58 protein-coding genes and 1 tRNA gene (1 of these 59 cut by a window edge) are annotated in these 56,332 nt (G+C 52.1%); 28 read left to right on the top strand and 31 right to left on the bottom strand.

Annotated features, from left to right (window positions below; all coding sequences use genetic code 11):
- Positions 1-219: the 3' portion of a phosphoketolase family protein gene (locus C7B82_RS00975; RefSeq protein ID WP_106254456.1), read on the top strand. 2,268 nt of this gene lie to the left of the window's left edge; the window shows 219 of its 2,487 coding nt (coding positions 2,269-2,487); its start codon lies off the left edge, out of view; its stop codon occupies positions 217-219.
- Between the two features lie 610 nt (positions 220-829).
- On the opposite strand, the gene C7B82_RS00970 is transcribed toward C7B82_RS00975, so the two are convergent.
- The 8 genes from C7B82_RS00970 to C7B82_RS00935 form a co-directional block, all read right to left on the bottom strand.
- On the bottom strand, positions 830-1,492 hold the full coding sequence (locus C7B82_RS00970) for a GerMN domain-containing protein (RefSeq protein ID WP_106254443.1): 663 nt from the start codon (positions 1,490-1,492) through the stop codon (positions 830-832).
- Between the two features lie 158 nt (positions 1,493-1,650).
- The gene (locus tag C7B82_RS00965; protein WP_106254442.1) at positions 1,651-2,442 is read right to left on the bottom strand and encodes an LmeA family phospholipid-binding protein; all 792 of its coding nucleotides are present in this window, start codon (positions 2,440-2,442) and stop codon (positions 1,651-1,653) included.
- 3 nt (positions 2,443-2,445) lie between these two features.
- Complete coding sequence (locus tag C7B82_RS00960; RefSeq protein WP_106254441.1) at positions 2,446-4,278, bottom strand: proline--tRNA ligase; 1,833 nt, start codon at positions 4,276-4,278, stop codon at positions 2,446-2,448.
- Positions 4,279-4,499: 221 nt separating this feature from the next.
- Positions 4,500-5,027, bottom strand: coding sequence for a tetratricopeptide repeat protein (locus C7B82_RS00955; RefSeq protein WP_106254440.1), 528 nt, complete (start codon positions 5,025-5,027; stop codon positions 4,500-4,502).
- Between the two features lie 373 nt (positions 5,028-5,400).
- Positions 5,401-6,189 (bottom strand): transporter substrate-binding domain-containing protein, encoded by a 789-nt coding sequence (locus C7B82_RS00950; RefSeq protein ID WP_106254439.1) that lies wholly within the window; start codon positions 6,187-6,189, stop codon positions 5,401-5,403.
- A gap of 21 nt (positions 6,190-6,210) precedes the next feature.
- On the bottom strand, positions 6,211-6,576 hold the full coding sequence (gene rplT / locus C7B82_RS00945) for a 50S ribosomal protein L20 (protein WP_106254438.1): 366 nt from the start codon (positions 6,574-6,576) through the stop codon (positions 6,211-6,213).
- 103 nt (positions 6,577-6,679) lie between these two features.
- Positions 6,680-6,877: a 50S ribosomal protein L35 gene (gene rpmI / locus C7B82_RS00940; RefSeq protein WP_106254437.1), complete on the bottom strand. Its 198-nt coding sequence runs from the start codon at positions 6,875-6,877 to the stop codon at positions 6,680-6,682.
- 153 nt (positions 6,878-7,030) lie between these two features.
- Positions 7,031-7,918 carry a ChaN family lipoprotein gene (locus tag C7B82_RS00935; protein ID WP_106254455.1) on the bottom strand — a complete coding sequence of 296 codons (888 nt, stop codon included), beginning with the start codon at positions 7,916-7,918 and terminating at the stop codon, positions 7,031-7,033.
- 687 nt (positions 7,919-8,605) lie between these two features.
- On the opposite strand from C7B82_RS00935, the gene C7B82_RS00930 reads away from it, so the two are divergent.
- Positions 8,606-9,391, top strand: coding sequence for a hypothetical protein (locus C7B82_RS00930; RefSeq protein ID WP_245939669.1), 786 nt, complete (start codon positions 8,606-8,608; stop codon positions 9,389-9,391).
- Positions 9,392-9,522: 131 nt separating this feature from the next.
- On the top strand, positions 9,523-10,977 hold the full coding sequence (xylB, locus tag C7B82_RS00925; RefSeq protein ID WP_106254436.1) for a xylulokinase: 1,455 nt from the start codon (positions 9,523-9,525) through the stop codon (positions 10,975-10,977).
- A gap of 563 nt (positions 10,978-11,540) precedes the next feature.
- Here xylB and C7B82_RS00920 read toward each other — a convergent pair.
- On the bottom strand, positions 11,541-12,761 hold the full coding sequence (locus C7B82_RS00920; protein WP_106254435.1) for a hypothetical protein: 1,221 nt from the start codon (positions 12,759-12,761) through the stop codon (positions 11,541-11,543).
- Positions 12,758-14,023 carry a tetratricopeptide repeat protein gene (locus C7B82_RS00915; RefSeq protein ID WP_106254434.1) on the bottom strand — a complete coding sequence of 422 codons (1,266 nt, stop codon included), beginning with the start codon at positions 14,021-14,023 and terminating at the stop codon, positions 12,758-12,760. The genes C7B82_RS00920 and C7B82_RS00915 overlap by 4 nt, the downstream gene beginning before the upstream one ends.
- Positions 14,024-14,043: 20 nt before the next feature.
- Here C7B82_RS00915 and C7B82_RS00910 point away from each other — a divergent pair, with 20 nt between their 5' ends.
- Positions 14,044-14,313, top strand: coding sequence for a hypothetical protein (locus C7B82_RS00910; RefSeq protein ID WP_219903858.1), 270 nt, complete (start codon positions 14,044-14,046; stop codon positions 14,311-14,313).
- A gap of 47 nt (positions 14,314-14,360) precedes the next feature.
- Positions 14,361-15,053, top strand: a complete 693-nt coding sequence (locus C7B82_RS00905; RefSeq protein WP_339375090.1) for a Uma2 family endonuclease — start codon at positions 14,361-14,363, stop codon at positions 15,051-15,053.
- Positions 15,054-15,062: 9 nt separating this feature from the next.
- Here C7B82_RS00905 and C7B82_RS00900 read toward each other — a convergent pair whose 3' ends face one another.
- The 4 genes from C7B82_RS00900 to C7B82_RS00885 all read right to left on the bottom strand — a co-directional run bounded on the left by C7B82_RS00900 (position 15,063) and on the right by C7B82_RS00885 (position 20,002).
- On the bottom strand, positions 15,063-17,228 hold the full coding sequence (locus C7B82_RS00900; RefSeq protein WP_106254433.1) for a caspase family protein: 2,166 nt from the start codon (positions 17,226-17,228) through the stop codon (positions 15,063-15,065).
- Positions 17,229-17,276: 48 nt separating this feature from the next.
- Positions 17,277-18,275, bottom strand: a complete 999-nt coding sequence (locus C7B82_RS00895; protein ID WP_181357294.1) for a CHAT domain-containing protein — start codon at positions 18,273-18,275, stop codon at positions 17,277-17,279.
- Positions 18,164-19,426, bottom strand: a complete 1,263-nt coding sequence (locus C7B82_RS00890) for a tetratricopeptide repeat protein (protein WP_106254431.1) — start codon at positions 19,424-19,426, stop codon at positions 18,164-18,166. The genes C7B82_RS00895 and C7B82_RS00890 overlap by 112 nt, the downstream gene beginning before the upstream one ends.
- 489 nt (positions 19,427-19,915) lie before the next feature.
- A tRNA-Ser gene (locus C7B82_RS00885) sits at positions 19,916-20,002 on the bottom strand.
- Between the two features lie 179 nt (positions 20,003-20,181).
- On the opposite strand from C7B82_RS00885, the gene C7B82_RS00880 reads away from it, so the two are divergent.
- The 8 genes from C7B82_RS00880 (at position 20,182) to C7B82_RS00845 (ending at position 25,950) form a co-directional block, all read left to right on the top strand.
- Positions 20,182-20,550 (top strand): 2Fe-2S iron-sulfur cluster-binding protein, encoded by a 369-nt coding sequence (locus C7B82_RS00880; protein WP_106254430.1) that lies wholly within the window; start codon positions 20,182-20,184, stop codon positions 20,548-20,550.
- Between the two features lie 16 nt (positions 20,551-20,566).
- On the top strand, positions 20,567-21,136 hold the full coding sequence (locus tag C7B82_RS00875; RefSeq protein ID WP_181357293.1) for a thermonuclease family protein: 570 nt from the start codon (positions 20,567-20,569) through the stop codon (positions 21,134-21,136).
- A gap of 172 nt (positions 21,137-21,308) precedes the next feature.
- Positions 21,309-22,145, top strand: coding sequence for an inositol monophosphatase family protein (locus C7B82_RS00870; protein WP_181357292.1), 837 nt, complete (start codon positions 21,309-21,311; stop codon positions 22,143-22,145).
- 161 nt (positions 22,146-22,306) lie between these two features.
- A complete protein-coding gene (locus C7B82_RS00865; RefSeq protein WP_106254429.1) occupies positions 22,307-23,257 on the top strand; it encodes a J domain-containing protein in 951 nt (316 codons plus the stop codon).
- The gene (locus C7B82_RS00860) at positions 23,257-24,513 is read left to right on the top strand and encodes an ATP phosphoribosyltransferase regulatory subunit (RefSeq protein ID WP_106254428.1); all 1,257 of its coding nucleotides are present in this window, start codon (positions 23,257-23,259) and stop codon (positions 24,511-24,513) included. Before C7B82_RS00865 ends, C7B82_RS00860 begins: the two co-directional genes overlap by 1 nt.
- A gap of 88 nt (positions 24,514-24,601) precedes the next feature.
- Positions 24,602-24,829: a ferredoxin family protein gene (locus C7B82_RS00855; protein ID WP_106254427.1), complete on the top strand. Its 228-nt coding sequence runs from the start codon at positions 24,602-24,604 to the stop codon at positions 24,827-24,829.
- Positions 24,830-24,892: 63 nt separating this feature from the next.
- The gene (locus C7B82_RS00850) at positions 24,893-25,111 is read left to right on the top strand and encodes a hypothetical protein (RefSeq protein WP_106254426.1); all 219 of its coding nucleotides are present in this window, start codon (positions 24,893-24,895) and stop codon (positions 25,109-25,111) included.
- A 107-nt stretch (positions 25,112-25,218) separates the two neighbouring features.
- Positions 25,219-25,950, top strand: coding sequence for an ABC transporter ATP-binding protein (locus C7B82_RS00845; protein ID WP_106254425.1), 732 nt, complete (start codon positions 25,219-25,221; stop codon positions 25,948-25,950).
- 106 nt (positions 25,951-26,056) lie between these two features.
- Here C7B82_RS00845 and hisG read toward each other — a convergent pair whose 3' ends face one another.
- A complete protein-coding gene (gene hisG, locus C7B82_RS00840; protein WP_106254424.1) occupies positions 26,057-26,701 on the bottom strand; it encodes an ATP phosphoribosyltransferase in 645 nt (214 codons plus the stop codon).
- A 74-nt stretch (positions 26,702-26,775) separates the two neighbouring features.
- Here hisG and rppA point away from each other — a divergent pair, with 74 nt between their 5' ends.
- Positions 26,776-27,468 (top strand): two-component system response regulator RppA, encoded by a 693-nt coding sequence (gene rppA, locus C7B82_RS00835; protein WP_106254423.1) that lies wholly within the window; start codon positions 26,776-26,778, stop codon positions 27,466-27,468.
- A gap of 249 nt (positions 27,469-27,717) precedes the next feature.
- On the opposite strand, the gene C7B82_RS00830 is transcribed toward rppA, so the two are convergent.
- Together C7B82_RS00830 and C7B82_RS00825 are read right to left on the bottom strand one after the other, a co-directional pair.
- Positions 27,718-28,725 carry an aldo/keto reductase gene (locus C7B82_RS00830; protein ID WP_106254422.1) on the bottom strand — a complete coding sequence of 336 codons (1,008 nt, stop codon included), beginning with the start codon at positions 28,723-28,725 and terminating at the stop codon, positions 27,718-27,720.
- Between the two features lies 1 nt (position 28,726).
- On the bottom strand, positions 28,727-29,539 hold the full coding sequence (locus C7B82_RS00825; protein WP_106254421.1) for a phytanoyl-CoA dioxygenase family protein: 813 nt from the start codon (positions 29,537-29,539) through the stop codon (positions 28,727-28,729).
- Positions 29,540-30,116: 577 nt separating this feature from the next.
- Here C7B82_RS00825 and C7B82_RS00820 point away from each other — a divergent pair.
- Together C7B82_RS00820 and C7B82_RS00815 are read left to right on the top strand one after the other, a co-directional pair.
- Positions 30,117-30,728: a PadR family transcriptional regulator gene (locus C7B82_RS00820; RefSeq protein ID WP_106254420.1), complete on the top strand. Its 612-nt coding sequence runs from the start codon at positions 30,117-30,119 to the stop codon at positions 30,726-30,728.
- A gap of 202 nt (positions 30,729-30,930) precedes the next feature.
- Positions 30,931-33,183 (top strand): cation:proton antiporter domain-containing protein, encoded by a 2,253-nt coding sequence (locus C7B82_RS00815; protein ID WP_106254419.1) that lies wholly within the window; start codon positions 30,931-30,933, stop codon positions 33,181-33,183.
- Here C7B82_RS00815 and C7B82_RS31815 read toward each other — a convergent pair.
- On the bottom strand, positions 33,147-33,311 hold the full coding sequence (locus C7B82_RS31815) for a hypothetical protein (protein ID WP_181357291.1): 165 nt from the start codon (positions 33,309-33,311) through the stop codon (positions 33,147-33,149). The genes C7B82_RS00815 and C7B82_RS31815 overlap by 37 nt on opposite strands.
- 69 nt (positions 33,312-33,380) lie before the next feature.
- Here C7B82_RS31815 and C7B82_RS00810 point away from each other — a divergent pair, with 69 nt between their 5' ends.
- A complete protein-coding gene (locus tag C7B82_RS00810) occupies positions 33,381-35,318 on the top strand; it encodes an APC family permease (RefSeq protein ID WP_106254418.1) in 1,938 nt (645 codons plus the stop codon).
- Positions 35,319-35,460: 142 nt separating this feature from the next.
- Positions 35,461-36,096 (top strand): DNA-3-methyladenine glycosylase family protein, encoded by a 636-nt coding sequence (locus tag C7B82_RS00805; protein WP_106254417.1) that lies wholly within the window; start codon positions 35,461-35,463, stop codon positions 36,094-36,096.
- A 133-nt stretch (positions 36,097-36,229) separates the two neighbouring features.
- On the opposite strand, the gene C7B82_RS00800 is transcribed toward C7B82_RS00805, so the two are convergent.
- The 4 genes from C7B82_RS00800 to C7B82_RS00785 form a co-directional block, all read right to left on the bottom strand.
- Entirely contained in the window at positions 36,230-36,799 is a 570-nt protein-coding gene (locus tag C7B82_RS00800) for a hypothetical protein (RefSeq protein WP_106254416.1), read from the bottom strand.
- Between the two features lie 327 nt (positions 36,800-37,126).
- Positions 37,127-38,530 (bottom strand): AtzE family amidohydrolase, encoded by a 1,404-nt coding sequence (locus C7B82_RS00795; RefSeq protein ID WP_106254415.1) that lies wholly within the window; start codon positions 38,528-38,530, stop codon positions 37,127-37,129.
- A 58-nt stretch (positions 38,531-38,588) separates the two neighbouring features.
- On the bottom strand, positions 38,589-38,777 hold the full coding sequence (locus C7B82_RS00790) for a DUF4089 domain-containing protein (RefSeq protein ID WP_245939668.1): 189 nt from the start codon (positions 38,775-38,777) through the stop codon (positions 38,589-38,591).
- Positions 38,774-39,193 (bottom strand): allophanate hydrolase-related protein, encoded by a 420-nt coding sequence (locus tag C7B82_RS00785; RefSeq protein ID WP_106254449.1) that lies wholly within the window; start codon positions 39,191-39,193, stop codon positions 38,774-38,776. Before C7B82_RS00785 ends, C7B82_RS00790 begins: the two co-directional genes overlap by 4 nt.
- Before the next feature lie 473 nt (positions 39,194-39,666).
- On the opposite strand from C7B82_RS00785, the gene C7B82_RS00780 reads away from it, so the two are divergent.
- Positions 39,667-40,905: a dicarboxylate/amino acid:cation symporter gene (locus C7B82_RS00780; RefSeq protein ID WP_106254413.1), complete on the top strand. Its 1,239-nt coding sequence runs from the start codon at positions 39,667-39,669 to the stop codon at positions 40,903-40,905.
- 10 nt (positions 40,906-40,915) lie between these two features.
- Here the strand turns inward: C7B82_RS00780 and C7B82_RS00775 are convergent, their stop codons facing one another.
- The gene (locus C7B82_RS00775; RefSeq protein ID WP_106254412.1) at positions 40,916-41,233 is read right to left on the bottom strand and encodes an ArsR/SmtB family transcription factor; all 318 of its coding nucleotides are present in this window, start codon (positions 41,231-41,233) and stop codon (positions 40,916-40,918) included.
- A gap of 79 nt (positions 41,234-41,312) precedes the next feature.
- Between C7B82_RS00775 and trxA the strand changes: the two genes are divergently transcribed.
- Positions 41,313-41,639: a thioredoxin gene (trxA, locus tag C7B82_RS00770; protein WP_106254411.1), complete on the top strand. Its 327-nt coding sequence runs from the start codon at positions 41,313-41,315 to the stop codon at positions 41,637-41,639.
- A gap of 645 nt (positions 41,640-42,284) precedes the next feature.
- Positions 42,285-42,842, top strand: a complete 558-nt coding sequence (locus tag C7B82_RS00760) for a PTPA-CTERM sorting domain-containing protein (RefSeq protein ID WP_106254410.1) — start codon at positions 42,285-42,287, stop codon at positions 42,840-42,842.
- Positions 42,843-43,034: 192 nt separating this feature from the next.
- Here C7B82_RS00760 and C7B82_RS00755 read toward each other — a convergent pair whose 3' ends face one another.
- The 4 genes from C7B82_RS00755 to C7B82_RS00740 form a co-directional block, all read right to left on the bottom strand.
- Positions 43,035-46,538, bottom strand: coding sequence for a DNA polymerase III subunit alpha (locus C7B82_RS00755; RefSeq protein ID WP_106254409.1), 3,504 nt, complete (start codon positions 46,536-46,538; stop codon positions 43,035-43,037).
- A 161-nt stretch (positions 46,539-46,699) separates the two neighbouring features.
- Entirely contained in the window at positions 46,700-47,014 is a 315-nt protein-coding gene (locus tag C7B82_RS00750) for a hypothetical protein (RefSeq protein WP_106254408.1), read from the bottom strand.
- Between the two features lie 3 nt (positions 47,015-47,017).
- Positions 47,018-47,506, bottom strand: coding sequence for an anthrone oxygenase family protein (locus tag C7B82_RS00745; protein WP_106254407.1), 489 nt, complete (start codon positions 47,504-47,506; stop codon positions 47,018-47,020).
- A 75-nt stretch (positions 47,507-47,581) separates the two neighbouring features.
- Positions 47,582-48,712, bottom strand: a complete 1,131-nt coding sequence (locus tag C7B82_RS00740) for a peptidylprolyl isomerase (RefSeq protein ID WP_106254406.1) — start codon at positions 48,710-48,712, stop codon at positions 47,582-47,584.
- Positions 48,713-49,061: 349 nt separating this feature from the next.
- Between C7B82_RS00740 and efp the strand changes: the two genes are divergently transcribed.
- From efp to thiL, 6 genes are all read left to right on the top strand, one after another.
- Positions 49,062-49,622: an elongation factor P gene (gene efp / locus C7B82_RS00735; RefSeq protein WP_106254405.1), complete on the top strand. Its 561-nt coding sequence runs from the start codon at positions 49,062-49,064 to the stop codon at positions 49,620-49,622.
- Positions 49,623-49,728: 106 nt separating this feature from the next.
- A complete protein-coding gene (accB, locus tag C7B82_RS00730; RefSeq protein WP_106254404.1) occupies positions 49,729-50,274 on the top strand; it encodes an acetyl-CoA carboxylase biotin carboxyl carrier protein in 546 nt (181 codons plus the stop codon).
- 219 nt (positions 50,275-50,493) lie between these two features.
- Positions 50,494-50,847 (top strand): ArsR/SmtB family transcription factor, encoded by a 354-nt coding sequence (locus C7B82_RS00725; protein ID WP_106254403.1) that lies wholly within the window; start codon positions 50,494-50,496, stop codon positions 50,845-50,847.
- Positions 50,848-50,930: 83 nt separating this feature from the next.
- Complete coding sequence (locus C7B82_RS34905; RefSeq protein ID WP_245939667.1) at positions 50,931-51,434, top strand: RpnC/YadD family protein; 504 nt, start codon at positions 50,931-50,933, stop codon at positions 51,432-51,434.
- A gap of 90 nt (positions 51,435-51,524) precedes the next feature.
- Positions 51,525-51,776, top strand: a complete 252-nt coding sequence (locus tag C7B82_RS34900; protein WP_245939666.1) for a DUF4351 domain-containing protein — start codon at positions 51,525-51,527, stop codon at positions 51,774-51,776.
- An 11-nt stretch (positions 51,777-51,787) separates the two neighbouring features.
- Positions 51,788-52,870 (top strand): thiamine-phosphate kinase, encoded by a 1,083-nt coding sequence (gene thiL / locus C7B82_RS00715; RefSeq protein ID WP_245939665.1) that lies wholly within the window; start codon positions 51,788-51,790, stop codon positions 52,868-52,870.
- A 132-nt stretch (positions 52,871-53,002) separates the two neighbouring features.
- Here thiL and C7B82_RS00710 read toward each other — a convergent pair whose 3' ends face one another.
- The 4 genes from C7B82_RS00710 to C7B82_RS31220 form a co-directional block, all read right to left on the bottom strand.
- The gene (locus tag C7B82_RS00710) at positions 53,003-54,226 is read right to left on the bottom strand and encodes an RNA polymerase sigma factor (protein WP_106254401.1); all 1,224 of its coding nucleotides are present in this window, start codon (positions 54,224-54,226) and stop codon (positions 53,003-53,005) included.
- A gap of 91 nt (positions 54,227-54,317) precedes the next feature.
- The gene (locus tag C7B82_RS00705; RefSeq protein ID WP_106254400.1) at positions 54,318-54,671 is read right to left on the bottom strand and encodes a YciI family protein; all 354 of its coding nucleotides are present in this window, start codon (positions 54,669-54,671) and stop codon (positions 54,318-54,320) included.
- 179 nt (positions 54,672-54,850) lie between these two features.
- Entirely contained in the window at positions 54,851-55,090 is a 240-nt protein-coding gene (locus tag C7B82_RS00700; RefSeq protein ID WP_181357290.1) for a hypothetical protein, read from the bottom strand.
- 6 nt (positions 55,091-55,096) lie between these two features.
- Positions 55,097-55,285: a hypothetical protein gene (locus C7B82_RS31220; protein ID WP_146141012.1), complete on the bottom strand. Its 189-nt coding sequence runs from the start codon at positions 55,283-55,285 to the stop codon at positions 55,097-55,099.
- A gap of 204 nt (positions 55,286-55,489) precedes the next feature.
- On the opposite strand from C7B82_RS31220, the gene C7B82_RS00695 reads away from it, so the two are divergent.
- Positions 55,490-56,200: a gamma-glutamyl-gamma-aminobutyrate hydrolase family protein gene (locus C7B82_RS00695; RefSeq protein ID WP_106254399.1), complete on the top strand. Its 711-nt coding sequence runs from the start codon at positions 55,490-55,492 to the stop codon at positions 56,198-56,200.
- Positions 56,201-56,332 lie beyond the last annotated feature (132 nt).

The following is a 56,332-nucleotide window of genomic DNA, read 5'->3' as shown; positions in this document are numbered from 1 at the left end:
ATTGGTGCTTACGTCAAACAGAACATTCGCGACAAGCTGATTGAGCATCAGCATTACATCACTACCTACGGCAAAGATATGCCAGAAGTGGAGAATTGGACGTGGCAAGCGTATCGAGGTGCAGCCAAAATCGACGCTGCTTCAGCCAGAAGCATCGACTCCAGTAGTGACAATCCCTCCCAGGAAGGGGCGGAAGGAACAGCACACTCACGCGCGTAGCCCATTGCCATAGGCTTGAAGGCGCTATCGTGCTGGACATCTGTAGGGACGTTGCCTGTAACGTCCCTACAGCAGCATTTTTTCCCTCTGAACCGATGCAAACCTCCGAGGTTTAAGCCAAGCATTAAAATGCTTGACCAATCCCGTGCGTAAACCTCCGAGGTTTTGACACGATGCGTCAGTCCCATTCATGAGCCTACTCTTAAGTTAAGTAACGCTCATTTAAGTTTGATGAGGTTTCTCCTGGTTCTGCAAGTCCGACTGATATGCTCTAAAGCATTCAAATTAACCGGATTTTAACCATGCAACCTCCCAAAAAGCATTTAGGTCAATCCTTTGCAATGGCTGCTGTCGCGGTCTTAGCAGGTTTAGGAGTGGTTGGTCTGGCAGCAATGTTCTAACCAGTAGCGATCGCTGCTGTGAGAACGGTTAACGTGCTACAGATGAGAACCATTTACTCTTTTTAATAAATCACCCGCTTTTATTAGGTGATCTTTTTCATAAAGCAAGGCCGGTATACGCTAGGTATGCCGGCCTTAATTTTGGGGTTGCTTACGCTCTCAATCATTAGCATGACGCTTGTCGAGTTAACCCAGCTGCACGCTTCTTCTCAAAGTGGAAAATCGCGCTTAAAGCCCTCACGAGTGAGCGGTTGGTCAACCATTAACCCTTCACCGCCCAAGGTTTCCAGCGGTTTACCTTCAACCGATAGCCAAACCTTCGCGGTTGGGTTCAGGCTGGTCGCAGTGTAAAGCACTTGTCCCAATCTGGCAGTCATGGAGGTGCTGCCGCCGCCCTGTGTGAAGACTTGCGATAGGTCAATATAGATGCCATCGTCCTTAACGGTGAGGCTGCGCAGCTTTGTGTCACTAGGGATCGTAGTCGTCACGGCAGTGTTGCTGGGACCTGCAAGCAATGCCTCGATCGCGGCTGACACCGTTGGGGTTTGTTGATCCTTGGTGCTGATTGTTGCGGGACTAGGGCTAAGAGCGATCGCGCTACCCGACGCCTTAAGCCAGTAGACCTGAAGCGTTTTGGACTGTGATGCTGGAGCGGCGCTGGTCGGTGGTTTTTGCGTAGCCGTTGGAGCAGAGGCGATCGGCGGCACTTTTTGCTGTTCTGACGAGCCTTGAGAATGCTCTACTGCGCTGGGAGTTTTATGTGAAGCTTGCCAACTCCACCAGCCTACAGCGCTGCCTGTAGCAAGCACTAGAGCTGACAACCCTGCCATGATCCCTAGCGGGATCTGACGGCGCGATCGTTGGTCTTCCATAATCTCTTCTCCTTGCAAGTAGCAAGCTATGTGGAGGCTTCCTAAGTAACTACAGTCTACTCAGCGCTACTCCAGAAACACGGGAATATTGCTTTAAAGTAACGGGTTGGGAGTCAGGATAAAGCAAATAAAAGTTACCTGTGAATGGCATCTGCACGCTAACGCGGCTGTTTTGGACTGATCTCGACGAACGCGGCGACATTAATTTGCTTGGGCGTTAACTGCAATTGCAAAATCCTTGCCGTTGTTCCAGTTTTCTCTAGCTGCCGCAAGTCGGACTGTTCGCTGATACCCTGAGCGATCGATCGCACCACCTGCTCTGGCACGGCTTCATCATCCAATCTCACCAACGGGTTGACAAGCCTCAGCTGCCGCCCTGCGATGACTTCGATGCCTGACTCCGCCAAAATTTTGAGCGTAGCGGGATCACCCGTCTCCTGCAGCTCAGCCTGCATCTGAAGACGCTGATTGGCGAGCAAGACAATCCGAGGATTGAGTACGGTATACTGCTGCGCACGTCGGTTTGTGTCTCGTTTCCCCACTGCGCTGAAGCCCAGGGAGGTAAGGCGTTTGAGCACAGTGGGCGATCGCAAGGCTCGATTCATATCCGCTTGGGTAATGACTAACCGCACTCCGGCTCGGAGCGGTTTTTCCAGGCGTGTTTTCCCACGTTGCAGGCGGCGGGCATCCAGTTGAATGGGATCAGTTTCTAGCTCCAGCGTATCCAGTCGAATGTCTTCAGCAAGAAACAGTCCGCGGCCGGCAATGCGTACTCGATCGGCTTTACCCTGCACAATCTGGTAGCTGGGTGCATTATCGATGCGGACTTCCAGTTGTTCGACGGATTTGAATTGCTTGCGAATTGTATCTTGGGCCACGCGATCGACTACAAAACCTGCTGGAGCAATCAGCGTGATCAAGCTAGAAAGAAAGATTGTGAGAAATTCCAAGACTTAATCCTTCTCCGCAAGCCACTGTTTCAACATTGGCACAACGTCTTCAACCAGCACTTCCTGAGCCTCTTTGGTAGCACGCTTGACGACTTCAACCTTACCTTGCTGGAGCGATCGTCCGGTCACAATGCGGTAGGGGATGCCAATCAGATCAGCGTCTTTAAACTTCACGCCTGCCCGCTCGTTGCGATCGTCCAGCAAGGTTTCAATCCCTGCCTGACTAAGCTCGTCGTAAAGTGCCTCGGCTGCCTTTACCTGATCCGCTTTCGCAATATCAGGAATGACGACAATTGCCTGATAGGGGGCGATCGCGGTTGTCCACACAATGCCATCTTTGTCGTAGGATTGCTCGACCGCAGCTTGCGCCAAACGGGAGACCCCAACGCCGTAGCAGCCCATCACCAGAGGCTTTTCTTCACCCTGTTCATTGGTATAGGTGGCTCCCAGCGCTTCAGAATACTTCGTACCCAACTGGAAGATGTGCCCAATCTCAATGCCTCTGGCGGTTTGCAGCGTTTGGGTGGCATCGTGGAGCGCCCGATCGCCCGCGATCGCCTTCCGCACATCTACCACAAGCTTGGGCAACTCAAACTCTTTGCCCCAGTTGGCACCTACGACGTGATAGCCAGATTCATTGGAGCCTGTAATAAAGTGCGCCAGGTCAACAACCGTCTGATCCACTAAGCGCAAGAATTTTGGAGTGACAGGGTTAACGGCTACTTGACCAGCAGGCATCGGCTTGGGCGCTTTGATATAAGCATCGTCCAAATTAGGAGCGATGTAACCCAACGGTAGCGGCTTCGTTGCCCACTTTGCCTGCGCCTCTGCATCCGGCACGGTCAGCGATAGAACGGTCTTACCACCGTATTGGTCTGCTAGCTTGGTCAATTCGTTTTGCAGCTTCACATCGTTGACTTCCTGGTCGCCTCGAAGGCTAATAAGCACGAGCACCACTCTGCCGCTGTCAAACACTGCCTGATAAAGGACGTTTTTAACGATCGCAGTGGGAGAGCACTTGAGCAACTGACTAAGTCTGGCGATCGTCTCTGTACCAGGAGTTTCTAGCTTCTCGTAAGTCTTGAAAGGAGAAGCCTCTGCAGCAGGGGGAAGCGAAACCGCTTTTTCCACGTTGGCAGAGTACTTACCATCCTCGGTGTAGAGTACTTCATCTTCGCCAGCGTCGGCCAGCACCATAAATTCCTGGGAGCCAGAACCGCCGATCGCGCCCGAATCAGCATCCACTGCCCGAAACGCCAACCCGCAGCGGTTCAGGATATTGCAATAGGCCGTGTGCATTTTGGCGTAGTTCTGCTTGAGTCCCGCTTCGTCGGCGTCAAACGAATAGGCATCTTTCATGATGAATTCTCGCCCGCGCATCAGACCAAAACGGGGACGGATTTCGTCACGAAACTTCGTCTGAATCTGGTAAAGGGTAACAGGCAACTGACGGTAGGAGCGCACCATGTCACGAGCGATCGCGGTAATCACTTCTTCGTGCGTAGGCCCTAAGCCCATCTCGCGCTGCTGGCGATCGACGAGCGAAAACATGATGCCTTCAGCTTTCGTGTAGGTATCCCAGCGTCCTGATTCGCGCCATAGTTCGGCAGGCTGGAGCTGAGGCAACAGGCATTCTTGCGCCCCTGCCGCCGCCATTTCTTCGCGTACAATCTGCGATACTTTCTGCAAAACCCGCCACATCAAGGGCAAGTAAGCGTACACACCACCCGCAATCCGCCGAATGTAGCCCGCCCGCAACAGCAGCTTATGGCTGGGAATTTCCGCCTCTGCCGGATCTTCTCGAAGCGTCACAAACAGCATTTGAGACAGTCGCATTGCCCAGTTCCTTTTCCGATTCAGTAACCATCTCTCAGTCTAGAACATCCAAAGTACGGGAACTGTAGACGACGGAAATTCTCAGCTAACAGCCCATAAAAGAATCTGGTGTTTACAGATTGCACGAGGGCTTAAAACCTCTAGAGAAACCTGGTTTCTGGACGTCAATCAGCATGATTAGCAGCCTCTTGCTCGTAAAGAAACCCGGTTTCTGATGCTGTCTAGGTAGATGGCACAAAACGCTTGCGTAGCGATTCGGCCCGACGGCTGGCAGTAGCGTTTTTCGGTTCAACGTCCAGAACCTGTTCATACGCCTCTAATGCTTGAGCGGCTAACTGCTTGCGCTCGTAAGCGTGACCCAGATTGTTGAGCGCTGTGACATAGTTCGGCTCAATTTTGAGTGCGTCTTTGTACTGACGGATCGCCAGGTCATACTGTTCTTGGGAAAAGTAGGCAAAACCCAAAGCGTTGTAAATGGGTGGACTTTCTGTTTCTTCTAGATTGTCTGCTTTCAACGCCTTCTGAAACAGCATGATGGCTTGAGAATAAATTTTCTTATCCAAATAGATGCTGCCGAGTTCGTAATATTCTTGAGCGATTCCTGCTTCTTTAGAAAGCTTCGACTGCAGTTTAGCAAGCGCGAGTTCTACCTTACGCGTCTTTAAAATTTGGCGCAAAACTGCCCAACTAGCCAGTGACAGCAGCACCAGTAATAAGGAAACGTAAACGATCGGGAATGATGTGTCCATATTCAGATGTTAAGTAGGTAGCTCCAATTCATTGTAAGAAGGTAGAAAGGAACGTTCCCCAAGCAGGCGGTTCCACTTTCTCAGCTCCCAAAATTATCTTTAGCGCAATTTCATCCAGCTACGCGTTCGTTCGTAGTAACTGTCGAAATTGCCGTCACGTCAACTTTACCGTAAAAAGGTGGGAGAAAAGAAAGGCTACAAAACAGTGGCTATGGCTGACCTTACAGATCAGCAGCGCGATACCCCTTAACCCTTATCCTTATAGCCTCTTCTTCATTAAGGAACACGAATTTAATCACTCCGGCATTTCCCGCAGGGGCGGCCGTGCGCCCCTACCTGCAAACAATGTGTCGATTTTATTTGATCCACGATCCTAAGGCAACCCCCAGTACTTGGCCCGCTCTTGCAGCCAACCTTCGGCGATCCAGCGGGAAATGATTTGGTTGATTTGTGAGCGGAGGTCCTCGTACTGGAGACCTTTTGGCATGACAATACAAAGCGGTTCTGCGGAGAGAGTGGGGGTCAGCAAGCGGTAAGACGGAAACTCCTGCACCCATCCAGTTAGGACACTAGCATCCGCAGCAAAGGCAATCACTTCATTTTTCTCCAGCAAAGCATGGGCCGCCTGGTAAGAGGGCACGCTGATGAGGTTGGCTTCGGGCAATCGATAGCGCAGAGTCGCAATGGTGCTAGAACCATCTAGCACCGCGATCGTCCGTTTACCCACATCAGCCATGCGCTGCACAGAAGAGTCACGAGTCACCAGGGCAGTGCCATCCAGGTAATAGGGGACGCTGAAGCTCACCAGGCGCGATCGCACGGACGTGCCAGTAACATGGGCGATCGCAATATCTGCTTTACCTTCTAACACAGCAGCAAGGCGATCGGAATTGTTGACAGCCTGCAGTTCAAGAGCATCCTTGCGCCCCAGCAAATCCTGCGCCAGCCGTTGCGCAATGTCAATTTCTAGCCCTTTAAGTTGACTGTTGTTTTCCCGAAAACCGAGCGGACGAAGATCGGCCTTGACGGCAACAATGAGGCGCCCACGCTGTTGAATCGTCTGCAGATCCGCTGCAGCACAAAATGAGAGCACTGGAAAAAGTGCCCCCACAAAGCTAAACCCTAAAACACCACTAATTAGCGCAGACAGCTTCATTGCCATACCAAGCGGCAAAACTTAGCATCAAGCTGCTTTTTTCACTGTTTGGCTCATCACTTCTAAGACCTTGCTGAAGCCAGCCGGGTCAAGAATCGCCATTTGTGACAGCATTTTGCGATTGATCTGAATGTCAGCCTTTTTCAAGCTGCCCATAAACTGGCTGTAGCTCAGACCATGCTGACGCGCAGCCGCGTTAATGCGCGTAATCCAAAGGCGACGGAAATCACGCTTCCGTTTGCGACGATCGCGATAGGCATTCCGCAATGCCTTCATGACCTGCTGGTTGGCTGTGCGGAAAAGGCGAGAGTGAGACCCCCGGAACCCTTTCGCCAGCTTCAGAATCTTTTTGCGGCGCTTGCGAGCGACATTGCCGCGCTTTACCCGTGTCATCGTTACAAATTCCTTGAAGTTCTAAACACTGCTTGGTGAGTTTTGAATTTTGAGTTTTGGGTTGAATGAATCACTCAACACTCAAAGTTTTGAACTCATAACTTTATAGATATGGAAGCATCAGGCGAACATTCGCCTCATCGCGTTCATTCACAACTGCCACCCCTGCAAGCCGTCGCTTACGAGAAGCGCTCTTGTGCTCAAGAAGGTGACTTCTGAACGATTTGCGGCGCATGACCTTCCCAGTGCCGCTGGCTCTCAGGCGTTTTGCGGCGGCTTTACGAGTTTTTAGCTTTGGCATCGGTCGGTTTAATTAACACAGTCTCCCATCGTACTACCATGAGGCCGGGAAGTGCAAGTCTATTGTAGATGCGATTTCGGCAGTGTGTGAAAGCTGGCTCAAGGGCTTTGGTTAGCATCGTCTGGGGCTGCGCGTGGGCTATAGCTACTGTAATTATGGTGCTGCAGGAATTGCCTGCGACGACCAAATGTAATCAGCGATCTGACGATCGCGCCGAATCTCTGGTGCCTCTACATTGAACAGGAGCGAGATTTGGGTGAACGGTGCTCGCGATCGCGTTGCTTGCACTCGTCGAGCCACTCGTGCGGGAATCCCGTCTCCGTAAAGAAGATGCCCCTGCCCTACCAGAACAACCACGAGTCTTTTCGGCTGTTGTTGCAGCGTTTGAGCAATGCGTTCGGCCATCGTCTCATCCCAAAGCACCTGTGCCTGAAAGAACTGTTCCAAACTAGCGCTTCCATCATGAGCACCATAGATTTTTTGGAGGCGATCGCGGTAAACCTGTGGGCCGAGCACAACTGCTGATGGGGGCGGAATAAAACGCCGTTCGGTCAGCGTCAGACTCTTTAGCCCCGTGCGAGCGGTTTTACGAGTAATTTCTGTAGGCGTGTTGAGCGCTATTACGGGCAGCTGATGGCTTTGGGCGAAGCGGAGAATGGGGGCGTAAAAGTCCCAGGGGTAGCCCCAGCGGTTCTGGTATTGACTCTGGGTCTGCAGTTCCGCTTCCGTTAATGCACCTGCCAAATAGCGATTCAAGACCGACTGGTAAGGGCGCTGAAACATTTCCATGCCGATTGCCAGTTCTGGTCGCAGTTGCTGCAAGGCCTGGATAATTTCAAGCTGAGCCTGATGATCGGCAGGGCGATCGTGGGTCTCACCCAAATAAACGACATCTGCTTGCGCCAGCTTGCGGAGCACGAATGCAGAGGCTTCTCGCTGCTGCAGCCGCAGATTGAACGCGACAGCTGCAACGTCTCTACTAGCGTCAAGAGGCACAGCCACAGCCACTGTTGACAAAATGCCGATTGACAAAGCGCCCATTGACAAAACGAATATCACAAAGAAGCCTAGCCATGCTAAAAATTGAGCTCTTTGATTAGTTGGCATGGTCAGGCTTTCATCGAAATTTAAGCTTGAAATTTAGTGATTAAAGAATTCCATGTTCCTTCCAAACAATACTTTTGTAGCAACTTGTGTAAGAGGATCGCTGCTTTTAAGTACAGATGCAACTATTCGTAGCAAGTGCTCAAGTATTTCTACGCAAGTAAAATTAATTAGTCATTAAGTAGAAGTAAACAATCGTAACTAAGCTGTTGTTTTCTGATAGCTATCTACATCATACTAATCCCAATTTCAAGCAGGACTCGACTAAGCCCCAGAGTAGAGTCCGATCGGTGTGTCCTCTCTGTCCTGATTGGCTGATTTAAAGTGATGAGTTTAGATAAAAAAATGGCTTCTCCGGTTGCATCGACTTCGGCGCAAGCTCACCCTATTGATCTTAAAAGCTCCATTACAGAATCAAAAATTGGAAAGATTTCTTCAACGAAAATTTCGTCTTTGGCAGCTCTTTGGGCCAAGAACTACATTATCTCTGTGACAACCCGTGATGCGGCAGAAAGACTACGGAAAAGTGCTGACTTAGCAGAGATTACATCCCAAGAAGGGCGCCTTCGTACAGCCAAGCACCTCAAGCAAAGTCTCAAGTTGGCCAGTGCCCAGGCGTGGTCCTTGACTGAAAATCTCCTGGCTGAAGAAGTTCGTCGTCACGGGATTGATTTGAACGTGATTAATCCCTGGCAAATTGCTGCTGACTCACATGCGTTGTTTGAGAAAGCGCTGGCTGCTTATGGCGATCGCGTCACGCCTCGTCGCCTCTCGGTGCTGGTCGGTAATGAGTTTGGGCGAGTTCGGCAAAAGTATACGGCAGACGATCCACGGGCGATCGGCTTCGTAAGTATGCAGTTTCACTACACGGGACAGACGCTACTCGAGAGCCTTTCATCAGCCGAACGCTTGCTGTTGGAGCCCTACTTCAAAGTCATGGATGACCACCTGTACATGCCGCTTCGAGCTGCCTATGAAGCCGCAGGCAATCATTCACAAACGTCTCCAGCTTTACGGGGAGTGCAGCACTTGTTACCCATTAGCACCCGGATTGCTCAGGAAGTTTGTAAGCAAATTTGTCGTCAATCTCCCAGCTACGAGACCTACAGCGGTTCGCTTAGCGCTCCACAAGTGAGAACCTCTAGCATTCGTGATGTAGAGATGTTTCAGGTGTATCTCTGTCTGTGTGTGTTGGAAGATAGCATCGAATCTGTGCAGCGTGAGTTATTTCCCCTCTGCGCCATGCTGTATCCTCGTTTGAAAGTCAGCTGGCGGCTAGTACAGGAGATGCTTCAAGCGATCGGCTGGGAAATGCACGATCGGCTTTCGCCCAATGATGTGGCAATCTTTTTACCCTATTTAGGTGCCCTCACAGAAATGTTCTCGAATGAAGTGTTTCAAAGTGCTTAGCGGCTGTAAAGATGTAAAGGAAATGATGCGATGGCTGTAGTGGTCAGCAGTCAGCGGTCAGCGAAAAGCTGATCGTTGATGGGTGAGCCAGAAGTATGCAGTTATTTTTACTAAGCACTTAGTGCCTGTCTATGTTGCTTGGTATTGATCTAGGGACGGGGTCGGTGAAAGCGCTGCTGCTGGCGATCGATGGCACCGTGATTGCGGAAGCATCCCATGCCTACACCGTGCGATCGCCACAACCAGGATGGGCAGAGATTCACCCAGCTGAGTGGTGGGAAGCAGTGGCGATCGTTGTCAGAACCGTCATGCAGGGTCAGGGCGATCATGTGCAGGCGATCGGGCTATCGGGTCAAATGCATGGCGTGGTGCTAGCCGACGCGAAGGGTGAACCGTTGCGTCCTGCCATCCTCTGGGCGGATACGCGATCGAGCCAGGTCTTAGAGCGGTATCGGACGCTGGCTCCTAACTTGCTACAACTGCTTGCGAACCCAATCACAACAGGGATGGCAGGTGCAACGTTGCTCTGGTTACAGTTGCATGAACCAGCCGTTTACACCACCGCTCGTTGGGCCCTGCAACCCAAAGACTGGTTACGTTTTCGGCTCACTGGAACGGTCGCCACTGAGCCCTCGGATGCATCAGGAACCTTGCTGTACGATCTGCTCGCGGATGAGTGGGCGATCGAGGTTTTAGACGCACTACATCTTCGTGCTGATTGGCTACCAACTCTTGTGCCATCCACCAGCATTGCAGGCGCTTTAACCGTCGCGGCGGCTAAAAATCTGGGTTTGCCACCTGGTCTGCCTGTCATCACAGGTGCTGCTGATACCGCAGCCGCAATGTTGGGCAGTGGCTTGCTGTCACCTGGAACGATGCAGCTAACGGTTGGCTCTGGAGCTCAAATTGTTACGCCACGATCGCAGCCGATCGCCGATCCGCACCGTCGCACACATCTCTATCACGCTGCGCTGCCAAACCAGTGGTACACCCTTGCCGCCATGCAAAATGCTGGACTGGCTTTGGATTGGGTTCGCAACCTTTTTGGCTTTAGCTGGCAGCAGGTGTATGCCGACGCTTTCAGCGTTGCTCCAGGCTGCGAGGGACTCACCTTTTTGCCTTATCTTACAGGCGAACGAACGCCCCACCTTGACCCGATTGCGCGGGGTGCCTGGGTAGGTTTGGGCTTGCATCACGGACGATCACACCTCATGCGGTCAGCCCTGGAAGGGGTTGCGTTTTCGCTGAAGCAGGGGCTGGCTGCGATCGCGGCCACAGGCGTTAATGCGACAACCTTACAGTTAGCAGGGGGTGGCACGTTAGAACCCGCCTGGAGACAATTGCTGGCTGATGTACTGCAGTTGCCACTCTACAGCGTCACGGTAGCAGCAGCATCGGCGCGGGGTGCTGCTCTTCTCGCTGGGATTGGTAGCGGCGTTTACGCTGATGCCAATGATGTGCCTCCAGTCGCGATCGCGGCTCACCCCACCTCACCTCGATCGCTGGATGTCAGGCTCTCAGACGCTTGGGAACGCTACCAGTCTCTCTACCCTCACCTGCACTGCTGGCGCGAACATTTGCGCTAGCGCTAGACTCAAAAAACGGTTGCTTCTAGGGACTTTCTGGAATCTTTCTGGATGGAGCCTGCCAGTACTTGCTCTCAGGGAGCTCACTTTTGATGCAGTTGTGCCTTTGAAAGCCGCCGTCACAGGGTTAGGGGAAAGCTCACTCAAGTGATCAACAGCCTGTCTAAAGATACATGTAAAGTGACTAATTAAATGTCGTCGAGACAAATTGTTGTCATCAAGCTATTCTCTCGTTATATCAGGGCGTTCGAGAGATTGTGAGGGCTAAAAGAGGCTGTAAGACAGTCGGCAAAAATGACAGATTAGATGTCGTCTTTTGAAAAAGTGACGGATTAAGTGTCGCTTTCTGAAAGGCTTGGAGATCGGGGTAAGACAGATTAAATGTCGTCTTTCCGCTGCTTACCAGGCGCGGGTAAGATCAAGCTGAAAGAGGGTGAAAGCTTTCATGGCAAGCCTTTGAAACGTTCTATAAACAAAGAGAGTGGTTGGAGTGACCTTAATCGGTTCGATCTCACGATCGCAGCTTTCACGGACTGTCAGTGATTTTCAATTGCTGTGAGCTTTTATCGGTTGAGTGAATGACCTGCTGCTGGCTTCAGTTGCTCGATCTGACGCTGTAATGCCTTCGCTTTCGCCGGGTTTCCCAGGAAGAGGAAACCCATTCTGGCTTGAGTGAGGCATTGCAGCGTCTGCTGTGGTTCGCCAAGCGTTACGGAGACTTTGCCTAAGCCATAGTAAGCCAGCGTCCACTCTTCGAGATCCTCTGGCGTTTGTACCTGAGCGATCGCCTTTGTATAAGCTTCCCCTGCCAACCGCAGCAAGCCTGTTTGCCAGTAAAGGTCTCCCAGAGTGCGAGACAAAAGGGGAGACTGCTTGCCTTGCTTAAGCTGAGCCTGTAGCGTTTCGATCGCGTCAGCGCTGAGGCTATAGGTTTGATCGGTGTCCTGGGACAAGCCATAAGCCGCGATCGCTTCTGAGGGCAAACTGTAGTCTCCGTAGTAGGAAGCCAGCATGAGGACAGTTGCCTCATCGTTGGGGTTAGGTTGCAGCAGTTTGGACGTGATTGCCTGGACAGCAGTGGCTTCGGCTGGACGCAACAGTCTAAAGTCGAGCGCTTTGACCGGGGTGCCGTCGGGTGTTTTGTCTGCCTGAGACGAACGTCCACTGTCGCTTGTGACTACCAGCGAGTAGGCAACACCAGGTTCGAGCGGTTTGCCCGCATAGGTGATTTGAGTGTCTTTTGTTTGCGTTGCCCATTGTGTGCCGTTGGGACCGATAACCTCAACCGTATACTGGCTGGCACCGGGAACCGGGTTCCATTGCAATCGGGGCTTGGCGCTGAGTAACAGAGTATGCCGTGGTGTGATCAGATAGGGAATCGAGTGATCCAGTCCACCAGCTGTATCGGCATCCTGGTTTCCTCTGGACGCGTCGGTTTTCCAGACGGGGCAAACTTTACCCAAGCCAGTGACTCCTTTCACCGATCGCTGCAATCCGTTGGGACAAAGAATGCTGACCTGCACACCGCTGTCTGGGGAAATCAAATCGCCTCGATTGATTTCGGTGCCCTGACGAGCGAACAGAGTCTGGGGAGGATTGACCCGTTGAACGCGCACTTTGCCTTGTCCAGTAATGAGTTGAATCCTGGCAGAACGAGGGAGATTGGCTGGGGCAGATTGGGCGAGGGTGAGCGGCACGATCAGGAGGACGATCGCCATCACCATGACCATCAGACTCAGGATGGTGAGCGATCGACGGCTCTGTTGAAACCGATTGAGTTTCACCGGGGAGCCTCCAGCCTGGTCAGGCGTTGTTGGGCAGTGGTCATCCACTCGTCTTCTTCGGGGACAGTGGCAGTGCCGTACTGGGCGCAGAATTTCCAATCAGGCAGGGCTTTTTTCTGAGCGGGTAATGGCTTTTTGGAATTGCCCTCCGCTTCGATCACTTGTGCCCTTAGACAATGAGCAGCAGCGATTTTTTCGTTGGGTAGTTTGCTGGCTTGCCCCAGTTGCAGCGCATCCCCTAACCAGGTTTCGGCATCGATGAAATTTTTCTGCTTCAACCGTGCCCAGCCCATGTTTTTCATCAAGGCAAATTTTGTTTCGGGGGTTAGTGACGTTTGCTCATCAGAGAGGGTTTTTTGCAGGAGTGAAATGGCGGTTGAGTAGTCCTGTTTGAGGATACTGAGCCGTGCCAGGTTATTGACGGCATCGGGCTTAGCAGCGATCGCATACTGATACTGCTTGCGGGCCTCATCGGGCCTTTGCAGGTCTTCGTAGAGTCGGCCTAGCCAGAAGTGAGCCGTGGTGTTGTCAGCATTCAGTTCGAGTGCCCGTTTCAAGTGGGCTTCGGCACTGCCCCAATCGCCTTTGTGGTAGTTTTCCAGTCCCCGATCGGTGTACCAGATGGAGATCTGAGGCAAGGACTGTCGCAGACCAAATAGCCCTAAGAGCAACAGAAAGGCAAACCCAGCGCCTAACTCCTGCCAGTAAGGCTCTGGCACTTTGACGGCTTTGAGCGTTTGCTTGCCTGCGGTCTGTCCAGCCTTGGTGAGTGCGCCACCCGCTGTTAAGAGCGTCAAGATGCTTTGCACACTGACGGCGATCGCGCCTGCGGTATCGGGGCCGCCTTTGAGGAAACGAGTAGAAATGTCACCCACCAGTCCCAGAGAAATGGTGAGAAAGGTGATGGCAGCCACGCTCCAGAGCCAGTCCATTGTTGCCCATCCTGTTTTAGGTGCTGCCAAAAACCACCACCAGGCGGTTTCCTTGGGGCTGAAACTGGAGCGCCAATCGGTTGACTGGGTGAAGGGGGCGATCGCGCTTGCCTGTGCTCTCAACTGTTGATCCAGTTCGCTGATGGTTTGCAGCATGGCTCCGTCTGCTTCTGGGGTGTCTGCCAGCGCTACCTGTACGCCATCGCGGGCGATCGCACCGCCCATCCTGGAAGCCATATCATGAGAGAGAAACGCATCCAGCAGGAGGGGAACGCAATGGCGATCGACGGCTGCTGCGAGACTCCAGGCTGAGCGTCTTACACCAGTCATACTCTCTGAGCGGAAATCCCATGAGCCAGACCCAAGCAGACCCGCTGCAACTCAAAGCCCAACTGCTTGCCGAAATTGCCGCCTTACCCAGCGATCGACTGGGCGCAGTGCTGGACTTTGTGCGATCGTTGCACACAGATTCCTCCATCCCATCGGCTCAAGCCTTCCTGTCCCATCTGAAAACAATTGGCACCTGGTCAGGTAACGATCTCCAAGATTGTTTGGAGGCTGTCCAAAACTCACGTGGCGAGGCTCACTTTGACTCCGAACCGAATCCGTTTGAGTCATGATGCTCCTCGACACCAAGCAATGTAGCTATGCCATCCTTGGCACTCTCATGGTTCGCTGTGAAGCTTTCTCTACACGCTCAACCGCGATCACGCTTGCCAATCATCGCACCACCCATCCTGGAGGCAATATCATGAGAGAGTCAAGCATCCAGCAGGAGGGGAACGCAATGGCGATCGCCACCAAACCCATGACCTTTGAAGACTACCTCAACTACGACGATGGCACCGACACCCGCTACGAGCTAGATGATGGAATTCTGATTGCTATGCCTCCTGAAAGTGACCTGAACAACCAGATCGCATCCTTTCTGTTTGCCACGTTCCTGCAGCTAGGCATTCCCTACTACCATTTGAGAATCGGTGCCCAAATTGCGGTGGGTGGGAAACGAGCAACGGCTCGCGAACCCGACTTCATGGTGCTATCAGAAGAAGCTGCCATTGCTTTAGACGGAGCGAAGCAATCCTTAATTACCCACGAGATGCCACCACCCTTGCTGGTGGTGGAAGTGGTAAGTCCGCAACAAGAGAACCGCGACTATCGCTACAAACGCACCGAATACGCTGGACGGCACATTCCAGAGTATTGGATCGTAGACCCGATCGCGCAAAAAGTCACCGTACTGGAATGGGTTGATGGCTTATACGAAGACCGTGCCTATCAGGTCAGCGAAGTCGTCGTGTCCTCTGCTTTTTCAGACTTAGAGCTAACCGCAGAGCAGATTTTGGGTGCAGGTCGTTAGGTCACAATTTCAAGCCACAATCTCAAAGGCGATCGACAGTGCTGCCATTTGGCGGGTATCCACTAACCGCACATCGGAAGCGGGTCGCTTACTGCCGCGAGTGCCTGCATCCAGGTCATCCAGCAATTGCCCTACAGCGTCGATCGTGGCCTGTCCTCGCTGTGTCGCCTGCTGCTGTTGGCGAATAGCACTCAGCGCACTCAACGCCCTCTCCAGCGACACCGCACTGGCAATGATCAGCACCTCTGCCACGCCCAACGGCGGCTGTAGCTCAATCCCATCTTGAGCAGGAATGACCATTTCTTGATTGGCGGCTAATTGTTGCTCGGTGGGATAGAGCAGCACCGTGCCATCAGGATTGACAAACACCACCCCGATATAGAGCAGCTGTGCTTCCTGGTTTTGCACCACCAACTGAAACGTCTGTCCCACCTTCAGCCGCGAGAGGGGTTGCACAGGCGTTGCTGGTAGACTTTGGATGGTTTGCATTGGTTTGCCACCGCCCCGCACCGTGAAGGATTGCGCCAGGATTTCCTTGGAGTTTGCCACACGCATTGCTGCACTCACCTTCAAGCGCGAAGACTGGGTATTTAGCATCAGCTTCAGGATGCGTGCCGCAAGAAGCAAACTGAACTGGGCTTGCAGTCGCTTGATGGCGGCTGTTACAGTCTCTCCAACCTCCCCAGGCGAGTCTGGTAACGGATCGAAACCAGGCGAAAACAATCCGACCTGACCATCCTTGCGTCCCAGGATATAGTGCACTTCTTGCTGCAACAGCGGAAGGGCTTCGATACGGGGCATCGCTTGTAGCAGTTGTTTAGCCGTCTCGATATCGGGTGCCAGGGAGCGATCGAGTCCAATCCGCAACGTGATGTCTTTGGGAATGGCGCGAATCTGCTCCTGCAAGTCCGCGCCGGGGTGAAGCTTCGCGTTGCCCGTGCGTTGCAGCGTCCCTTGTGCCTCCAGTTGGTTGCGCGACTCAATGTGCAGAATCCCAGTCTCGGCTCCCGTGTCATCGACCAGCTTTAACTGGGCACCCCGACCCAATGCTTCTACGCTGCCTGGATCAACGGTCAGCAGAACTTTGACCTGATTCCCCCTTACCTGTTTAATGACAGCATCCGCTGACCCGTTAGTTTGAAAGGGCGAGAAATAGATGCTTTTCTGGTCGTTCCTGGTTCCGGGTGCCACTTCCGAAAAAGGCGTTTGGGTGCGGGCATTGGGCACTGTTTTCAAAAACTTCTCTGTTTTCGACTGTGCCGCAGTCATCACAATATTCAACGTCTGGGCTTCGGTCTGCTGCCAGAGATAGCGGGTCAGTGCCTGAGTAAACACGCCTGCATGGATGTCTTTGGCAAAAACCGCATCCACCGCCTGTTGATTGCGCGCTGCCGCCAGTAAGGCAACCCCGTTAGCAATTTGGCCACGACGGAGCTTGATCCAGTCGTCCTTAGGCAGATTGAGTGCTTTCAACCAGCGTTGCTGCTCGTCCCGTTCGCGCGGATTCATTTCTAGCTTAGAAGTCCGTCCATTCCCACGTAGTTCAAATTCACCGGGACGCGATCGCACAATCAAATTCCCTCGCACCCCTGCCCCGGCATAGCAGCTATCCAGTACCACCGTTACGTTGGTCACATCTTTTTGCTTCAGGGCAGCCATTAACAAAAAGAGCGTCCCAGCAGTAATGTCATTGACAACGCCACCAGTATTAGGATAGCCAAAGGGGAGTTCGTGGTCATAGGGCACGATCGTGCCTGTCAATCCGTCGTCATGCACCTTGTCCGGATCATTCACATTGGAGCCATGCCCGGAGAAGTGAAAGACCACCACATCTCCGGGCTTTGCGCCCTGAATCAAAAAGTGGTTAAAGGTGTCCACAATATTTGCACGGGTTACCTTTTCATCCGTCAGCACTTGAATGTCCTTAAACCCGAAGCGCAGCGACAACAACTCGCGTTGCAGCTCCACATCGTTCACCGCCCCTTGCAGCGGGAGCCACTCGCCCTTACTGGTGCCTGTGTATTTGTTGATGCCCACCAGCAAAGCGCGTTTACGACCAGTGCCCTGAGCCAGTACCCCGGCATAGCGGAGGGCTTTGTGCTCTAGATCAAGCTGGTTCATCCCCAGCGTCGCGATCGCCCCGCCACTCATCTGCAACCACTGTCGTCGTTTCATACCAGTCTCCGGGTTGATGCCATGCTGACGCGGGTGAGTGATTGCCTGCTACAAGCCATTGCCAATGAGAATAAAGGGTGCCCAGTAGTAGGGATGGCTGTAGTTGTGGACGATCGCGGGTTTCGATCCAGCGGTAGAAGGCAATTTGAAGCTGTCACCGCGCGTTGAGGCTGTTGCACCGCTGCCTCCCATCAGGCTCAGTTGCGCCTGCCGCAGGGCTTCGGCTTTGGTCATGGTGCCTTTTGCCAGGTTTTGATAGAACTGCTGCATCAATTGAGCCGTGCTGTTGTCGTTGACCTGCCAGAGGGATGCCAGCACGGCTTTTGCCCGATCGCGATCGCCCATAAAAAACGAGCTGATGCCCGACACTTCTAGCCCTAAGCCATCGGCACCGCCCAAACCCGTTTCGCAGGCGGAGAGCACCACGAGATGGACGGTTTTGAGGTCGCGGAGGGTTTGCACATCCTTAATCAGATAAGGGATGCCTGTGCCCAACAGAAAGTAGGAGTCGCGGGGATTGGCGGGTTTGAATTCGCCGTGGGTAGCAATGTGGATAATGCTGTGACCGCGAATGTTGTCTTCCAGAGCTGCTTTCGTGAACGCCTGGTCGAGGTACTCATCGCCGGGATAGATGCCAGTACCCTTCGCTTGTTTCACGATCGCAGCCAATTCTGCTTTGACGTTGGGCAGGGCACCAAAATTTCCCTTAGCCTGAGTTAGACCCAGGGCGAGGATAGGCGTGTTCTGTGGGGATTGCAGCCGATCGTCGGTGTCGGTCAAGCCAGCAGAGAGGATGTTGGAAACCGCGAACCGTTGGATCAGGTATTGCTTGCCATCGAATAAGGCACCCATGGGAATGTAATTGGTGGCGCGATCGGGCACAAAGATCAGGTGCTTGATCTGGTTGGCGCTGAGTTCGCTTTCCAGAGGTTTGATCAGACAGTCGTAGAGGTCTTTGCCGACTGCTTTGAGTTGGGTTTCGTCGCCCCGTTTGCTGACGAGGGCTTGGAATTGAGAGACTTTGTTATAGAGGGCTTTCGCACCCAAAGCGCAAACAGCGGCTTTGCTGAGCACGCCGCCTTTGGATCCCAGAGAAGGCGGGCTTTATCGTCGAGAACGAGGGGATAAATCAGGATGGAATGGGGGTGAGCGGTGACGACGCGCTCGGCGCTGGCTTGAAAGTCCTGAGTGGATTGATCGACTTGCGTCAGTCTGCCGTCGCGCAGTTGTTGTTTGATTTGTTCGACAAAAGCCTGGAATTCTTTGGATAAGCCCTGGTATTGAGTTTTGAGTTCGCTGTATTGCGGGCAGCGTTGTTGTTCGCAGTCGTAGAACTTGCCGCCAAAGGCAATCAGGCTAGTGTGCTTGCCTTTGATCTGAGTCTCAGCGGCGTTAAAGCTAACGTCGGGGATCGTTGTGGAGGAACGGGTGCCTTTGGTGAAGTCGTTCAGTTCCTGGAGCTTTAACCGTTCCAGCACTTGCTGCGCCTCACCAATGCGACCCTGGGCGATCAGCAAATCGGCGAGTTGGCGATAGGTGCCTGCAACGGATTGGGTGTAGGACTCCTGGAGGCTGCGATCGAGCGTGCGAATGTCCTGCCGGATGCCCTCACGGACGTTGACGGATTGTTTATAAAAGACAATGGCTAACTCTGGCTGCTGCTGTTTGGCTAACGTGCTGCCAATATTGTTGAGAGCGCTGCCTTCACCCTTACGGTCTTTGATTTCCCGGGCGATCGCTAACCACTGCTGATAGTACGCGATTGCTTTGGCATCGTTGCTGAGAGAGTAGTAAGCACTGCCCAGACTCCCCAGCGATTGTCCTTCCCCAAGTCGGTCTTTGATTGCACGGGCGATCGCCAAACTTTGTTCTTGGTACTCGATTGCTTTGGGATAGTTGCCGAGAGAATAGTAAGCATTGCCCAGATTTCCCAGTGCATTTCCTTCCCCGCGGCGGTCTTTGAGTTCTTGATAGAGTTTGAGGGCTTGTTGCCAGGTCTGCAACGCCGTTTCAAATTGACTGGTGTTGAATTGCTCAGTTCCCAGTTTCAACAGTCGATCTGCTTCTGCTTTCCGCTCCTGGTTTGTGGGTGCCTGGGCAACAGCAATGCTGGAGCCGACAAGCGGAAGGGCGAACGGCACACCAAGGGTAAGTAACCAACTCAGCGCCAGACCAACAGACTTCAGCGGTACAGGCATGGTTCAGACGCCCTCAGGGGCAAAGGAGGACTACTCTCATTACTAAGAGATTTCCTCTGTAGTGAGAAAGAACTGCAACAAAACTTGGTTATTCCTGGCTGTTCCCCGTTCTAAATGCAGGAGCAGAAGGCAGAAGGCAGATGTTAAGAGGATTATGAATAAGGCTTTCAGGTTTGGGTATATACTTCATTTAGCTGCAAACCGCTGTAACCCGCGCACAAAGCAACGAGTACTGGGAGGCGATCGAAGCGTACTTGCTTAAACACGAGTGATAGTTGAGCAAACGCCTGTAACGCTTAAGCAAAACTCAGTATTGCTTTCCCAGAAGCGAGTAACGCTGGATCATTGGCAAGGCTTTAAGAAGATTTCTAGTAAACAAACTACCCGCTGTCTATGCCCTACGGGCAGGCTACGCCAACGACTCCGCTCAGCCAGCTTGCACCCTGAGCGGAGTCGAAGGGTAAAATCTTTGCCGAAAATCGCCTTAAACGGAGAGAGAGGGATTCGAACCCTCGTTAAAGTTACCCCTAAACAGCATTTCCAGTGCTGCGCCTTCAACCACTCGGCCATCTCTCCACAAGACCGTGCTGCGTTAACAGTCACAGGATAATTATCCTAGCAGAAACAGGTAGACTTTAGACCAAAGACTCTCAGCAACCAATCATTCGCATCACGAGTGAATGGTCTTAGCTAAGCTCAGGGTTAGAATCTCATGTCTACACTGTCCGTTTGCTCATAAAGCCTACTCTGAATTCATGCCGCATTTTTACACTGTTCGCATTCACGATCGCCGCACCAACCAACGTTACACGGTCGAAGTTCCCGACGATCGCTACATCTTACATACAGCTGAAGCCCAGGGGGTTGCGTTACCCTTCGCCTGTCGCAACGGAGCCTGTACGACCTGTGCTGTTCGCGTTCTTTCAGGAGAGCTCTTTCAGCCCGAAGCAATGGGCTTGTCACCCAAATTGCAGGAACAAGGGTACGCACTGCTGTGCGTTAGCTATGCCCGGTCTGATCTGGAAGTGGAAACCCAGGATGAAGATGAAGTCTACGAGCTGCAGTTTGGTCGCTACTTCGGCAAGGGCAAAATAAAAGCAGGCTTGCCACTCGACGAAGATTAGGACATCGCTGCTCAAAATGAAACATTCAAACTGGATTGCAGGGAAGCCGCTGAAACTGTTCTTACTCAGCGTGGCTCTCTTTATGTTGCTCACAGCCTGCCAGTCTATGGTGCCGTCTCAAGGGCTCACAGTTGCAGTCAAGGGCATTATGAGTGGGCGTGAGTTTGAAGTGGAAGGTACTACGGCAGCGCCAGACGTGACCGAGCGTATCAGGCTAGAAGGGATCGATGTACCCGATGTTAGGCAGCAACCCTGGGGTGAAGCCGCAAAAGCACAGTTAGAGCAGCAGCTTCGCAACCAGACGGTGCTGCTAGAAACGGATGCAGAACCACGAGATGCGATCGGGCGGCGGCTGGCTTACGTCTGGCAGAATGGCGTCCTGCTGAATGAAATGATGGTTGCCAAAGGCTACGCGATCGTCACCCCCCATCTGCCCAATAGCAAGTATGATCAACGGCTACTCCACGCCCAAGAGTACGCAAGAGTCTTAGGGCTAGGGGTTTGGAACCCTGCTCAACCACTGCGGGTAAGTCCGGCAGAGTTTCGTAGTCAGCGGCGGCAGGAGAGAGTGGGGCGTGGGGAGTAGTCGCTGACGCCCAATCATTACCCTCTAGCTGGAGCTTGAGGATTTTCCCTTAAAAAAAGTCGTTGGTTGGGGCAGACTTTACCAGAGTCTTTACATCTAGCCGTTAATCTTGTTGTTGGACCTGTCCCTACGGGGCGTTCGCTAGAAGGCTCCATTCCTCATCTTTAATCTTATGATTTCTGACGTGAATCAACTCCAAATTTTTCTTGACGTGGCTACAGAAGCGGCAATGGCCGCGGGTGCTCTTTTGCAGGCTTACTGGGGAAACCTGCACGCGATCGAAGAAAAGGGACGCCCCGGCGATCTGGTGACAGAGGCAGATAAGGCCGCAGAGGCAGCGATCCTAGAGGTTTTGCGCCGTCATGTGCCAGAGCACAGCATTCTGGCTGAAGAATCCGGCAAGTTAGGCAATCAGGAAAGCGCTTATCTATGGGCGATCGACCCGCTGGATGGAACAACCAACTATGCACACCAATATCCCGTCTCAGCCGTTTCAGTCGGTTTGCTAATCAATGGAGTGCCTCAAGTGGGCGCAATCTTTGATCCCTCTCGGCAGGAATTGTTCCGTGCGGCTAAGGGCTTAGGTGCAACGTGCAATCGCCGTCCGATTCGGGTTTCTAAGACAGCCGCTCTGGAAAAGAGTCTACTGGTCACCGGTTTCGCGTACGATCGTCGCCAAACAACAGACAACAACTATGCCGAGTTCTGTTACCTCACCCATCTGACTCAGGGTGTACGGCGTGGTGGTTCTGCTGCCTTAGATCTGGCCTATGTTGCTTCTGGTCGCCTGGATGGCTATTGGGAGCGAGGACTATCGCCCTGGGATATTGCTGCTGGTATTGTGCTGGTTGAGGAAGCGGGAGGGCTGGTGACGGCTTACGATCGGAGCCCAATGGACATTAACACTGGGCGGATTTTGGCAACGAACGGTCAACTGCACCCTAGCTTAAGTCAGGCGTTGCAAGAGGTACCGCCGTTAGGGACGTGGGGAGTGGAGAGTAGGGAGTAGGGAGTAGGGCTATCCCTGCCTATGGCCGATCGCTTTTTTGAGGCGTTCAAAGGGCAAAAAGCATTTATTTTCTGAAAGTTTGGTAGACTACGCTAGCGTGCAGCTTGCTCAGTCGGTATTACACTAGAAGGAATTTCCACGGTAGACAAACGGATTGCACCATGTCTTTCCAAATCGAGCGCGGACTGTTTCTTTTAGATTTCACCGATCATCACGCCATCTTGGGAGTACCAGTGGATGCCGAAATTAAGGACATCCGTAAGCGGTACCTTAAAATTGCTCGTCTACTCCACCCCGATAGCGGTGCCTCAGAAACGGAAGAGGCTCGACAACGTGCCAGTGACCTGTTGTCAAAGCTGGTGAATCCGGCTTGGGAACGGTTATCGCAGGAGCGCGATCGCAGTGAGTATATGATTGTGCTGAAACTGAAAGGTCAGCAAGGACTGCGGCAACAGGGCGATCTCGTGCTCAGCAATCTGGCAAAACAGCTTGCGGCGGCGGCTAATCCTGACCATTTCTACACCACAGCGCTCAAAGATTTGGCGACAAAACAGTACGAGCAGTTAGACCAGATGCTCGAATTAACGGCTCAACTGAGCGAACTTAATCTGGTTTACCTGATGCGGAAAGAGGCCAAGGGTGAATTCAAGCCCCTTGAGAAAAAGACGCCGACTCCAACCACACCATCGCGTGAAGTACCGATTAATGCGCCCAATCCACCGCCACCGCGTGAATCGCCAGCGGACCAATATTACCGTCGCGCCGAGGCCTACATTGCGAAAAATAATTTTGCCCAGGCAACCTTGGAGCTACGCGAAGGGCTACAGGCTGATCCCAGCAACAGTCGTTGCCACAGTTTGATGGGTATGATCTACCTGAAGCAAAATCAGGGGACAATGGCAAAAATTCACTTTAACAAAGCGTTGCAGCTTAACCCACAAGACACTATGGCGCACGAAGGTAGACAACGCCTGGAGCAAGTGCAAAAGGTTGCTAACAAGATTTCCGGGGGGGGAGGGAAGCCCGCACCGTCCAAAGGCACTTCCGAAAAGAAACCAGACGATAAAGCGGGTGGTGGTTTATTCGGTTTGTTTGGCGGGAAGAAAAAATAATGGTGTATCAACCACCAGCGGGAGCCAGAGATTTGCTGCCCCTGGATGTGGCTCAAAAGCGCTGGATCGAAGATCGCCTTCAGCAAATGTTTCATCGTTGGGGCTATCACCGAATCATTACCTCAACGCTGGAGCGGCTAGAGACGCTGATGGCAGGCGGGGCGATTCAGCGATCGACCGTTATCCAGCTTCATGATTCAGACGATGAGCAGTTGGGGTTGCGTCCTGAGCTGACGGCTTCGATCGCGCGCACGGCTGTGACTCGTATGGCCGGTGCGACCCATCCATTGCGCCTGTATTACAACGCCAATGTGTTTCAACGAGCGCAGGAAGGCAGTTACAGTCGCCAGCAAGAGTTTTATCAAGCAGGCGTGGAGCTGGTTGGTGCAGGTGGTCTGCTAGCCGATGCTGAAGTGTTGCTGCTCTTGCTCGATTGCCTGCGCAGTCTGGGCTTACATCAGTGGTCAGTCGTTCTTGGTGAAGCAGGACTCACGCGATCGCTCCTTTCGGTCTTCCCCCTGCCCTTGCGAGACAAAGTACGACAAGCGCTGGCGAGACTCGATCGGATGACGCTAGAAGCGCTCCCCATGTCTGCAGAGTTACGCGAACGCGCACTCTTGCTGCTGGACCTGCGTGGTCGTCCCGCCGATGTCTTGCAGCGCCTTGCAACCCTGAAGCTAGATGCCTCTCAACAGGACGCTGTGAATAACTTGAAATCGCTCATCGACCTGCTGCAAGAGAGCGATCCTCCGACCTCCCAGCCCACGCCCCACGCCCCATGCCCCACGCCCCACCCTCTCATCCTCGACCTCAGCCTGATCCGTACACTCGACTACTACACAGGCGTGGTCTTTGAAGTGGTCAACACTAGCGAGGCGGGACAGTATGTGCTCGGTCAAGGTGGACGCTACGACCAGCTTTTAGGGTTGTACCATCCTGAAAGGCAAACGTATCCTGGCATTGGTTTTGCCCTTCAGATCGAGCCTCTCCATCAAGTCTTGCTGCCAACGGGCCAACTACCCCACCAAACTCCCGGTAGCCATTGGCTGGTTGTGCCCGAAAGCCCACAAGCATACACGGCTGCTCTTGCTTATGCCCAAACGCTACGCCATGACACCACAGCTAGAGTTGAACTAGACCTGGGCACACGCACACCCGCCGAAACGCATGCCTATGCGTATGGTCGCCGTATTGCCCAAATCGCCTGGGTAAAGCCAGATGGCAAAGCGGTGATTGAAGCCGTGAGCCAGCAATAATAAAGTAGTTAGTTGTTGGTGTTTAGTTGTTAGAAGCAGCCTTACCAACAACTAAACACTAAAAACCAAAAACCCTTAGAGAAACACTGTGTCGCATACGATCGTTACAAATACCTGCGAAGGCGTTGCCGACTGCGTTGATGCCTGCCCTGTCGCCTGTATTCATCCTGGCCCTAGCAAAAATACAAAAGGTACCGATTGGTACTGGATTGACTTCGCCACCTGTATTGACTGTGGTATTTGTTTGCAAGTATGTCCCGTTGAAGGTGCGATCGTGCCTGAAGAACGCCCGGAACTACAAGAAACACCAAAGTGAGTGGTGAGTTGAAAGAGAGGCGTGAGGTGTGACAAGAACGTTTTGAGTTTTAGCCGTTTGCAAATGGGTCAAGTGCGTAAAGCCTTGCGGCATACAAGAAACGCGGAGCGAGTGCTTTGCACTTACATCTTGCTCGCAGACGTGAGCGAGACTAAGGAGCGTGGATTAAATAACATCGGTCATCCTCACGGTAAGGGCTTAGCCTTCGGCAGGGTTGCCTTCGGCTACGGCAAGCGCTTTTACCCGAATGCTAAGCCCCTACAAAATTGTCGGTTTGATTAAATTCTCATTCCTAAGTTGACATAGCTGATTCAAACGAAACTTGCTGTAAGTTTTGAGTCGAACCTTTAGCCTTTAGCCCTCTGTCTCTTTTCCCCTCACTCACTCCTATGACTGACTCTTCTCCCTTGCTCGAAGTACAAAATGTCCACGCCGGTTACATCAAAGACCTGGACATTCTTCAAGGGGTAAATTTCAAGCTCTATCCGGGTGAACTGGTTGCGGTTATCGGCCCCAACGGTGCTGGTAAATCAACCTTGGCGAAGACCATCTTTGGTCTTTTGACACCTCATACAGGCAGCATCGTCTTCAAAGGCAAGAGCATTGTAGGGCTGAAGTCTGACCAGATTGTGCAGCAAGGCATGGGTTACATCCCTCAGATCTCCAACGTCTTTCGATCGTTGACTGTGGAAGAAAATCTGGAGATGGGAGCCTTTGTACGTGATGTACCACTGCAACCACTGAAGGAAGAAATTTTTGCCACGTTTCCAGCACTGGCGAGTCGGCGAAAACAACGCGCCGGGACACTTTCGGGTGGTGAGCGACAAATGCTGGCGCTGGGCAAGGCGCTGATGCTCAAACCGACCTTACTGTTGCTGGATGAACCGTCCGCAGCCCTTTCTCCGATCCTGGTGAACACTGTGCTGGAACAGGTAAAGCGGATTAATCAGAGCGGTATGGCGATCGTACTGGTGGAGCAAAACGCCCGCAAAGCGCTAGAAATGGCCGATCGGGGTTATGTATTGGAAGCAGGACGCGATCGGTTTGAGGGACGCGGCATCGACTTACTTAATGATCCTAAAGTGGGCGAACTGTATCTGGGCGCAACAACAGCCCCTTAAGTGAATGGGGCGATCAAGAAACCTGTTGACGCCAGCGCGATCGTCCCGACGTCAAGCACCGATGCCCATCAGCCTTTTTACAGTGCCGTCCCTCCCGATTGCAGCTTTAGGCAGCGATCGCCACCTGCGATCGCACCTTCTCAATCCACTCATGCAGCCGATCTGTATTTAAGCGATAGCTGAGTGGATGTGCGATCAGGCGGGCTGTGCTCTCAAAAAGGATATCGGTTTCAATCAAGCCATTTTCACGCAACGTTGTGCCAGTAGCGACCAGATCGACGATCGCCTCTGACATGCCTGTAATCGGGCCCAGTTCTACTGAGCCATAGAGCGGCACTATTTCTACGGGCAAATCCAGGCTATCGAAATACTCACGGGCACAGTGGACAAACTTCGACGCCACTCGCCCATAGAGCGGTAATTCCAGCGCTGATCGATAGGGGCTAGACTGCTTGACCGCTACTGACATACGACATTTGCCAAAGCCTAAATCTGCCAGATGCGCGACGGGCGGCGTTTTCTCGCGCAACACATCGTAGCCAATAATGCCTAACTGCGCCTGACCATATTCCACGTAGACCGGTACATCGTAATTTCTCACCAGCAATGCCTTTGCTGTTCCCGTTGGGTCTGTAATTTGCAACAGCCGATTGGTGGGATCGAGAAACGCGCTGAAGTCTAGCCCCACCGCTTTTAGCAGTCGGATACTGTCGGCTAGAAGAGCGCCTTTGGGGAGTGCAACGGTAATCATAAAAAGCTTTCAGCAGTCGTCGAACAGCACGATAATAATAGCTGAAAGCTGATGCCTCAAGGCTAATCGCTCTTATGCGGATTCTGTTAGTGGATGACGAAGTCGAAATGGCCGATCCGTTAGGCCTCCTGTTGACGCGCGAAGGCTATGCGGTGGATGTGGCCTACGACGGTGATCGCGGCAGTCAATTAGCACAGCAGGAGCATTACGACCTGTTGATTCTCGACTGGATGCTGCCTCGACACTCTGGGTTGGAGATTTGCCAGCAGTTGCGATCGCGTGGCGACACCACACCAGTGTTATTTCTCACGGCTAAGGATACGATCGACGATCGCGTGCAGGGGTTAGATGCAGGAGCCGATGACTACATCATTAAACCGTTTGAGCTGCGAGAGTTGTTAGCGAGAGTGCGTGCACTGCTGCGTCGTCCAACTGCCCTGGAGCCAATGGTGCCAACTCAACGCCTGCGTGTTGATGATCTGGAACTCGATTTGCGTAATCAGCTTGCCTATCGACAGGGGCGGGCGATCGAATTGTCGGAAAAAGAGACACAGTTGCTCGAATACCTGATGCGTCACCCAAACCAAATTCTCACTCACGAGCAAATTCATCAGTATTTATGGGGTGACAGCGTTGAAAAACCCACTAGCAATGCCCTCGCTGCTCAAGTGCGGCTATTGCGACGCAAAATTGAAGCAGATGGTGGGCCGCCTTTGATCAACACTGTGTATGGCAGAGGCTACCGCTTTGGGTTTCCGACCGAATAACTAATGTCTAGCGATGCCACGTTAAGGAGAGTTAAGGACACAGCATTGACTCAAGTTGGGTCGGTTTTCACATTGTGCTAAGGGCAGAGTTTTCGTGCGATCGCTGCTATCATCTAGCCTGTTTAGCACACAAGTCTAGTAGCCTTGATGCTTCAGGGACAAGCTAACCGTGAAGCAACTTTGAACCTCAAGGCTATAAGTACTTTCAACAGCAGATGTACGATCTTTACCCTGTATTGAATTCGAAACTCACCGATTCGACATCGGCAAGAGGCGCTTCAATCGATTCATCACTCTCCGTTTGAGCGGTTGTTTTTGAATAGTTTGCCTGAGTTGTGTCACTGCTTGGTGGGTGTTGGCATCTAAGGGTGGTAAGTCAAAGGCACGTAGAGCATTCTGATACTCTGAGATGGTTTTGCTACCCAGTACGACAGTGTGAGTGGTCGCAAAATCCAGCACATAGCGCAGGGCAAAGGCTGACATGGAAAAGCCCTCTGGAATCAATGTTTCGTAGACGGCATAGCGCTCTGTAGCAACACTATCCCACCAGGATTGTCGAATATCATCACGAGAAACCTGCTGTTTCTGATGGAAGTACTTACCAGAGAGCAAACCCGCTTCAAAGACGCCTCGCACCATGCCACCCAGGTTGTAGGTCTGAACTACTTCCATCAGCTTTGGATTATGGGTTAACAGGGACTGGGAGAAAAGCACCACCTCAACGGCGTGTCGCCGAGCTAATTGCTCTAGTAGTTGATCATCATCGGTAGAAATACCATAGAAACGAATCTTACCTTCCTGCTTTAAGGTCTCCAAAACGTCCTTGCCTGCATCCATCCATGTACTTTCTGGCGGACTGTGATAGAGGTAAAAGTCGAGATAGTCTGTTTGTAACCGCTGCAAACTTCCTTCCAGGCTGGTACGAATCGTCTCTGGGCGACAATTAATCACTCGCTCACCCTGAGTGCCTTGGCGCAACCCAAATTTGCTACTCACAAACCAGCGATCACGTCTGTCTTGCAGTGCTGCACCAACCCGGCACTCTCCTTCCCCCATCGCACCATAAATTTCGGCCGCATCAATGAGGTTAATTCCCAAGTCTTCACACGCATGGATTAAGCGGATTGCTTGTTCCCGACCAAGGACGGGAAAGCCATCGGCTTTCCCGTCCAGGTTGATGGGGCCGCTTAATTGCCAGGTGCCGACTGCGATCGCAGAAACCTTCAGGTTTGTTCCACCCAGAATGCGGTATTCCATTTCATCGCGTTCCTGGTGTCAAAACTTTTTGGGCTTGTTTAACCCATCCCGGCATCTTTGTCGTCGGGGTTAAATCGATCAGGCGATACTTCACTCGATTCAAGAGATTTTCTCGCCCCCGATAGGTCTCCACAAATTCTGGGCAGGATTTGCCATCACGAGCCACCACAAAATAGGGGGGGGTAACGTAAGGATCGTAATGCTCAAGCGACATGTACTCAATCACATAGGCCCACCGAGTGTCTTGGGTGGTATTTGGAGTTGTACTATGCAGCGTAAACGAAGAGAAAATTACCACGTCTCCTGGTTCCGCCGTAATTAACACAGGGCTTTCTGGTTTTCCGCCGTACACCATTTCGTAGCCGACCTTTCGATAAGGCTGCTCCTTTTTGTGAGAGCCTGGTTGTACCCATAACCCGCCATTATTTTCGTGAGAGTCGGTCAAGGCGACCCAAAATTGATAGTGAGGGTCTATCAGTTTGCTGTAGTGATTATCTTGATGCCAGGGAAATGTATCGGCTCCAGGGCCCTTAGCCACGGCTTGATCCCACCGTACCCAGATGTCAGGCCCTGCCAGGTTCTTCAGAAGATCGATCACTTTTTGCTGACTAGCAAACGCTTGCAGTTTAGGTTCATTAAAGAAAATACTGCTTTTGAATGTCATCGAACCACGAGTCAAGTTGTCACTATCGTATCGCCGCTGAGCCGCTTCAATATCTTGTAGAAGCGTTTTCATTTCTTCTTTGGAAAAGACGCCTTTGCAAATCACAAAGCCATCCCTTTCAAACGTTTCTCGTAATTCTTTTTCTTCCATGAAAGTCGATCTCCTATGCAGATATTTAGAAGTTAAAAACTATATAAAGACAAAATTGATCAAAGATTTAATTGAAAAGATCTGGCTTGCAAGGAAGCTTCGACTACTAAAAGCCGTTAATCGATTCAATGAATATCAGTGATTTTTGTCTATGCCTTCAGGTGAATATGTTAGATTTTACCTAAGGCTCAAATACTTTTCTGTGAAAAGTGAGTGTGCTCTCCGTTAGATCAGGGAGTATTTGATGATGTTTTCATAAAGGGATCTGGAGTGTTGACAGGGATCGCTTGATAAAGGGGTTGCTGGCGAATTGCAAGAGTGCAGCCAGTTAGTCAAGCGGTGCGCGCGATCGCATCTGTTGCGGCTTTTTTCGCAGCGGTTGGTGTTCTAGCTGTCTAGGCGAGTCTGTTATTGAGTGCACTAACGCTTTGTGATGGCGGGGCAATGTGGCGCTATTGACCGGGCGAAGCATACTCTACAGGCAGCAGCGTTCTGGCTTGTAGCAATCATCATACCGATATATCGCGATATATTCTGATGTATCGTATAGTTGAGGAAGTTGTTCAGGTTTTGACTTATGTTTAGGCGCTTTTACTCACACTTTCATGCTCCGGTATGGGCTTCCGCTAATTTGGGAGAGCCGTCTGTTCAGCACTGGTTTCAGCACGGCAGGCACGATCGCGGCAAGCACTTTGTAGAAGGGCTGTTTGGCTTTGGTGACGAGGAACCCCGTACTCGCCGGGGAGACATCAAATTTTTGCTACTGCAGCTCTTAGCCGAGCAACCCAGCCACGGCTACGACCTGATCAAACAGATGGAAGTCCGCTATGGTGGTTTTCGCCGCCTCAGTCCGGGTTCGGTCTACCCTACACTGCAACTGCTCGAAGACGGGGGCTACGTGACCAGCGAAACCAGGGAAGGGAAGCGGGTTTATACTGTCACTGATGAAGGCAGGCAATTTCTGGCGGAACGTGCCCAGCAGTCACCCGTTGGCGCTCCCTGGGATGCGTTCAAAAATGCGGCTGACAGCAAGCCGGAAGCATTCCATCAGTTACGCCAGTCTGCAACTGAGTTGGCAGGTGCCGTCATGCAAGTGGCTCGCAGTGGCAATACCGATCGCATGCAGCGGGTACGGGAGTTGCTCGAGCGCGCGAAACGGGATATTTACACGCTGCTGTCAGAGGAGTAGGGACGCAAGCTGGGTGCCCTTGCCGTAGTAAATGCTTAGAGCGCGTCTACACCTTCCTGATAAAGGCTTGTCTTCCGGGTTGTCAGGAAGGGTACCTAAAGGTAGTTGTCAAACATACACGATTCAGGAATAACAGTTAAAGCGCTCATGAAATAGGCCCTTGTCTCGCTGCTGTTAATCCGATCGTGTGAGTACAGATTGTATGAATGTCTCGACCTTAAGCTTGGAGGCTCTCTTAGCCAGCCAACCCGCTACGAACAGTGTGATCAAGCCATTAGGTCATCACGAGTTGTTGCTGCTACTCTTGCAACTAGCCGTACTGCTACTTGTTTCACGCGGTTTAGGTGAGTTGATGCGCCGCATCGACTTGCCACCTGTAGTGGGTGAACTTTTAGCTGGTGTTTTGCTGGGCCCCTCACTATTGGGTTGGACACTGCCCGCCCTACAAACCGCCATTTTTCCCAAAAGTCAGGTTCAGTCGGATTTACTCGCTGTGGTTTCCTGGTTAGGGGTGTTGTTTTTGCTCATTGTCACGGGGCTAGAGACCGACCTCAACCTTATTTTGCGGAAAGGCAAAACGGCGCTGTTAATTTCGCTAGGTGGCATCATTGTGCCGTTTACCACTGGCTTTGCGTTGGGTGAGCTGCTACCAGAGAGCTTTCTCGCTCAGCCCAATGAGCGCTTGATCTTTAGCTTATTTATTGCCACTGCGATGAGTATTTCGGCCGTGCCAGTCATCGCCAAAGTGCTGATGGATCTGAATCTGATTCGGCGGGATATTGGTCAAATTACGCTGGCAGCAGGAATGACCGATGACACGATCGGCTGGATTCTGCTCTCTGTGGTAGCGGGTTTAGCCAGTAGCGGTCATTTTGATATCAGTACGGTATTCAAGTCGGTCATTGGTGCGGTGCTGTTTCTCACGATTGCGTTTACAATCGGGCGCACCGTTGTAGACCAGATTTTGCGCTGGGTCGATAACCACATTGGTGGAGCCACTGCCAGCTTGTCGATCGTCCTCATCCTTGCGCTTTCTGCCGCTGCGCTGACTCACGCGTTAGGGATTGAAGCGGCGTTAGGGGCATTCGTTTTTGGCATTCTCGCAGGGCAGTCTCGACGCTTTAGTCGTGAAGCGGGTCACACGCTTGAAATGGTCACGGCTGGTTTCTTAGCTCCGATTTTCTTTGCCGCTGCGGGCTTGAAGGTCAATTTACTACAGCTATTGGAACCACAGACGTTTGTGATTGGCCTGGTGGTGCTCGCAGTTGCCTGCGTTGGCAAGTTTATCGGAGCCTATCTCGGTGCCAAAGTCGGCGGTTTATCCCATTGGGAAAGTTTGGCGATGGGCTCTGGCATGAACGCAAGAGGGGCAATGGAAATTATCGTTGCCACGATCGGGCTCTCGTTGGGTGTGCTCAATCAGCAGATGTATTCCATCATCGTCATGGTGGCGATCGTTACTTCTTTGATGGCACCCCCCTTACTGCGCTGGACGTTGTCTAAGGTGGAGATTGGTGAAGCAGAAGCCGATCGCCTACAGCAAGAAGAACAAGACAGCCGGAGCTTTATTAAGAACATTAACCGCATTCTGATTCCCACCAGCGGTGGCCCCAACGTCCAAATGGCGGCACAGTTGATTAGCAATCTGGCGCACCAAAATGCGGTTGAAATCACGGCACTGTTTGCCTCAAGTAACAAGAAGCCACCACGACAGGCCGCTGCGACCACCACCACCGTCAAAGATCTCGCTGCTGATACTGCCTTGAAGGCCGTCGTAGAAGCGATGCAGCTACCTGAAACCAGTACCTTACAAACCAAGGTAGAAACTGGACGCAATAAAGCAGACGTTATTTTGCAAGAAGCCCGTAAAGGGTATGACTTGATTGTGCTGGGAGCCAGTGAAAGCAAGCGTTCGAGCGAAAGTTTGTTCAATTTATTGGCCGATCGCATCGTGCAAGAAGCCCCCTGCGCCACCCTGGTCGTGCAATCTCATCTGCCTTTACAACAGGGTGAAACTTGTACTCTGGCACCGCAAGCCATTCGCCATATTCTGGTGCCCACGATCGGCTCAGAATACAGCAACAAAGCCGTGGAAGTGGCCAGCACCTTGGCCGCTCAAATGGACGCATTATTGACTCTGGTGCATGTGATTAATTTGCCGCAGGTGGAATATATCTACAACCACCAAACCTTAGACCCCGTAAAAGATATCGCACTGCAGATTGTTGAGCATCAGGCAACCATTGCTCGGAGTTTAGGGGCAAAGGTTCAGATTCGCCTTCTCAAGGGGAGTACTCCAGAGCGAGAAATCCTCAAATTTGCTCGCGCTGAACAGGTAGACTTAATTGTTCTGGGCAGTAATATTCGAATGGTGACTGGGCGTGTGTTTTTGGGTCATGGCGTCAATGCCATTCTGAGTCAAGCAAACTGTCCGGTTGCCGTTTTGAGTTCGTGACCCGTCTGCTGTAGAAACCCGTTAAGGGCAGCAGAGCAGTCTTGAGCCGATCGCTGATGTCGTTTTTGCTGAGTTGGTGTGTCGGGAGCAATCACGGCTTTAAAGGCTACATGCTGAAACTGAGTCATCACAAGCATGCTGCCACAGTCAAAGCCAAGCTGGTCGAAACCTGTCGGGTGAAGTAGGAGTAAGGGTGAATGGCTAAACGCATTGATCCAATCAGCCAACGCTGTCTACGCTGGTTGCTGGAAGACGATAAAGCAGCGAAGGAAGGAGCGCCTCGTAAAGAAGGCGTGCACCGCCAGCATGCTTGGTGGCAAGTAATGTGTCTCACAGGCGTTGATTACTTCTCCACATTGGGCTACCAACCTGGCATTGCGGCTTTGGCAGCCGGTGCGCTTTCGCCTCTAGCGACCTTGATTTTGATTCTGCTAACTTTGTTTGGAGCCTTGCCTATTTATCGTCGTGTGGCGGCTATTAGTCCTCATGGAGAGGGGTCGATCGCGATGCTTGAACATCTGCTGCCGTGGTGGCAGGGCAAGCTGTTTGTCCTTTGTCTGCTGGGCTTTGTTGCCACCGACTTTATTATTACGATTACCCTTTCGGCGGCTGATGCGACAGCCCACATTGTCGAAAATCCCCTGGTGCCAGAGTTTTTTCATGGTCAGGCCATTGGTCTGACGCTGGTGTTAATCGCCTTACTAAGCGCCGTATTTTTGCGAGGCTTTCGAGAGGCGATCGGGCTGGCTGTCTTCTTGGTTGGCATCTATTTGCTGTTGAACGTAGTGACGATCGGCGTTAGTTTCAGCCACATTCTGAATCAACCAACGGTTGTGAGTGACTGGCGCACAGGGCTTTTTAACAGTCATGGCAACCCGCTCATTATGTTGGGTATCAGTGCGTTGCTCTTTCCCAAACTGGCACTGGGGCTATCGGGTTTTGAGACCGGTGTTGCCGTGATGCCGCTGGTACGCGGTAAGCGCAGTGATACAGAAGAAAATCCTCAAGGGCGCATTCAGCAAACCCACAAGCTGCTCACTACTGCAGCGGTGATCATGAGCTTCTTTTTGCTCACGAGCAGTTTGGTCACGACGCTACTCATTCCTAGCCCAGAGTTTCAGCCGGGAGGCAAAGCGAACGGTCGTGCCCTTGCCTACCTAGCGCATTCTTATATGGGCGATGCTTTTGGGACGCTGTATGACCTCAGCACTATTTCCATCCTCTGGTTCGCTGGGGCCTCTGCGATGGCAGGGCTCTTAAACATTGTGCCACGCTATCTGCCACGCTATGGCATGGCACCCAACTGGGCGCGCGCTACTCGACCTTTAGTGCTGGTCTACACCGCGATCGCCTTCACCGTGACCATCCTCTTCAAAGCCAATGTCGAAGCGCAAGGTGGGGCTTATGCTACTGGCGTCCTGGTGTTAATGAGTTCGGCTGCCTTTGCGGTGATGTTAGCCGCCCGCCATCGGGGCTCAAAGTCAGGAGTTGTGGCGTTCGGCACGATCACGCTAGTCTTCCTATACACCACGATTACCAACATCATTGAACGACCTGAAGGCATCCGCATTGCCGCCTTTTTTATTGGCACCATCATCGTCACGTCGTTGGTCTCACGGGTTTGGCGATCGACTGAACTGCGGGTAGACCAGGTTGAAATGGATGAAACGGCGCGTCACTTCATCGCGGAGACGCACCTAGCTGAACTGAGGTTGATTGCTAACCGCTTAAACACAGGTGACGAGCAAGAGTACCTTTTGAAGGAAAAGGAAGTCCGTGAAGACAACCATATTCCGTCTTGGGATGCTGTGCTGTTTTTAGAAGTGCAGATTTCAGATCCTTCAGAATTCGCTGATACCATTCGGATCAAAGGTGTACAGGTCGGTCAATATCGCATCTTGCGGGCTGAAAGTGCGGCTGTTCCCAATGCGATCGCTGCCATCCTTTTACATATTCGCGATCAAACGGGCAAACTGCCCCACGCCTACTTTGGTTGGGTAGAGGGTAATCCGATCCAATATTTGATGCGGTTTATTCTGTTTGGTGAAGGGGATATCGCGGTAGTGACGCGTGAAGTGCTGCGTCGAGCCGAGAAAGACCCTGAACGGCGTCCGATCATCCATGTGGGTGGTTAGCAGAGGCAGAGGATAGGAGTCAAGCGTGTAGTCATTAACCTCGCCGCTAGTGATGAGAGAAACCGGTTTTTGGGACGATACCTAGAGGCGCAAACGGCCTATGCTCGTATAGAGACTCGGTTTCTCCGTAAGGATCAACACTATGCTAGATCGCGCGATCACAACCTTAAAGCAAGCAGATCCCATCCTGGCAGCGTTGATCGAGCAGGTGGGTAACTGTACGCTGGGTCAAGGCGAGCGGCAGGGCGATTTGCTGTTTTGCCTATGCGAATCAATTCTCTACCAACAATTGTCTGGCAAAGCTGCTGCCGCGATTCATCGTCGGTTTTTGGCACTGTATCCCGATCAAGCGTTTCCCAGCGCTGCTGACTTGCTCAACACGCCGGATGACGATTTGCGAAGTGCAGGCATCTCCCGCCCTAAAATTGTGTATTTGAAAGATCTGGCGCAGAAAACCCTGGACGGCCTGCCCACGATCGCGGAGCTCGAAACAATGGACGATGACGCGATCGTGCAAGCACTACTGCCCATCAAAGGGGTGGGACGCTGGACAGTGCAGATGTTGCTCATCTTTCGTCTCCAGCGATGGGATGTACTGCCTGTAGACGATCTGGGCATTCGCGCCGGGATTCGTCGCGCCTATGGTTTAGCAGCACTGCCTGACAAGAAAACCGTAGAGCGTTTGGGGCAAGCATGGCAACCCTACCGTACGATCGCATCCTGGTATCTCTGGCGAAGCCTGGATGCTCATACGTCTGGACGCGCAGCATCACCCTAAGGGGCTGTAAAGAAATAACGTCAGGGTTTTAAGCGTTCAGCCGTCAGCGTTCAGCTTTTCTCTCAGTGCTGAACGCTCAGCCAGAATGCGCAGTTATTGTTTAACAAGTCCTAAGCGCTATGACTAAACAGCATTAGATCCCGTGATAGCTAGCTTTGCACGTTGACAAAATCCGTCTATCATTCGCACTCAGGTGCTTGATGGGGTGAAACCCTTCCAGGGCGATCGGCGCCACATTAGGACCGGTAGACGATGCTGATGTACCGCCTGCTTGCAGTGCCACAGCGTAAGGATAACTCGCCTGTTCGTAGCTGTTGACGACCGTTAACGCTAGCCGCTGAGTCTGAAGCGTACCATGCACACAGTCAAAGGATGATTGGGGCATATAAAACGCACCGTTGACCTTGCCTTTGTTCACTTCAAAGACCAGGTAGGTTGCCCCTAGCTGTCCCGCTTTAGGAGCCTGACCGTAAAGATAGTTTCCGTCTGGCAGCACACTGCTGGCACCTGACTGAGCAATGGGCTTCTGGACAACAGGCGCTTCACTGCTGTGAGCGAGCCCTTGCATCGCCAGACTGAGCGCGCACGTCAGCGCAACACCAGTCAGTAACTTCTCTAGCCGCAGTTTTTCGAGCCAATTTGCTGCGGTTGTATGAGCAGTGGTAGCAACAGTAGATGATAGCAAGGAGAATTGAGCTGGCATAGTTTTCGGGGGGCTTGCGATATGAGTAATATCGGGCTTTTTAGAAACTAGACAGGTGATTGTAAACCTTGCTGGTTAGTGATCTTTGTGGGGCGATCGCGTGATTGAAACCACACCCACATGTGACACAAATTACATCGCTCTCTTCAAATGCGTTCCAGCAACGCTTCAAAGGTTCTGACACTACGTCATCCTGTGCCTTCATCAGCATTAAAAAACAGGGCAAGCAATTGCTTACCCTGCTCGACCGTTGACTTAGCAATCAGCTAAAAACAAGTGGCTGATTGCTAAACCCATAGTGTTATCACTTGCATAGACGTAGTTGCTTTAGCTGAGGGACTTCGATGTCGGAACTGGTGCAGACACAACGCCTTGGGACTCTAAAAAAGCGGCAACTCGTAAGGCCAATGCTTCATTGTACGGCGCGGCAATGACCTGAACGCCGATCGGCAACCCTCCAGACTGCTGAACCGGAACGGCGACGATCGGCACGCCAATAAACGAAAGGGGTTGGGTGTAGAGGCCAAGATTGGGGCGTAAGGGCACTTCTTCTCCATCTAGCACCAGCGTTGTTTGGCCGATGAGCGGAGCGGGGCAAGGCGTTGCAGGCGCAAGGATGATATCCACCTGGGTGAACAGGTCGCGGACACGATCGCGGTACCAACTGCGAAAGCGTTGCGCCTGCAAATACCACGTGGCTGGAATGAGGGCACCCGCAAGAAAGCGATCGCGGGTTGCCGGATCAAAATCTTGAGGGCGTGTGCGCAAGTCATCCAGGTGCAAGTTACTGCCCTCACAGCCTGTAATGATGAAGGCAGCCGCACGGGCACGGTGGGCTTCAGGAATGGTAATTTGCTGTGTGGCACCAAGCACCGTGGCGATCGTCTCTACAGCCGTCAGCACTTCAGGTTCTGCCCCTTTAGTGAAATAGCCGTCCGCAACAGCAATGCGGAGTCCATCAATGCCTTTGATGAGTTCGGGCAAGGTTGGCACTGCGGGACGCTTGGTACAGGCGGGGTCATCGACATCGGCTCCCTGCATCACATCGAAGGCAAGGGCAAGGTCACGAGTCGATCGGGCAAACGGGCCTAAATGATCCAGGCTGTAAACAAAGGGATAGGTTCTGGCACGCGACAAACGCCCGAAGGTAGGCTTCAACCCAAAAATGCCGCACAGCGACGAGGGCACGCGAATCGAACCGTTGGTGTCAGAGCCAAGGCTGAGGGGTACCAGTCCACTTGCAACTGACGCCACCGAACCGCCAGAAGAACCACCTGTCATTCGCTTTAGATCATGAGGATTGCGGCTGGGGCCATAATGACTATTTTCGGTGACGAAGCCATAGGCATACTCGTCCATATTCTGTGCGCCGACCAGAATGGCACCTGCCTGCTTCAAACGTTTCACCAGCGTGGCATCTTGAGTTGCAGGCGGACGCTCCGCATTGATTTTGGAACCCGCCAAAGTGGTCAAATCCGCCACGTCGAACAGGTCTTTCACACCAAAGGGCACGCCTGCTAAAGGACCAGGATCGTTGCCAGCCGCGATCGCCCGATCCACAGCGTCTGCATCGTTCAGGGCTTGCTCACTAAGAACACTGGTAAAGCAATTCAGGACAGGGTTCTGCTCAGCAATCCGTTCTAAAGCGGCAGTGACGACTGATCGTGCCGAAACGTCCTGATTCCGCACACGGGCGGCAAGGCTACTGGCGTCTGGATAGTCCTGGCTCATAGTATTCAAATTTTGAGTAGGCAAGTTTTGAGAAGGCAAGTTTTGAAGGGCTCAACCACTAGGGTTCAAAATTAGGCGCAATTTCGATGTCATCTGGCAAGGGAAACTCGGTGACGAGTTGAGCGACAGCCACAATCCGGGCAAAATTATCGACTACGCCCGGTCGGTGTTCTGGCTGCAGTGGCAACGCCACTAACGCGGCTAGCTGGTCGACTAACGCGGTTGGATCAAGAATCGGTTCTGTCACAGTACTTCTGTTGGTGTTGCTTGTTTTTGTTTGGCAGGATCGGCAATATACGCCCGCCAGCCACCCCATGCCGTGATTTCCCGCTTACCTTCACAAAGGATTGGTTCGCCAATCACGCCGAGGACTTCTTCGCCATCTGCCAGCCGCACTTTGCCAATGCACAGTCCAGGCGGCTCTAGCAGCAGCAAGAACGCCATCTTGCTAGCGGGGACTGCCCAGATTTCAACGGCGATCGCGGCTCCACCCGCACTCACCCGCATCATGGCAGGATGGCGATCGTTAATGGACCAGAGACGGTAGGTCGATTCTGTAAACGCCTCTCGCACAAACTCGGCTTCCACGAGTTCCATATTGGCGTTCAGTTCTAGGCCGCGCATTAAAGTGCCGTTGACGGCAAGGTAGACTGTTGTTTTCATTCGAGTCGGAGGCATGGACATGAACTCGCAACCAATGTCCCCCGATTGAACCACATTTGCTGTATCAATAACACCAGCCTGTAAAACTTTCCTGATGGCTCATCGCTGACCGCTGCTAGCCTGTTCCCAGCAGCGAAGTCGTTTTCCCAGCGGTAAGGTGCCTTTGTGACTAAGCCTGTATAGGCAATGTTGCACCGTTCTCATAGAAGCGCTTAGGGTCGGAGATTTTTCAAGGCGCAATTTTCTGGGTAGGGACATGGCAGTGCCATGTCCCCACAGAACCTTAAATTTGCAGGTTATTGAATGCACGATCTTTAGCAGGCAAAAGCACCGTCGTTTCGCTAGCCACAACCCAAGCTTTGGTAAAACGTCTCAGCAATGAGCATCAGTTTGTAGAGTAGCGATCGGATTGCTGGAAGCAGGTAGTGATAGATTGAGCGTCTGCTACACAACAGATCAGCAAGAACGGTTTTATGAATTTATCAACGCTAATTTTGGCGGCGCTGGGAGTCGGCATTGTTTTTGGTGCTGTGTTGAATGGGGCTTTCCCAACGGCAGTCGAGCCAGTGAATTTCTATGTTCTCGCTCCAGTTGGTGAAGCGTTTTTGCGTCTCATTCAGTTTGTCGTCGTGCCGATCGTGTTTTCCTCCATGATTTTGGGGCTCACCCGCATTCAAAATGCAGCTCAGGTCGGGCGCTACGCCGTCAAGTTGATTTTCAGCTATGTCCTTACGAGTGCGATCGCGGTCGGTCTGGGCATGCTTCTAGCTCTGGCTTTACAGCCCGGTGCAGGCATTGCTGGGTTTACGATCACAGATGCTTCTCAGCAAACGCAAAGCCAATCGCTGATTGCATGGCTTGTGAGCTTAATCCCGGTGAATCCGTTAGAGGCCTTGAGCAGTGGTAATTTACTGCAAACGATCGTGTCCGCTGCCTTGATTGGCGTCGGCATTCAATTAGTTGGCGCAAAAGCAGCCAGTTTTGTTGCTTTCATTGAAAGCTGTTACGCCATTTTCGAAAAAATCTTAGGGTTAATTTTATATACAGCTCCGGTAGGCGTTTTTGCCCTGATTAGTGCAGTGATTGCCACCGAAGGCTTAGCCATTATCGTGCGGCTGTTTGCCTATGTGTTTGGCTTGGTGCTTAGTTCCTTGCTCATGATTGCTCTGTATGCCTTCATTCTGTATGTGCTAAAAGCAAAGCCCATTCATTATTTCCGCAGTTTATTTCCAGCTCTATCCCTGGCCTTTGGCACCGCAAGCTCTAACGCTGCCCTGCCCGTCGCGTTGCAGAATGTCCAGGAAGCCTATGGTCTACCAGAAGCCATTGCTAGCTTTGCGATTCCGTTAGGCACTGCGTTAAAGCGTGATGGCTCTGCGGTGCTGCAAGGCTTTAACGCCCTGTTTATCGCTCAGGTGTATCAGGTACCGCTCACACCTGCGTTAGTGTTGGCGATCGCCCTTAGCTCTTTACTGGTTTCGTTTAGCACTCCTGGCGTTCCAGGCTCTGGCATTATCACCATGACGACGGTACTCTCCGCAGCTGGGTTGCCGTTAGAAGGCGTGGCGATCGTGGCAGGGGTCGATCGTCTGGTCGATGGATTCAAAACGGTGTTGAATGTGGTTGGCAATACAACCAATGCCATTATTTTGAGTCGTTGGGAGCCTGATACTGTTGATGCGACGAACGTCCAAACGGCTGCCACTGAGTGAAGCTGTTGCCTTACGCTTTGAGCGGCTCGATCGCTTGCAAAACAGTATTCAAGAGACCGGGAAAACGCTCGTCTAAATCAGCACGACGCAACGAATTCATATGCTGTGTGCCCTCTTTACGGCAATACAGCACGCCCGATTCACGTAACACCTTGAAATGATGAGAGAGCGTAGACTTGGCAACCTGTGCTTCTAACGCTTCGCAGCAGGATAGTTCGCCCTTTTCAGCCAGCCGTCTCACAATTTCTAAGCGTACCGGGTCGCCCAGCGCATACAAAACGCCTGCTAACGAAAGCTCTTTTTTGTCGGGATGATATAACAGCCTCATAGTTGTCATTATGACACAAAACGCGCTATGGTTTACTTATTCGAGTTTCTCGAACTATTGAAATATCAGGAGGGAGGCCGTGTCTTCTGTCACTACCGTTACCGATTCCAGCTTCCAACAAGAAGTGCTTGCTAGCGATCTACCCGTACTGGTCGATTTTTGGGCTCCGTGGTGTGGCCCTTGTCGGATGGTGGCTCCGATCGTGGATGAACTCGCCGCCCAGTACACAGGTCAGGTAAAAGTCGTCAAGCTCAATACAGACGAGAATCCTGGTATTGCCAGTCAGTATAGTATTCGCAGCATTCCGACGCTGTTGCTGTTCAAAGCCGGACAGGCGATCGATACCCTCGTAGGTGCGGTACCGAAAAAGACGCTGGCAGCGACGTTGGATAAGCATTTGGGGTGAGAAGGAAACGTTTTGAGTAGCACTAGCTCTTTGAGAGCTACTTCGTAAGTGCGCCGCGACGCTAGAGAGTTTTGAGTGATTCCTCACTGACGACTGACCGCTGCCTCCTACGCAGATCGATGTATACCACAGCGACAGGCAGCATCCCCAGCTACGAAAGGAAGCCGTAGTGCCAGAAGCCCACGTTGGTGCAGCTAACCGCGTAGTTCAAGACGTTGGACGGTATAAGGGGAGATAGGCGAGTGAGCAAGGTTTTAAACTGTGTGGCAATTTTCCACTTGGCCCACAGGCGTTATGCAAGACTGTGCGGCAGGTAAATTTTCTACTGCTTCGTTTGCAAGTGTTAGTGTCGCAGACTCGCTGCTCTCTTGGAGTGCTTTGAGCTTACCCTCTGACTACCATTTGCAGCGCTGTGCCAATCTGCTGCTTGACCACTGCAGTCAATGTGTTTGCTGTAGAAAACTTACTGTAAGAGTTGTCATCAGGTGTGACTTTGCCCGTTCTGGTTTTCGCCTTCTTTGCAGCGTGAGTCCACTCAAGGTAGGGGAGACTTCGCTCTGGAAGGCGCTTGAGAATGGGGCTATTTTTTAAGGGAACGCTTTCAGTGCATCTCCAAGAATATTTCACTTTATTGGAGAACCAACGATGACCCTGAAACTAAAGGCTCTTATGACGGTAGCTGCTATCGGCACTACCGCTGCCTTTGTTACCCATGTAACTCCAGCCTCGGCTGCTGCACTGACCTGGAACCTCAATGCCCAGTTTGTTGATGGCGGTACAGCAAAAGGCTCGTTTAATTACGATGCGGCCACTGGCGTGCTTTCTCAGTTCGATGTCACAACATTTGTTGGGACATCTTCACCGTCGAACCTATTTTTCCCAGGCACTACCTTTTCATCTCCATCGTCTACTGGCAGTCTGCAAAGCGCGACTCGATTGGAGCTCATTAACTCCGATCGCTTTCTCAAAGCGTTGTTTGATGCGCCTTTGACCGATGCTGGTGGCACGATCGCAATGGTGTCAGCTTTCTCTTTTGAGAAGCTAGGGTTTCCAAATGGGCTAGGGGTTACTCGTGATGTGGCAAGCGGCAGCGTGACAGCAACAGCCGTTCCTACACCCGCACTGTTGCCTGGTCTGATTGGTTTGGGCGTGGGTGCTCTGCGCCAGAAGCGTAAGGCTGCTCAAGCTCAAGCACTCAGCTAACGATTCAGTTTCTGTCACGGCTGCTTCGTTATGACTGTTGCTTCATGAGTCATCCGATCGCCCTTCGCGATCGGATGTTGCTTTGGGTACAGGCATTGAATTACTGCCACATTTCCCGTAGGGGCGAATCGTGCGCCCCTACCTGTAAGCAATTGATCGATTTTATTGAATCCACAATCCTTACACAGGTGATCAAGCGCTCGCCAATGAAGAAACGCGTGCCTGAAAGCCTGCTTTTATGAGCGCATTGAGCGCGGCTTGATCGTCTTGCACTCGAAATTGGGGGCCAAAGCGGACGAAATGGCGTTTGTCTTGAGCGCTGACGATCGCCACCACGGACACCTTTCCTTTTTCGTCTTCACCCCGTTGTTGCAGCAATACATTTCGCAAACGGTGCTGCTGCTCGATGTCGCTGGCAAGCCTGGGATCAAGTTCCACCATCACCATACGAACCGACTCGATCGGCTCGGCATCATCAATGATGAACTGCACTTGATCATCGCGACGATCGACTTTGCCCCACACCATGAGCCGTGCATCCGCCAGAATATATTGCCCAATGCGCTCATAGGATTTGGGGAACACGACGGCTTCAGTGTGTCCGGTCAGATCTTCGATTTGAATGATGGCCATGCGATCGCCTTTCTTGGTCACGACGGGTTTGACGCTCGTGAGCATGACGATCGCGCTAATGCTGGTGCCTTCTCGATAATCGGCTAAATTGCTCAGACTGATGGGAGCCAGCACTCGCGCCGATTCTCGCAGCGCTTTGAGCGGATGATCGGAAATGTAAAAGCCGAGGATTTCTTTTTCTAGACGGAGCTTTTCTTGCTGCGGAAAATCGGGTGTCAGTGGCGCTTTCGGTGCCAGTTCAAAGCTAGCGGGTGCTTCTTTGACACTGGTGCTACCGCCAAACAAGTCGAACAGATTCCCTTGCCCGCTGGCTCGATCTTTCGCACGCGACTGTGCCCAATCGATGACTAAATCCAGATCTTTGATAAGTTGCTGGCGGTTGGGTTCGATCGCGTCAAAGGCACCACAGTAGATCAACGCTTCCAGTGCCCGACGGTTAACAGTGCGAGAATCCACGCGATCGCACAAGTCTGCCAGAGATTTGAAGGGGCCATCTTGATCACGAGCCGAGAGAAGAGACTCGATCGGCCCCATCCCCACATTTCGCACGCCGCCCAACCCAAACAGAATGCGATCGTCCAGTGGCGTAAAGTCCACCCCCGATCGGTTGACATCTGGCGGCTCGACTTTAATGCCCATTGCTATACAGGACGCGATATAGCGCTGCACTTTATCCTGATCGCCGCTGTTGGTGGTCAGCAGCGCCGCCATGTATTCGACGGGATAGTTAGCTTTGAGGTACGCGGTTTGATAGGTGACGTACCCATAGGCAGTGGAGTGGCTTTTGTTGAAGCAATATTCGGCAAACATCACCATTTGCTCGAAGAGATCCGACGCAACTTTTGCCTTCACGCCATTCTTTTCGGCACCTGCAACAAACATCTCCTGGTGCTTTTCCATCTCAGCTTTCTTCTTCTTACCCATTGCCCGACGCAGCAGGTCTGCCTGTCCAAGGGAGTAACCACCCATATCCTGCGCAATTTTCATGATCTGTTCCTGGTAGACCATGATGCCGTAGGTTTCGCTCAGGATGGAGGTAAGAATTTCGTGGGGATAGTCAATTTGCTCTCGTCCGTGTTTACGGTTGATGAATTTGGGAATCAGTCCGGCATCCAGTGGGCCAGGACGGTAGAGGGCAAGCACAGAGGAAATATCTTCCAGACTATCGGGTTTCAGATCGCGCACAATCTGGCGCATCCCGGAGGATTCTAGCTGGAATATACCTTCCAACTCGCCCCGTGCCAACAGTTTATAGACTTCGGGGTTATCCAACGGCAGACCGTCCATGTCGATCGTCTCATGCTTTGTTTGCTCAATGAGATCGACCGTTCTCTGAATCATGGTCAGGTTCTTGAGCCCCAGGAAGTCCATTTTCAGGAGCCCCAGCGATTCAATGTCTTCCATGTAGTACTGGGTGAAAACGTCGCCATCAGCATTGCGTTGGAGTGGCACAATTTCATCCAATGGTTCAGCCGCGATGACGACCCCAGCCGCGTGGATGCCGACACTCTTGTTTGTCCCTTCGATGCGGATGGCGGTATCGATCCACTGACGCACAATCGCCTCGTCGTCATACCGCTTTTTGAACTCCGGTGCGGGCGTTTCTGCCGAAATCATCACCTTCAGCTTGGTGGGCTTCCCACGCACAATAGGGATCATTTTTGCCATTTTGTCAGCATCCCCGTAGGGAATGTTGAGCACCCGCGCCGTGTCTTTCAGCACCGCTTTGGAGGTCATGCGGTTGTAAGTGATAATCTGTGCTACTCGCTCAGCACCGTACTTTTCGGTGACGTATCTGATAACTTCTTCCCGGCGTTCAATGCAGAAGTCGGTATCAATATCGGGCATGGACTTCCGTTCGGGATTCAGGAAGCGCTCGAACAGCAAGCCGTGATGTACCGGGTCAATGTTGGTGATGTTCATCGCATAGGCGACGAGGGAGCCTGCTGCCGACCCACGACCTGGACCCACAGGAATGTGATGGTCTCTGGCGTATTTGATGTAGTCCCACACGACGAGGAAGTAGGTGGCAAACCCCATCGTCTGCATCATCTTGAGTTCGTAGTCCATCCGCTCGCGGTAGACTGGCTTGATTTCCTCCTGTGACTGGCATTTGAACCGTTCAAGTAAGCCGGTCCAGGCAACGTGTTCAAAATATTCGTCTGCCGTGGCGTAGCCCTCAGGAATAGGATAGGCAGCAATTCGGGGTTCGCCCAGAATGTGATATTCCTCAATTTTGTCGGCGACTTCCAGCGTGGTGGCGATCGCAGAGTCAATCACGTCCTGTGTCAGATGGTCTTGAAAGAGAACTCGCATCTCCTCAGCCGACTTGAGATATTCTGTACCGCTGTAGCGCAGTCGCTTGTCTTCCGAAATGAGCTTGCCCGTTTGAATGCACAGCAGTGCGTCATGCGCCTCCACGTCAAAGCAAGAGATATAGTGCGAATCGTTCGTCGCAATGACTTTGATATCCAGTTCACGGGCAATGTTGAGAATCTCGACATTCACAATCCGGTCTTCTAACGACCCGTGATCCTGAATTTCCAGGTAGTAATCATCGCCAAGCAGGTCTTTGTACCATTTGGCGACCCGCCGCGCGATCTCCGGCTTGCCCTGAAGAATGGCCTGGGGCACTTCACCCCCCAGACACGCGCTTGTGACAATCAGCCCTTCGTGGTACTCCGCCAGCATTTCTTTATTAATGCAGGGACGGGCAAATAAACCCTTACCCTGAAAGCCTTTGAGGTGCGATAGCGTCGTCAGCTTGACCAGATTTTTGTAGCCGATATCGTTCTTCGCCAAGACAATCTGGTGATACTTGGGGCGACGCTCCTGCTTGGTGACATCACTATTCATGATGTACATTTCATTGCCGATGATGGGCTTCACGCCTTTGCCCTTGCACACCTTCAGCAGCTCGATCGCTCCATACATGACCCCGTGATCGGTCAAGGCGATCGCTTTCATGCCCAACTCAACGGCGCGATCGACCAGTTCCGGCAACTGACTGGCACCGTCTAAAAGGCTGTAATCACTGTGAATGTGCAGACCAACGAAGGACATAGTTACTCAAACATCACGCGAACCCAATAAGGTTACTCGATCACAGACGCTATGACTAGAATTTTTATGAGAAGTTAGGCATAAACAACGCTAAATCTGGAAAATACAGAAGCACTCTGAATTGGTTAGAAGCTTGCCAAGAAAAAATTTACTATCCCCTCTTACTGCCACTCTTCCGGTTCGCTCCAGCGACGCAACTTTGGGAAACGGTAAAACTCGTCACCGTCGTCATCCACCTCAGGCACTGCGCCAAAAAACTTGACTTGAGTATCCAGATAGCTCTTGGCTAATGCGGCCTTCACTCGTGCTGTAGCGGCGAGTTGGATCAGCGACACGTTGCCATTTTCAACTTCCAGCAGTTGATAGAACGCTTGCTCTAAGCGAGACTGCTGCTGTCGGCTTTGAATAACGTTTGTGACGGCAACACCACCCAACACGCCAAACCCAATCAGAAAGATCCACTCAAAAATTGCCATGACCTAATTGTGAGAGGATTCGATCGCAATCAACCCTTTCTCGACCAACAATGGTAACGTCAAGGCTACCATTCCAACAGCGGCAATAAATAGACGAATTAAGTGATAAAAGTGCCACTGGTAGCGAAGATCAGTCCAATTACTTGGAACTGCTGTTGGTGTCCAAACATCAATCTGCTGATTAATCGGTTGAATCAAAACTGCCCAAATTAGCCACATCAAAACCATGCAAGCGGTTCCACCAAGGGTAAGCCAAAATGCCCTGCGATGCTGACGAATAAGGATTGCTGCCGCTACGGCAGCAGTAATAGACGGAATTTCGATCAATGCTAACTTGACGCGATAGCTGATGACCTGGTTTTGCACCAAAATATAGCAGTCTAATGGAAGCGCTAGTTTTCCTGGCATTTGCATAAAATGCGCATAGGAAATGCCCAACTGTACACCCATTAAAACAACGGCTAGTAACTGCAACAATCTGAGTATGCTCATTTTGTTTATTCATTCGACTAGCAGCGATCGCCCCTCATCATCCTGTCTGAAACCAGCCAACTTCTAATGCATCAATCACGCAGTCTTAGGCTCTACTAAAGCATTCAGACCCTGTGTAACTTTGGCAGACTCAATTTTGTCTCCCGCTCTCAGTTGCTCTAACACATCCTTCCCTTCAATCACATAGCCAAACACCGAGTAGCGACCATCCAGTAAGTTGCGTCCAGCGGGTGTTAGCTCTGGCTCAAACAAGAAGAAGAAAAACTGAGAGGAACCACCGTTTGGATCTTCGCCAGGACGCGCCATTGCCAGTGCACCATAGGACGAGAAGGGCAGCACAGGCTGATCTTTATAGCGTCCAGCATCTTCTAGAGTGATCTCGTAAGTCGGCTCAATATCGCCTTGTACCAGCACTTCCAGAGGAATGGCTCGATACTTTTTCGTTTTGGGATCAATGAACCCAACGTCGTCGCCAGGTGGGTCGCCAATTTGCAAAACGTAGGACTCTTCGGAGCGAGTGAAGGGCAGATTGTTATAGAAACCGCGCTGCACTAGATCCACAAAATTCCCAGCGGTAACTGGAGCGCTGTAGCCGTCTACGATCGCCGTGAGCTTGCCTTTGTTGGTCGTAAATTCGATCGTGGCCCGACCTTTGAGCTGAGGCAGATTGCTATAAGCGGTTGGCACCTCAAAGGGGAAGTCTTTTACCATGCTTTCTTCAAGCTGACTCACCAGATTAAGTAGCTGCGATCGCTGTGCAAACGTTTGCTCTTTATTTTTGGCTTCCACAGCAGTTTGTAAGGGCACAAGCCCCTCTTTAAGCTGAGTCAGCAAGTCTTGAGCCTGGGCTTGCCTTGCCTCTGGAATGCTGGCAAGCAATGCGGCTTCCTTGTCACGCAACACCCAACTGGCTTTTTTCACATCACCCGCGATCGCACCCCAGCGACGATTTGCCCGTAGTTGTGTGGCAATATCCTCCAGGCTGCGTTGCAGTTCGCGTACCGGCGTATTGTCGATCGGTAAGGCATAGCGCAACAACGCTTTGCCATCGGTAATGGCATTACCAGCTGGCATAATATTGGCAGGTCTGCTAGCAGCAGCACTCAGACCTAACGAGAGGGTCGCCATTAGCAGCAGTGTTGCCACCGCTTTTAGCCACTGCTTAAAGCGGTCAAATTTGAAGCGGTCAAATCCTTGTAATTGCATGGCTCGGTACAGCTTGCTCAAAGTTAGCGGACGTTAGTCTGGATGCATTTGGCAGACTCAGCCAGAAGCGAAGGCCAGCGAGGCAGGGTTTGATCGCACTGATCAACCAATGGGTGAGTCGCTCTCATTATCTTGCCATAGGGAGGACACGAGCAAGGCTAGAGAATATGGCTAAAAAGAATCTGTCTCAAAAGTGTGACTTGCTGCTGCAAGGTATGACGTGCTGTTACGAGGTAGGCTATGAGAGATGCGAGGAACGTTTTAGCCGTTATCTTTAAGCCTTCTTCTGCTGGTTCTCCTCAGAGCGGTACAATGAGGTGCCGAACATTTTCTCCAGATACACACACTCATGATCTCTAGTAATGACTTTCGACCCGGCGTTAGTATTGAGCTAGACGGAGCCGTTTGGCGAGTCGTTGAATTTTTGCACGTAAAGCCCGGTAAAGGGTCTGCTTTTGTGCGAACGAAGCTCAAAAATGTCCAATCTGGAAACGTCATGGAGCGTACGTTCCGGGCGGGTGAAAGCGTGCCCCAGGCCAACCTGGAGAAAAACACGATGCAGCACACGTATAAGGACGGTGATGACTTCGTCTTCATGGAAATGGAGACGTATGATGAAGCCCGTCTGAGCGCGAAACAAATTGGCGATCGCGTGAAGTATCTCAAAGAAGGGATGGAAGTGAATGTGGTGCGCTGGGGCGAGCAAGTCATGGAAGTGGAATTGCCCAATTCTGTCGTGCTGGAAGTGACCCAAACCGATCCAGGCCTCAAGGGGGATACAGCGACCGGCGGCACAAAGCCTGCGATCGTCGAAACGGGTGCTCAAATCATGGTGCCTCTGTTCATTACGATCGGAGAGCGCATCAAAGTCGACACCCGTAATGATTCTTATTTGGGGAGAGAGCAGTAAAGCAAAAGGATAAAGGATAAAGGATGAAAAAACGTTTAGCCTTTAGCTTTTAGCTTTTAGCCTTTCTTCCTGCTCTTGCTCCCTATTTCTGAGGTTTACATTAACTGTGTCACTGGATATACCTGCACTCCGCGAACTTCTGGCAGCCATCAACCAGACCGATATTGCGGAACTAATTTTAAAAAGCACTGATTTTGAACTAACGGTGCGTCGGGGCGTTCGTCTTGATCACCAGCTTGATGTTAGTGAGGGCGATCGCTTGCAAAGGGCTGAAACCTCTGCTTCTTTGCCCGCAGCGGGTAAGATCGGTACAGAAGCAGCTGACCGCTATGCACTGGAAAGCACCGCTCCACCGATACAGACTCAGCCAACAGCGAGCGAGGTACTGCGCGACAGCAAAGCCGATCGCCGCCTAGTTGAGATCAATTCTCCAATGGTCGGCACCTTTTATCGTTCTGCCGCCCCTGATGAGCCACCCTTTGTTGAAGTCGGCGATCGCATTCGTAAAGGTCAAACCGTTTGTATTATTGAAGCGATGAAGCTTATGAACGAGCTAGAAGCAGAGGTTGGCGGTGAGATCGTCGAGATTTTGGTGCAAAATGGCGAACCGATCGAGTACGGTCAGCTGCTACTGCGCCTTAATCCCGCTTAAGCAGTCACCCGATGAAACGTGTCACTCTCGGTTAACACCCCTCTTCCCAGATCAAGAAAGAGTGCGTAAACTCATTGCGATAATCTCATTTGATGACCAGATGCTCCAGAACAATGATGAAATTTCAAACAAAATTTGAACGCTCATCAAAGACTCTATTGCTATATAGCAGTGGACTGGTTAAAATCTGGGGATCAGTGCCCCTCACATTAAATTTGCATGAAAGCTGCAAAGCCTGTTTCGCAAGAAGTGGTTCAACAAGTCGCAGAGTACTTTAGCATTTTGGGCGAACCCATGCGCCTGCGGATTCTTAACCTGCTCCGTGACGGTGAGAAATGCGTGCAAGATTTGGTCGAGGCAACCGATACCAGCCAGGCCAATGTTTCTAAGCATTTGAAAGTGATGATGCAAGCGGGCATTCTCAACCGCCGTAGCAAAGGCACGCTGGCGTACTACAGCGTTGAAGATGATCTGATCTTTGAATTGTGTAATCTGGTGTGCGATCGCCTCGCTAACCGCATTGAGCAACAAGCCCTCAACTTCCGCGCCTTCAGCTTTATCGGTAAACGCTGATTGCTGTCACCACTGTTCTAACTACATTGCCATGACGCTGCATCAGTGGCGCTTTAGAGGGTCGCCATTGAATAGCTGTTCTCATGTCTTTCGATAACCTGTGCAAGCTGCTGTCGCAGAAGCATCCCGATCGCTTTGCTGCCTGGATTCTCGGTGAACCGCAGCGATCGGTAAAGGTGCTCAAGACTGAGTTAAGCATCGAACCCATTCGAGCCGATTCCGTTACCTTTCTGCAAACCCAAGAGCGCATTTTGCATCTGGAATTTCAGGTCAAGCTGGAATCTGACCCGCCTTTACCACTGCGGATGCTGGACTACTGGACACGGCTGTATCGACTTTACCGCTTACCCATCACTCAAGTGGTGGTCTTGCTGATTCAGCCACCTGAAAGCACTGTGATTGAGACAGTCTTTGCTGTAGAGTCAACCCGTCATGAGTACAGTGTGCTTTGCATGTGGCAACAAGATTCAGCCATGCTTCTCAACGATGTTGCACTATTACCCCTGGCAGCATTAGCGGCGACACCAACACCAGAGCAGCTACTGCTGCAAGTGGCTCAGCAAGTCAGTAAGATAGAATCAATATAACAACGACAGCAAGTTTCCGCTTACACACAACTATTAGCAGGGCTACGCTTCCAAAAAGCGCTGGTGCAGCAAATTTTTCGGGAGGGGATTATGCGAGAGTCGGTAATTTACCAGGAGATTCTCCAGGAAGGTCGACAAGAAGGTCGACAAGAAGGTCGACAAGAGGAGGGCGTGACGCTGGTTCTACGCCAACTAACCCGACGTTTTGGCACGATCGATGAACCCGTTCGATCGCAAATTACTGCCTTATCCCTCCCTCTACTAGAAGACCTCAGTGAAGCGCTACTCGATTTTGCAGCGTTATCTGACCTGACCTATTGGCTGCAAGTGCATCAATCTTGATGGGGCAGCTCTTGACTGTTCAAGCCATCGGTGAACAAGGGCTGCTTAAACGATTACAGTCCTTTTGCCCAGTCGATCTGGTGGGCGACGATGCGGCGGTTCTGACTACGCAACCTGGGCGATCGCTCGTTGTCACGACGGATGTTTTGGTGGATGGCGTTCATTTTAGCAACCAGACAACTTCATCTGAAGATGCAGGCTGGCGAGCAGCAGCAGCGAATTTGTCCGATTTAGCCGCTATGGGAGCTACACCGTTAGGGCTTACGGTGGGCTTAAGTCTGCCTGGAGACACAGCCGTGGATTGGGTTGAAGGACTATACCGGGGGCTAACGGCCTGTTTGAGCCCATACAAGACCCCGATCGTTGGCGGTGATATCTGTCGATCGCCTGTGCTTAGCGTTGCCATCACTGCCTTTGGAGAAGTCGAACCGAACCGGATTATGCGCCGCTCGGCTGCTCGACCGGGCGATGCGATCGTCGTGACTGGTGTGCATGGTGCATCCAAAGCTGGGTTGGAAATACTATTGCAGCCTGAATTGGGACGATCGCTCAATGCGGACGATCGTGCCATATTGATTCAGGCACATCAGCGCCCTCAGCCTCGATTGGATGTCGTTGAGCTGCTTGGGGAGTTGAGTCAAGAGACGGCGATAGATCAACAGAGAAAGGGGGACGTGCGCAAAGCGCAATCGCCCCCTTCCTTACCCCTCACCCCTTACCCCTCACCCCTCACCCGGATCGCCAGCATGGACAGCAGCGATGGCTTAGCGGATGCCGTTCTGCAACTTTGTCGTGCTAGTGGTGTCGGAGCCAGGCTGGAACGCAGCCAGATTCCGTTTCCGCCCGCGTTAACGCCTTGGGTGGGAATAGAGCAAGCGCTGGACTGGGCACTGTATGGTGGTGAGGATTTTGAGTTGGTGCTTTGCTTGCCATTGCTAAAGGCGCAAGCATTGGTGCAGCAGTTAGGCAAGGGCGCAGCGATCGTCGGTATCACGACCACGGCACCCGGGGTCTGGTTGGTGGATAAAACCCAAACTGTTCCAGAGCAGCAACTCACCCTGGAGCAAGGCTTTCAACACTTTGGTGCTGTCTAACCAATCCTTACCTGGTAGTGGTGCGGCTATCGTCACAGAGCGAAGCGTCTCCAACAGAGTGATGCGATTCGCCCAGGCTCGACCGGGAATACTTATTGGGTCTTGGAAGCGTATTGATCCACCTGAAGATGTTTAGCAGTCAAGCGACTGGCAAAGCAAAAACTGGCGGATAGCCGGATCTTCAACCAGCCCGATCGCACGCTCATACGCTGCTTTGGCTTCAGAGGCTTGACCCGATCGTTTGAGCAAATGAGCCTTCAGTGCCCAATAAGGTTGATAGTGTGTGACTGCTGCAGGCGGCAGCCGTTCTAGCAGTGCCCACCCCTGTTCGACGCCCTTTGCTTCTGCGATCGCGGCAACTCGACCGACTAATGCTCCCAACGTAGGGCAAAGCTGAATTAGCCCTTCATACAACAGCGCCAGTGCATCCCAATCAACCGTTCCAGAAAGCGATCGTTGGGCATGGGTTGATTGAATCGCTGCTTCGAGCTGAAAGCGACCCAACTGCTTGAACGTTGCGGCCTCAGCCAATTGCTGTTCAGCCTCCTGTATGAATGGTTTTAACCAGAGTATGACATCCTGCTCTAAGAGCGGCACATAAGCACCGTCCATGCTCCGACGAGCGTTGCGACGGGCTTCACAATGTAGCATTAGGGCAAGTAGCCCCCGCACCTCTGGTTCATTTGGCATCAGCTGTACACACAGGCGAGCGAGCCAAAGCGCCTCTTCCGTCAGCCCCTTTTGACGTGGGTCGGCTCCAGTGATATTCTCCCAGCCATTACTGTAGGCAGCATAGATGGCTTCCAAGACGGCCTCTAAGCGATTGGGTAAATCTTCGGCTTCCGGCAACTCAAAGCCGATGCCCGCATCCCGGATTTTGCTCTTGGCGCGCACGAGGCGTTGGCCCATAGTAGCGGGTGCCACGAGAAACGCAGAAGCAATTTGAGCCGCGTTTAGACCGAGGACGGTTTGCAACATTAACGGTGTGCGAATGCCAGCATCGATCGCCGGATGAGCACAGATAAACAGCAGCTTCAGCCGCTCGTCAGGAAAGACTACTGCCATTGCTGGATCTTCTTTACCCTCCACTGAAATCAGTTTGAGCGTGTTGATGGCGGTTGTTTTGACTTTGGTCTGTCGCACCTGATCAAGCACACGACGACGAGCCGTTACCAACAGCCACGCCTCCGGATTGTCAGGTGCTCCCCGTTCAGGCCAGGTTTTAAGCGCTGATAGGAAGGCATCGCCAAGTGCATCTTCTGCAACCGCTAGATCCTGAGTTTGGACGGCCAAATAAGCAACTAACCGTCCATAGGAGTTGCGGGCTGCCAATTCTGCTGCTCGGCGTGCATCCATCGTTCCTCTTAGCCTCTGGGGGCGGTTTGCTGCCAGGCCGGTAAAGACTCTATGCGAGCTTACCAAGTGCAGATATACGGATAGTCTTCTCCTACTCATTCATAGGGAGTAATGGACGCACTTCCACACCGCAACTGCTGGCAGCAGGGCAGCGGGCTGCCCAGTCCAAAGCAGAATCTAAATCGGGAACATCAATCAGAAAGAAGCCACCAAGCTGTTCTTTTGTGTCAGCGAAGGGTCCATCCTGAACCTTGCGCTGCCCTTCGTGTAGCTGCACCGTTGTGGCGGCATGGGGGGGATGCAGGGGTGCACCCCCCGCAATCACTCCCGCTTCTGCAAGTGCCTGGGAATAGGCGCGATAAGCTCCCCAATAGGCTTCTTGCTGGTCGTTGGTGCGGTTGTCAAACCCAGTCTCGGTTTCGTAGACCAAAATGGCATATTTCATTGGCTGTCCTGCAGTGAGAGTTAGTTGAAGGCCTCGTTTGTTACGGGCTTACTACTATGACGAGCGATCGTCCCTCATTTCGACAGCCGCGGTAAAATTTTTCAAGTGGGAAACCGTTGCCAATGCTAGTAAGAGTTTTGGCGACTCGTAGGTTCTTCATCGCAAGCAGCTAGCGACACCTATAAATCGTTTAGTAGCCTCGCTTTGCGGAGAATGAAGGTAAGCACCGTCTCTTCCCTAGAGACAATGTTAGCCAACACTTGCATCCCTGCCTGAATGGGATAAGCTTGCATACCGCGCTGCAACTGAACCGTTTCGGGCTGAATCGTTACTTCATAGTAAGGCGGCGCCGCAGAGTCTGAGATGAGGGTGGAATTTGTTTCATGAGTGGTCGCGATCGCATCGGGGGCAATCGGCATCAACCATCAAATTACCGCCGTTGCCCTTTGCCCAGCTTTTACGTGTGCCGTTATACCACTGGGGCTGCCCTGCACCGACGTGCCAAAAAGTGCAGTATCGGTCGCTTTAATACTTAAGGTGCCAGCATTGCCACTGCTAAACGTACTTGCAGAAATTGTTGCCCCCTCGCTAATCCGCAGATTTTGCGTGTCCACTGCTACATTTCCGGCATTCCCACGGCAATTGGGCACTACAGCCACAAGCACTATACTTTCTGGTCTTATTTAATCCATCATTCCTCGTACCGGCCAGCAGTCAGCGATCGGCTTCCACTCAAAACCACATCCACACTACACACTCTACGCCTGCTGAAGTGGTAGTCTGGTTGGCGCACAGTGTGTTTTGGGAGCAATCGACGCGTGAGCGAGGCACTGCCCGTCATTGGCATCACCACTTACAGCCGCAATGAAGCGGGAGAAGTCTATCTTCCAGGAGCGTACATTGATGCGGTTATGCTGGCTGGCGGCATCCCAATTTTGCTACCGCCCAATCAACCCGATCCCGTTCAGCTTCTGGGTCTTTTGGATGGCTTGATCTTCTCTGGCGGTGGTGATATCGATCCACAGCTTTACGGTGGGGAGCATCACCCCAGCATTTATCTAGTCGACCCAGATCGGGATGAGTTTGAGATCGCACTGGCAACCGTGGCCTTGACTGCCAAGATCCCTGTGCTTGGTATCTGTCGCGGTATGCAGGTACTCAGCGTTGCCAGTGGAGCTGACTTAATCACCCACGTTCCTGATGTGTATGGCGACATGATCCCCCATCGGCTCGATCATCCCCGCCGCCCGATCGCTCATGACGTGCAAGTTCAGCCCAACAGTCGCTTAGCTAGCATGCTCGGCCAAAACGACATCACGGTTGTCTCCTGGCATCATCAAGCAATCAACACCGTACCCAACAGCTGGACGATCGTGGCACAGGCAGCAGACGGCCTACCCGAAGCGCTGGAATATACTCATCATCCCTGGATGTTTGCCGTTCAGTGGCACCCAGAGCTGTCACCCGACGATCCAGTGCATCAGCGCTTGTTTCAAGCACTCATCAAAGCAGCCTGTAAAAAAGGATAGTGCTTTGCCATCTGGTAAGACCTTATACCAATTCCATGTGAACTCGCATACAAACGTAGCGATTGTCTTGAAAGTCAAGGGGAATGAAGCAAATCTTTTGTGCTCCAAATACTCATGACAAAGTAACGGCAC

This window comes from Stenomitos frigidus ULC18 (genome assembly GCF_003003795.1).
In the GTDB taxonomy this organism is placed as follows: domain Bacteria; phylum Cyanobacteriota; class Cyanobacteriia; order Leptolyngbyales; family Leptolyngbyaceae; genus Stenomitos; species Stenomitos frigidus_A.
This window is presented reverse-complemented; position numbering and strand designations above follow the sequence as displayed.

Coding starts and splice junctions, on each gene's coding strand:
- C7B82_RS00935 (WP_106254455.1), bottom strand. CDS start 7,918: ATGGGCGCTTTGTCAATCGGCATTTTGTCAACAGTGGCTGTGGCTGTG.
- C7B82_RS00970 (WP_106254443.1), bottom strand. CDS start 1,492: ATGGAAGACCAACGATCGCGCCGTCAGATCCCGCTAGGGATCATGGCA.
- hisG (WP_106254424.1), bottom strand. CDS start 26,701: ATGATTACCGTTGCACTCCCCAAAGGCGCTCTTCTAGCCGACAGTATC.
- C7B82_RS00820 (WP_106254420.1), top strand. CDS start 30,117: ATGTTTAGGCGCTTTTACTCACACTTTCATGCTCCGGTATGGGCTTCC.
- C7B82_RS00950 (WP_106254439.1), bottom strand. CDS start 6,189: ATGGCAATGAAGCTGTCTGCGCTAATTAGTGGTGTTTTAGGGTTTAGC.
- rppA (WP_106254423.1), top strand. CDS start 26,776: ATGCGGATTCTGTTAGTGGATGACGAAGTCGAAATGGCCGATCCGTTA.
- C7B82_RS00745 (WP_106254407.1), bottom strand. CDS start 47,506: ATGAGCATACTCAGATTGTTGCAGTTACTAGCCGTTGTTTTAATGGGT.
- xylB (WP_106254436.1), top strand. CDS start 9,523: ATGTTGCTTGGTATTGATCTAGGGACGGGGTCGGTGAAAGCGCTGCTG.
- C7B82_RS00830 (WP_106254422.1), bottom strand. CDS start 28,725: ATGGAATACCGCATTCTGGGTGGAACAAACCTGAAGGTTTCTGCGATC.
- C7B82_RS34900 (WP_245939666.1), top strand. CDS start 51,525: ATGCGAGAGTCGGTAATTTACCAGGAGATTCTCCAGGAAGGTCGACAA.
- C7B82_RS00910 (WP_219903858.1), top strand. CDS start 14,044: ATGAGCCAGACCCAAGCAGACCCGCTGCAACTCAAAGCCCAACTGCTT.
- C7B82_RS00755 (WP_106254409.1), bottom strand. CDS start 46,538: ATGTCCTTCGTTGGTCTGCACATTCACAGTGATTACAGCCTTTTAGAC.
- C7B82_RS00960 (WP_106254441.1), bottom strand. CDS start 4,278: ATGCGACTGTCTCAAATGCTGTTTGTGACGCTTCGAGAAGATCCGGCA.
- C7B82_RS00710 (WP_106254401.1), bottom strand. CDS start 54,226: ATGGATGCACGCCGAGCAGCAGAATTGGCAGCCCGCAACTCCTATGGA.
- C7B82_RS00815 (WP_106254419.1), top strand. CDS start 30,931: ATGAATGTCTCGACCTTAAGCTTGGAGGCTCTCTTAGCCAGCCAACCC.
- C7B82_RS00890 (WP_106254431.1), bottom strand. CDS start 19,426: ATGCCTGTACCGCTGAAGTCTGTTGGTCTGGCGCTGAGTTGGTTACTT.
- C7B82_RS00955 (WP_106254440.1), bottom strand. CDS start 5,027: ATGGACACATCATTCCCGATCGTTTACGTTTCCTTATTACTGGTGCTG.
- C7B82_RS00705 (WP_106254400.1), bottom strand. CDS start 54,671: ATGAAATATGCCATTTTGGTCTACGAAACCGAGACTGGGTTTGACAAC.
- C7B82_RS31815 (WP_181357291.1), bottom strand. CDS start 33,311: ATGACTCAGTTTCAGCATGTAGCCTTTAAAGCCGTGATTGCTCCCGAC.
- C7B82_RS00810 (WP_106254418.1), top strand. CDS start 33,381: ATGGCTAAACGCATTGATCCAATCAGCCAACGCTGTCTACGCTGGTTG.
- C7B82_RS00775 (WP_106254412.1), bottom strand. CDS start 41,233: ATGAGGCTGTTATATCATCCCGACAAAAAAGAGCTTTCGTTAGCAGGC.
- C7B82_RS00860 (WP_106254428.1), top strand. CDS start 23,257: ATGGTGTATCAACCACCAGCGGGAGCCAGAGATTTGCTGCCCCTGGAT.
- C7B82_RS00795 (WP_106254415.1), bottom strand. CDS start 38,530: ATGAGCCAGGACTATCCAGACGCCAGTAGCCTTGCCGCCCGTGTGCGG.
- C7B82_RS00805 (WP_106254417.1), top strand. CDS start 35,461: ATGCTAGATCGCGCGATCACAACCTTAAAGCAAGCAGATCCCATCCTG.
- C7B82_RS00760 (WP_106254410.1), top strand. CDS start 42,285: ATGACCCTGAAACTAAAGGCTCTTATGACGGTAGCTGCTATCGGCACT.
- C7B82_RS00865 (WP_106254429.1), top strand. CDS start 22,307: ATGTCTTTCCAAATCGAGCGCGGACTGTTTCTTTTAGATTTCACCGAT.
- C7B82_RS00845 (WP_106254425.1), top strand. CDS start 25,219: ATGACTGACTCTTCTCCCTTGCTCGAAGTACAAAATGTCCACGCCGGT.
- C7B82_RS00875 (WP_181357293.1), top strand. CDS start 20,567: ATGAAACATTCAAACTGGATTGCAGGGAAGCCGCTGAAACTGTTCTTA.
- C7B82_RS00700 (WP_181357290.1), bottom strand. CDS start 55,090: ATGCCGATTGCCCCCGATGCGATCGCGACCACTCATGAAACAAATTCC.
- C7B82_RS00750 (WP_106254408.1), bottom strand. CDS start 47,014: ATGGCAATTTTTGAGTGGATCTTTCTGATTGGGTTTGGCGTGTTGGGT.
- C7B82_RS00850 (WP_106254426.1), top strand. CDS start 24,893: ATGGGTCAAGTGCGTAAAGCCTTGCGGCATACAAGAAACGCGGAGCGA.
- C7B82_RS00800 (WP_106254416.1), bottom strand. CDS start 36,799: ATGCCAGCTCAATTCTCCTTGCTATCATCTACTGTTGCTACCACTGCT.
- C7B82_RS00740 (WP_106254406.1), bottom strand. CDS start 48,712: ATGCAATTACAAGGATTTGACCGCTTCAAATTTGACCGCTTTAAGCAG.
- rpmI (WP_106254437.1), bottom strand. CDS start 6,877: ATGCCAAAGCTAAAAACTCGTAAAGCCGCCGCAAAACGCCTGAGAGCC.
- C7B82_RS00780 (WP_106254413.1), top strand. CDS start 39,667: ATGAATTTATCAACGCTAATTTTGGCGGCGCTGGGAGTCGGCATTGTT.
- C7B82_RS00900 (WP_106254433.1), bottom strand. CDS start 17,228: ATGAAACGACGACAGTGGTTGCAGATGAGTGGCGGGGCGATCGCGACG.
- C7B82_RS00825 (WP_106254421.1), bottom strand. CDS start 29,539: ATGGAAGAAAAAGAATTACGAGAAACGTTTGAAAGGGATGGCTTTGTG.
- C7B82_RS00870 (WP_181357292.1), top strand. CDS start 21,309: ATGATTTCTGACGTGAATCAACTCCAAATTTTTCTTGACGTGGCTACA.
- rplT (WP_106254438.1), bottom strand. CDS start 6,576: ATGACACGGGTAAAGCGCGGCAATGTCGCTCGCAAGCGCCGCAAAAAG.
- efp (WP_106254405.1), top strand. CDS start 49,062: ATGATCTCTAGTAATGACTTTCGACCCGGCGTTAGTATTGAGCTAGAC.
- C7B82_RS00905 (WP_339375090.1), top strand. CDS start 14,361: ATGGTTCGCTGTGAAGCTTTCTCTACACGCTCAACCGCGATCACGCTT.
- C7B82_RS00915 (WP_106254434.1), bottom strand. CDS start 14,023: ATGACTGGTGTAAGACGCTCAGCCTGGAGTCTCGCAGCAGCCGTCGAT.
- C7B82_RS34905 (WP_245939667.1), top strand. CDS start 50,931: ATGTCTTTCGATAACCTGTGCAAGCTGCTGTCGCAGAAGCATCCCGAT.
- C7B82_RS00725 (WP_106254403.1), top strand. CDS start 50,494: ATGAAAGCTGCAAAGCCTGTTTCGCAAGAAGTGGTTCAACAAGTCGCA.
- C7B82_RS00785 (WP_106254449.1), bottom strand. CDS start 39,193: ATGAAAACAACAGTCTACCTTGCCGTCAACGGCACTTTAATGCGCGGC.
- C7B82_RS00880 (WP_106254430.1), top strand. CDS start 20,182: ATGCCGCATTTTTACACTGTTCGCATTCACGATCGCCGCACCAACCAA.